The 57,671-nt window shown below is 35.4% G+C and carries 43 protein-coding genes (2 of these 43 only partly in view); 22 read left to right on the top strand and 21 right to left on the bottom strand.

What is annotated here, in order from left to right; genetic code table 11:
- The 6 genes from QMO11_RS05755 to QMO11_RS05730 all read right to left on the bottom strand — a co-directional run.
- On the bottom strand, window positions 1-188 hold the beginning of the coding sequence (locus QMO11_RS05755; RefSeq protein WP_282036439.1) for a uroporphyrinogen decarboxylase family protein. It extends 886 nt beyond the left edge of the window; 188 of the gene's 1,074 nt are visible here — the first part of the coding sequence; the start codon lies at window positions 186-188; the stop codon falls past the left edge of the window.
- A gap of 131 nt (window positions 189-319) precedes the next feature.
- On the bottom strand, window positions 320-1,096 hold the full coding sequence (gene rlmB / locus QMO11_RS05750; protein ID WP_282036438.1) for a 23S rRNA (guanosine(2251)-2'-O)-methyltransferase RlmB: 777 nt from the start codon (window positions 1,094-1,096) through the stop codon (window positions 320-322).
- A 24-nt stretch (window positions 1,097-1,120) separates the two neighbouring features.
- Window positions 1,121-3,076 (bottom strand): ABC-F family ATP-binding cassette domain-containing protein, encoded by a 1,956-nt coding sequence (locus tag QMO11_RS05745; protein ID WP_282036437.1) that lies wholly within the window; start codon window positions 3,074-3,076, stop codon window positions 1,121-1,123.
- A gap of 18 nt (window positions 3,077-3,094) precedes the next feature.
- On the bottom strand, window positions 3,095-5,425 hold the full coding sequence (locus QMO11_RS05740) for a LysM peptidoglycan-binding domain-containing protein (RefSeq protein WP_282036436.1): 2,331 nt from the start codon (window positions 5,423-5,425) through the stop codon (window positions 3,095-3,097).
- 162 nt (window positions 5,426-5,587) lie between these two features.
- Window positions 5,588-7,021 carry a chromosomal replication initiator protein DnaA gene (gene dnaA, locus QMO11_RS05735; RefSeq protein ID WP_282036435.1) on the bottom strand — a complete coding sequence of 478 codons (1,434 nt, stop codon included), beginning with the start codon at window positions 7,019-7,021 and terminating at the stop codon, window positions 5,588-5,590.
- Between the two features lie 305 nt (window positions 7,022-7,326).
- The gene (locus tag QMO11_RS05730; RefSeq protein WP_282036434.1) at window positions 7,327-8,553 is read right to left on the bottom strand and encodes an MlaD family protein; all 1,227 of its coding nucleotides are present in this window, start codon (window positions 8,551-8,553) and stop codon (window positions 7,327-7,329) included.
- 277 nt (window positions 8,554-8,830) lie between these two features.
- On the opposite strand from QMO11_RS05730, the gene QMO11_RS05725 reads away from it, so the two are divergent.
- Both QMO11_RS05725 and QMO11_RS05720 read left to right on the top strand, forming a co-directional pair.
- Window positions 8,831-10,762 (top strand): YgiQ family radical SAM protein, encoded by a 1,932-nt coding sequence (locus tag QMO11_RS05725; protein WP_282036433.1) that lies wholly within the window; start codon window positions 8,831-8,833, stop codon window positions 10,760-10,762.
- 3 nt (window positions 10,763-10,765) lie between these two features.
- On the top strand, window positions 10,766-11,509 hold the full coding sequence (locus tag QMO11_RS05720) for a DUF4197 domain-containing protein (protein WP_075602521.1): 744 nt from the start codon (window positions 10,766-10,768) through the stop codon (window positions 11,507-11,509).
- Window positions 11,510-11,513: 4 nt separating this feature from the next.
- On the opposite strand, the gene mnmL is transcribed toward QMO11_RS05720, so the two are convergent.
- Window positions 11,514-12,464, bottom strand: coding sequence for a tRNA modification radical SAM protein MnmL/YtqA (gene mnmL, locus QMO11_RS05715; protein ID WP_282036432.1), 951 nt, complete (start codon window positions 12,462-12,464; stop codon window positions 11,514-11,516).
- Between the two features lie 149 nt (window positions 12,465-12,613).
- Here mnmL and QMO11_RS05710 point away from each other — a divergent pair, with 149 nt between their 5' ends.
- From QMO11_RS05710 to QMO11_RS05690, 5 genes are all read left to right on the top strand, one after another.
- Entirely contained in the window at window positions 12,614-14,161 is a 1,548-nt protein-coding gene (locus tag QMO11_RS05710) for a DUF4301 family protein (protein WP_282036431.1), read from the top strand.
- A 220-nt stretch (window positions 14,162-14,381) separates the two neighbouring features.
- The gene (locus QMO11_RS05705) at window positions 14,382-15,779 is read left to right on the top strand and encodes a tetratricopeptide repeat protein (RefSeq protein ID WP_282036430.1); all 1,398 of its coding nucleotides are present in this window, start codon (window positions 14,382-14,384) and stop codon (window positions 15,777-15,779) included.
- Window positions 15,780-15,880: 101 nt separating this feature from the next.
- A complete protein-coding gene (locus QMO11_RS05700) occupies window positions 15,881-16,636 on the top strand; it encodes a phosphosulfolactate synthase (RefSeq protein WP_075602525.1) in 756 nt (251 codons plus the stop codon).
- 113 nt (window positions 16,637-16,749) lie between these two features.
- The gene (locus QMO11_RS05695) at window positions 16,750-17,664 is read left to right on the top strand and encodes a DUF368 domain-containing protein (protein WP_282036429.1); all 915 of its coding nucleotides are present in this window, start codon (window positions 16,750-16,752) and stop codon (window positions 17,662-17,664) included.
- 32 nt (window positions 17,665-17,696) lie between these two features.
- Complete coding sequence (locus QMO11_RS05690; RefSeq protein WP_282036428.1) at window positions 17,697-18,440, top strand: shikimate dehydrogenase family protein; 744 nt, start codon at window positions 17,697-17,699, stop codon at window positions 18,438-18,440.
- 79 nt (window positions 18,441-18,519) lie between these two features.
- On the opposite strand, the gene truA is transcribed toward QMO11_RS05690, so the two are convergent.
- Window positions 18,520-19,287, bottom strand: a complete 768-nt coding sequence (gene truA, locus QMO11_RS05685; RefSeq protein ID WP_282036427.1) for a tRNA pseudouridine(38-40) synthase TruA — start codon at window positions 19,285-19,287, stop codon at window positions 18,520-18,522.
- 136 nt (window positions 19,288-19,423) lie between these two features.
- Between truA and QMO11_RS05680 the strand changes: the two genes are divergently transcribed.
- Together QMO11_RS05680 and QMO11_RS05675 are read left to right on the top strand one after the other, a co-directional pair.
- Window positions 19,424-19,828: an META domain-containing protein gene (locus tag QMO11_RS05680; protein WP_282036426.1), complete on the top strand. Its 405-nt coding sequence runs from the start codon at window positions 19,424-19,426 to the stop codon at window positions 19,826-19,828.
- A 1,509-nt stretch (window positions 19,829-21,337) separates the two neighbouring features.
- A complete protein-coding gene (locus QMO11_RS05675; protein ID WP_282036425.1) occupies window positions 21,338-22,036 on the top strand; it encodes a hypothetical protein in 699 nt (232 codons plus the stop codon).
- Window positions 22,037-22,232: 196 nt separating this feature from the next.
- Here QMO11_RS05675 and QMO11_RS05670 read toward each other — a convergent pair whose 3' ends face one another.
- From QMO11_RS05670 to QMO11_RS05640, 7 genes are all read right to left on the bottom strand, one after another.
- Entirely contained in the window at window positions 22,233-23,519 is a 1,287-nt protein-coding gene (locus QMO11_RS05670; protein ID WP_282036424.1) for a glycoside hydrolase family 117 protein, read from the bottom strand.
- Window positions 23,520-23,606: 87 nt separating this feature from the next.
- The gene (locus QMO11_RS05665; RefSeq protein WP_282036423.1) at window positions 23,607-24,884 is read right to left on the bottom strand and encodes a glycoside hydrolase family 117 protein; all 1,278 of its coding nucleotides are present in this window, start codon (window positions 24,882-24,884) and stop codon (window positions 23,607-23,609) included.
- A gap of 101 nt (window positions 24,885-24,985) precedes the next feature.
- Window positions 24,986-27,301, bottom strand: coding sequence for a family 43 glycosylhydrolase (locus QMO11_RS05660; RefSeq protein WP_282036422.1), 2,316 nt, complete (start codon window positions 27,299-27,301; stop codon window positions 24,986-24,988).
- A 36-nt stretch (window positions 27,302-27,337) separates the two neighbouring features.
- Window positions 27,338-28,627: a glycoside hydrolase family 117 protein gene (locus tag QMO11_RS05655; protein WP_282036421.1), complete on the bottom strand. Its 1,290-nt coding sequence runs from the start codon at window positions 28,625-28,627 to the stop codon at window positions 27,338-27,340.
- A 7-nt stretch (window positions 28,628-28,634) separates the two neighbouring features.
- The gene (locus QMO11_RS05650; protein ID WP_282036420.1) at window positions 28,635-30,413 is read right to left on the bottom strand and encodes an arylsulfatase; all 1,779 of its coding nucleotides are present in this window, start codon (window positions 30,411-30,413) and stop codon (window positions 28,635-28,637) included.
- A gap of 4 nt (window positions 30,414-30,417) precedes the next feature.
- Window positions 30,418-31,665, bottom strand: coding sequence for a family 16 glycosylhydrolase (locus tag QMO11_RS05645; RefSeq protein ID WP_282036419.1), 1,248 nt, complete (start codon window positions 31,663-31,665; stop codon window positions 30,418-30,420).
- A 17-nt stretch (window positions 31,666-31,682) separates the two neighbouring features.
- On the bottom strand, window positions 31,683-33,209 hold the full coding sequence (locus QMO11_RS05640) for a family 16 glycosylhydrolase (protein WP_282036418.1): 1,527 nt from the start codon (window positions 33,207-33,209) through the stop codon (window positions 31,683-31,685).
- Between the two features lie 159 nt (window positions 33,210-33,368).
- On the opposite strand from QMO11_RS05640, the gene QMO11_RS05635 reads away from it, so the two are divergent.
- The gene (locus tag QMO11_RS05635; protein WP_282036417.1) at window positions 33,369-34,841 is read left to right on the top strand and encodes a tetratricopeptide repeat protein; all 1,473 of its coding nucleotides are present in this window, start codon (window positions 33,369-33,371) and stop codon (window positions 34,839-34,841) included.
- A gap of 216 nt (window positions 34,842-35,057) precedes the next feature.
- On the opposite strand, the gene QMO11_RS05630 is transcribed toward QMO11_RS05635, so the two are convergent.
- The 4 genes from QMO11_RS05630 to QMO11_RS05615 form a co-directional block, all read right to left on the bottom strand.
- Entirely contained in the window at window positions 35,058-37,043 is a 1,986-nt protein-coding gene (locus QMO11_RS05630; RefSeq protein WP_282036416.1) for a Helicase associated domain protein, read from the bottom strand.
- A 699-nt stretch (window positions 37,044-37,742) separates the two neighbouring features.
- A complete protein-coding gene (locus QMO11_RS05625) occupies window positions 37,743-39,602 on the bottom strand; it encodes a sulfatase-like hydrolase/transferase (protein WP_282036415.1) in 1,860 nt (619 codons plus the stop codon).
- Between the two features lie 305 nt (window positions 39,603-39,907).
- On the bottom strand, window positions 39,908-42,127 hold the full coding sequence (locus tag QMO11_RS05620; RefSeq protein WP_282036414.1) for a T9SS type A sorting domain-containing protein: 2,220 nt from the start codon (window positions 42,125-42,127) through the stop codon (window positions 39,908-39,910).
- Window positions 42,128-42,281: 154 nt separating this feature from the next.
- Entirely contained in the window at window positions 42,282-44,000 is a 1,719-nt protein-coding gene (locus QMO11_RS05615; RefSeq protein WP_282036413.1) for a glycoside hydrolase family 2 protein, read from the bottom strand.
- A 519-nt stretch (window positions 44,001-44,519) separates the two neighbouring features.
- On the opposite strand from QMO11_RS05615, the gene QMO11_RS05610 reads away from it, so the two are divergent.
- The 7 genes from QMO11_RS05610 to QMO11_RS05580 all read left to right on the top strand — a co-directional run bounded on the left by QMO11_RS05610 (window position 44,520) and on the right by QMO11_RS05580 (window position 52,690).
- On the top strand, window positions 44,520-45,329 hold the full coding sequence (locus tag QMO11_RS05610; RefSeq protein WP_282036412.1) for a hypothetical protein: 810 nt from the start codon (window positions 44,520-44,522) through the stop codon (window positions 45,327-45,329).
- A gap of 280 nt (window positions 45,330-45,609) precedes the next feature.
- A complete protein-coding gene (locus QMO11_RS05605) occupies window positions 45,610-46,719 on the top strand; it encodes a hypothetical protein (protein ID WP_282036411.1) in 1,110 nt (369 codons plus the stop codon).
- 383 nt (window positions 46,720-47,102) lie between these two features.
- Window positions 47,103-49,274 carry a S9 family peptidase gene (locus QMO11_RS05600; RefSeq protein ID WP_282036410.1) on the top strand — a complete coding sequence of 724 codons (2,172 nt, stop codon included), beginning with the start codon at window positions 47,103-47,105 and terminating at the stop codon, window positions 49,272-49,274.
- 254 nt (window positions 49,275-49,528) lie between these two features.
- Window positions 49,529-50,209 carry a hypothetical protein gene (locus tag QMO11_RS05595; RefSeq protein WP_282036409.1) on the top strand — a complete coding sequence of 227 codons (681 nt, stop codon included), beginning with the start codon at window positions 49,529-49,531 and terminating at the stop codon, window positions 50,207-50,209.
- A gap of 121 nt (window positions 50,210-50,330) precedes the next feature.
- The gene (locus QMO11_RS05590) at window positions 50,331-51,494 is read left to right on the top strand and encodes a dicarboxylate/amino acid:cation symporter (RefSeq protein WP_068475820.1); all 1,164 of its coding nucleotides are present in this window, start codon (window positions 50,331-50,333) and stop codon (window positions 51,492-51,494) included.
- Window positions 51,495-51,602: 108 nt separating this feature from the next.
- Complete coding sequence (locus QMO11_RS05585) at window positions 51,603-52,229, top strand: carbonic anhydrase (RefSeq protein ID WP_068475818.1); 627 nt, start codon at window positions 51,603-51,605, stop codon at window positions 52,227-52,229.
- A gap of 239 nt (window positions 52,230-52,468) precedes the next feature.
- Window positions 52,469-52,690, top strand: a complete 222-nt coding sequence (locus QMO11_RS05580) for a hypothetical protein (RefSeq protein ID WP_282036408.1) — start codon at window positions 52,469-52,471, stop codon at window positions 52,688-52,690.
- Window positions 52,691-52,768: 78 nt separating this feature from the next.
- Here QMO11_RS05580 and QMO11_RS05575 read toward each other — a convergent pair whose 3' ends face one another.
- Window positions 52,769-53,518, bottom strand: coding sequence for a class I SAM-dependent methyltransferase (locus QMO11_RS05575; RefSeq protein ID WP_282036407.1), 750 nt, complete (start codon window positions 53,516-53,518; stop codon window positions 52,769-52,771).
- 24 nt (window positions 53,519-53,542) lie between these two features.
- Window positions 53,543-54,397, bottom strand: a complete 855-nt coding sequence (locus QMO11_RS05570; RefSeq protein ID WP_282036406.1) for an AraC family transcriptional regulator — start codon at window positions 54,395-54,397, stop codon at window positions 53,543-53,545.
- Between the two features lie 261 nt (window positions 54,398-54,658).
- Here QMO11_RS05570 and QMO11_RS05565 point away from each other — a divergent pair, with 261 nt between their 5' ends.
- The 5 genes from QMO11_RS05565 to nudC form a co-directional block, all read left to right on the top strand.
- On the top strand, window positions 54,659-54,955 hold the full coding sequence (locus QMO11_RS05565; protein WP_282036405.1) for a putative quinol monooxygenase: 297 nt from the start codon (window positions 54,659-54,661) through the stop codon (window positions 54,953-54,955).
- Window positions 54,956-55,016: 61 nt separating this feature from the next.
- Window positions 55,017-55,559 (top strand): nitroreductase family protein, encoded by a 543-nt coding sequence (locus QMO11_RS05560; protein ID WP_282036404.1) that lies wholly within the window; start codon window positions 55,017-55,019, stop codon window positions 55,557-55,559.
- 76 nt (window positions 55,560-55,635) lie between these two features.
- A complete protein-coding gene (locus QMO11_RS05555) occupies window positions 55,636-56,433 on the top strand; it encodes an SDR family NAD(P)-dependent oxidoreductase (protein ID WP_282036403.1) in 798 nt (265 codons plus the stop codon).
- 179 nt (window positions 56,434-56,612) lie between these two features.
- Complete coding sequence (locus QMO11_RS05550; protein ID WP_282036402.1) at window positions 56,613-57,491, top strand: DMT family transporter; 879 nt, start codon at window positions 56,613-56,615, stop codon at window positions 57,489-57,491.
- 17 nt (window positions 57,492-57,508) lie between these two features.
- Window positions 57,509-57,671, top strand: partial view of an NAD(+) diphosphatase gene (nudC, locus tag QMO11_RS05545; protein WP_282036401.1) — the 5' end (the start) only. It continues 668 nt past the right edge of the window; only the first 163 of its 831 coding nucleotides appear in the window; its start codon is at window positions 57,509-57,511; its stop codon lies beyond the right edge, outside the window.

Raw genomic sequence — 57,671 nt, 5'->3', positions numbered from 1 at the left:
GTTCCGATGTATTTGGGTTCAACCCATCTAAAATCAACATCTAAATACTCTAATAGTTGGTCTCTATTACTAAATCCAAGATGATTCATCATCTTTTCTCCAAACTCTGGGGTATCCCAATAAAAGAAAGGTACTCTATCCGGAAATTCCGAATGAAGTGCCTTTAATACTCTTTCCTTGTGATTCATAAAGAACTATTTTAGGCAGTAATTAACACTGTACTAAATCGACGAAAATCGATTTCATCAAATGTAAACTCTTTTTAAGAAAAAACAAACTTAAAAGAAGATCTTAACAAGCTACTAACTGCCTAAACTATTTAGTTATGTCTTTGCCTTACTGCCTCGTATAGTAAAACTCCTGCAGCGACAGATACATTTAAAGAACTAATGGTTCCTAAAATAGGAATTTTAGCATCTGTATCACAAATTTTAGATATTTGAGCAGACACCCCTTTATCCTCTGCTCCCATTATAATTGCTGTAGGTCCGGTATAATCAACGGAAGTATAATCATCATCAGCCTTTTCTGTTGCTGCTACAATGTTTAATCCTGAATTTTTTAGATATTCAACAGATTTAAATAAATTTTTAACCCTACAAACAGGAATATTATGAAGTGCTCCAGCGGATGTTTTTACTGCATCTGCATTGATAGGTGCTCCTCCTTTTTCTGGAATAATAATCATATTAACTCCGGCACATTCAGCTGTACGAGCAATAGCACCCATATTTCTAATGTCTGTAATACCATCTAGCACTAATACTAAAGGTATTTTTGCATCTTCAAATATACCTATTAAAACATCTTCAAGGTTTTGGTAAGTAACTGCAGATACAAAGGCTACAACCCCTTGGTGGTTCTTTCTTGTAACTCTATTCAATCGTTCCATTGGAACATATTGTGTTACAATATCTGCACTCTCGAGCTCTTGCATTAACTCATCAAACAATTCACCCTTTAACCCTTTTTTTATTAGGATTTTCTCAATTTCTTTACCTGAACGAATTGCCTCTATTACTGAATGCAAACCAAATAAAAAATCACCTTTACCTGCCATATCTAATTGTATTACAATTTCTTTATCAAAGTACAAAAATAAGTACTTCTTTACTATCGTTTATAATAAACTCTTTTTTCTTTCAGCCTTTTCAAATTCTAGCTGATACTCTTCCCATTGTTCCATTTCTGCTTCGAGCTTTTGATTTACCTCTTGGTATTTCATTAAAAACTCATTATCACTCGCTTTTGATGGATCTTGCATTTGCTTGTCGAGAGATTCTACTTCTTCTTCTAATTGAGCAATTAAAGCTTCCGATTTCTTAACATTTTGCTCAGCCTTTTTAACTAACCTACTAACCTCTTTTCTTTCTTCATAGGATAATTTCTGAGTTGCCTTAGATGAATCTTCATCAATAACTTTTACCTTAGGGCTATTGGCCTTTTGAGCCTCCATCTCCTTTAATGATTCTAATTTTTTACGTTGCAAAAACTCATAAACACCTCCAAGGTGCTCTTGCATTTTTTTGTTTCTGAACTCGTAAACCTTATCTACCAAACCGTCTAAAAATTCACGATCGTGAGAAATTACAATCACAGTACCTTCAAAATCTTTAACAGCTTGCTTTAATAATTCTTTAGATCGAATATCAAGATGATTTGTAGGCTCATCCAAAATCAAAAGATTAACAGGTTCAAGAAGTAACTTCACCATTGCTAAGCGTGTTCTTTCTCCTCCTGATAAAACAGAAACTTTCTTTTCAACGGTTTCTCCACTAAACATGAAGGCTCCCAATAAATCGCGTATTTTAAGCCTAATTTCGCCTACCGCAACATTATCAATAGTTTCTAGTATGGATTGACTTTCATCTAATAAATCAGCCTGATTTTGTGCAAAATATCCAATTTTAACTTGATGACCATGCTTTAAACTACCCTCGTAGGCAATTTCATTCATTATCATCCGAGCCATCGTTGTTTTACCTTCGCCATTACGACCTATGAAAGCAACCTTCTCGCCCCGCTCTATCGCAAAGTCAACATCATTAAGCACGTTTAAATCGCCATAGCTTTTTGATACATGCTTACCTTCGAGTGTAATTACACCCGAATGAGGAGCTGGCGGAAACTTAATACGTAATGCTGAATTATCAAATTCATCAACCTCTATTCTATCAATTTTTTCGAGTTGCTTGATACGCGACTGTACCTGAACCGCCTTAGTTGCTTGATATCTGAAACGCTCTATAAACTTTTCAGTATCTTCAATTTGCTTTTGCTGATTGCGATAAGCTGCCAATTGTTGCTCGTGACGTTCTGCTCTTAATTCTAAATATTTAGTATACGATGCTTTATAATCGTATATTTTTCCCATTTGTATTTCAATGGTGCGCTTTGTAATGTTATCTAAAAAGGCTCTATCGTGAGAAACTAAAATAACTGCACCACTATAATTCTTTAAGAAATCCTCAAACCATTGAATAGATTCAATATCTAAATGGTTGGTTGGCTCATCCAAAAGAAAAACATCAGGCTTTTGTAATAATTTTTTAGCAAGTTGAATACGCATTCGCCACCCACCAGAAAACTCTGATGTTAAGCGAGTAAAGTCAGCACGCTCAAACCCTAATCCTTTAAGAGTTATCTCGATACTAGATGCATAATTTGCACCACCAAGAATACTTAGGCGTTCGTTTTTGTCGCTAACTTGGTGTATAATATCTAAATACTCTTCCGATTCGTAGTCAGTACGTGTAGCCAATTGGTTGTTCAATTGCTCAATATCTGTTTCGAGCTGTTTTAATTCACCAAAAGCTTTTTCAACTTCATCCCATACCGTACCTGTGTCATCATGTTTCATATGCTGAGGCAGATACCCCAACTTAACATCTTTAGGGCGGGTTACAATACCTGAACTAGGTTCTTGATAACCCGCTAATATTTTCAGTAAGGTAGACTTACCTGCACCGTTTTTACCCGCTAAACCTATTTTATCTTTAGGATTAACGAGAAATGAGACGTCACTAAAAAGAGTAAAACCTCCGAAAGTGACGTTAACTTGATTTGCTGAAACCATTGTATATTTTTGGACTGACTAGAGCTTTTCAACTTTTACATTAAAATCAGGTTCAAACTTTATTAAAGTCAGTCCTGAATTATAAAAGCCACTCCAGTTTTCACTGCGTTTAAAATTAAAATTAAATTGAATTTGCTCTGCTTTAATATCATCTAAGCAATACTCAAATTTTGGACCATATTGAGCTCGCGCAGAAACAAAGTAATAAGCTACATCGAAGCCCCAGGTTCCATATCTTGAATAATTTGAATTACTACCCGATCGAACAAAATAAGGAGCTACTGCATATGGTTCTGTATGATACCAATTTCTATATTTTTTAATATATTCTTGAGTTGCATCGTCATCATAATTTATCGATTGTGTAGTAAGAACCTCAGTGTCTAATTCAAATATATCTTCAGGATTTATGGTTTGAAAACGTAACCATTTATTAAACCCAATAAGTTTAACCTCGCACTTAGTAGTTTCTTTAACTCCTTTTAACGTAGTAACTATTTTAGAAACGTCAGCCTCTTTGGTAGAAGGCACCACTACGATATTCTTTTTATCTGAACTAAGTAAAGCTGCAACTCCTTGTATATCCTTAGTTGAAAATGGGATTTGCATAAAATCAGGCTGTTTCCCATGCTGCATCGCTCGCAAATACGATTTTTGCTTAATCATATGTGTTAACTTCTTCTCATCATCACTTGGCTTAGATGAACTAACCACAACCAAACGAGCAGTATCGCTCATATTAACAATATAATCTGAATATTGATCAAAAAATACACTGTCAGAAGGATTCACTTGAAACATAAATGGATTTTGCTCAATTTCCTCATTCATACTCGAAAGTGGATAAACCATATGAATATGGTTATTGGCTGAGAATTCAGATACCAAATGAAGATTACTGGCAAAAGCAGGACCTATAATTAAATCTGCTAATTGCATTTCTGGCTGAGCCAATATTTCTTTAACCCTATTGGTATCGGGTGCTGTATCATATGTAAGTAAGTGAATTTTAACACCTTGTTTTTTTAACGAATCTAGAGCCATTAATGCACCTTCGTAAAACTCAATAAACGTGCGTGATCGTGATGAAACGATAGGTTTTTCTCGTGGCACTTCTACTTCCTCTTCATCAACAACCTTTGTAACAATATTAGCTTTTTTAGTAGATTCTATATCAAAAGGCAATAACAAAGCAACGGTTAATGTTTCATCAAAGTTATTTTTATACTCTACTAAGCAATCTACAGTTATAGTATCTGTGTAGTTGATTCTCTTTCGCTTAACAATATCTTTTTTAACTTCCTCACTTTTCAACTTCTGATCATTTAAGTATTCCTGTGTAGGAATTTTGATCTTCTGCCCCTTTTTTAATGATGCTAACTGACTATCATTTATCTCTTTAATTTCATTAATTGTAACTCCGTATTTATTTGATATAGAATATAAAGTTTCCTTACGGCGTACATTGTGAATAGTATACTCACTACTTCTTTTATTTAAAGGGAGTGGAACTGCTTTCTTAATTGCACTTTTAGGAATGCGTAATATATAACCTGATTGCAAGTTGTTAGTATCAATACCCTGATTACTTAACTCAACACTTCTTTTATCTGCATTGTAGATATTGCAAACACCATTAAATGTATCACTTTGCTTAATAGAATGATAAATATATTCTTCATCTTCTATCTTTAAGTCCTTATCAACTACACTTGTTGTTTTTACATCCTTATCTTTAATTAAAGGTACGCGTATTCTACTATTCACCGACAAAACACCACTTTTCAAGGCAGGGTTTAATATTATTAGTGAATCCACTGAAGTGTGATAGGTTTTAGATATCCCATATAAAGTTTCTTTTGACTTAACATTATGATAGGCATAGCCATCTTCAACTAATACTTTTTGTTTTTTTACGGGAATCTTTAGAATAGCACCCTGCACAAGAGCCTTATCGACACCTCTGTTATTAATAATAATATCGTCGATACTAACTTTATACTTTTTAGAAAGATAATATAAAGTTTGTCCGTGCTCTACCGTATGATAAACAAAATCATTAGAATCTTTACTATTATCTGTACGTCCTTTTATAAATGGAATATGGATTACTTCACCAACTTTTAAACCATTAACTATTTCTGGATTGGCATCAATAATCTCTTTTTGAGAAACCCCATAATCCTTTGATAGGCGATAAAAGCCTTCACCCTTTTTTACAACATGCAAGTAGTAAGTTTTACCATCAATAATTATTTTTTGTTTTTCAACATTCTGCGAATAAGCTGTATCACAAGAAATTAAAATAAAAAACAGAATAGTAAAAAGTTGAATAGTTCTAGATATCATTAGTTTAATTCTTTTCCTGAATAATTGATCCCAAAAGTATAAAAAGAGTACCATCAAAGCAAAGACAATACGAAACTTATTATGCTAATTTATCTGCGCTGACAAAAAAAAAGTTGCTGATAATTAAACCAACAACTTTTATAAAATCAGTTTTAGTAACTGCTACATTTTTATCTGAGCCTCAATCTCTTGCATCTGACTCTTAAAATCTTTATTTGTCTCTATTAAATTATTAACCGTTTTACAAGCATGCAAAACTGTTGCATGATCCTTTTTACCAATTTGCAATCCAATTGCCGACAGAGAAGATCCTGTTAAGCTTTTTGAAAAATACATGGCCACTTGTCTTGCTTGAACAATCTCTCGCTTACGCGTTTTTGACTGAAGCACATCCATTTGCAAACCAAAATATTCACAAACAGTTTTCTGGATAGAATCTACACTTAATTCTTTGGTTGGTTTTCTGACCAGTTTTTCAACAATCGAAGTAGCTACATCTATGGTAATTTCTTTTTTATTTAAAGTGGCTTGAGCTAATAATGATATTAACGCTCCTTCTAACTCTCTAACATTATTAGAAATATTTCCGGCTAAATAATCAATAACATCATCTGTAATACTAATTCCATCCTTATAGACCTTTTGCTTTAGAATTGCCTTACGAGTGTCGTAATTAGGAATATGTACATCTGCTGATAAGCCCCATTTAAAACGAGATAGTAAACGATCTTCCATCCCCTTAATTTCAACAGGAGGTTTATCTGCAGTTAAAATTAGTTGCTTATTTAACTGATGTAAATGGTTAAAAATATGGAAGAATGTGTTTTGAGTTCCTTCTTTACCTGCAAATTCCTGAACATCATCAATAATCAAAACATCAATCATTTGATAGAAGTTAAGAAAATCATTTACAGTATTATTTCTAACTGACTCGGTAAATTGTGTTTGAAATTTGTTTGCATTCAAATACAATACAGTCTTCTCTGGAAAATACTTTTTAACATCAATACCTATTGCTTGTGCCAAATGTGTTTTTCCAAGTCCTGAATTACCGTATAAAAACAAAGGATTAAATGCAGTTTTACCTGGATTTTTCGCAACAGCCAAACCAGCAGATCTTGCCAACCTATTACACTCACCTTCTACGTAATTATCAAATGAATATGCCGAATTTAATTGAGGATCTACATTCAATTTCTTTATACCCGGTATCACAAATGGATTACGAACTAGTGGTTTTTCAGCACTATTATTTGGTACTGAAACTGGTCGATTACGTAGATCTGTTTTATTATTTGAAGGTAACTTTTGAGTTAACGGTTGTTGATTCTTTTTATGAGGAGTATCAACTATAACACTATATTCAAGTTTTGCAGAATGTCCTAACTGACTTTTTATAGTACTTCTAAGTAAATCAATAAAATGCTCTTCTAAGTACTCATAAAAAAAAGCACTTGGCACCTGAATTGTTAAGATATCTTCTTCAACTTTTATAGGTACAATAGGGTCAAACCATGTTTTAAAACTTATTTGAGGTACGTTTTCTTTTATTACACTTAGGCAATTGCTCCAAATTATCTCGTAACTAGGCTTCATCTTTTTCTCCTCAGGCTCAATTAATTATGTATTATTATGACTTTCTGTAATACAAAAATTGTGAAAAAGTTCTTGAAAAAAAAATTGCCAATTTCTTGCTTTTTACGAATGTCAATTAGATTGCTAATTTTGAAGCTTTTACCTCAATTTAAACATAAATAACTAAATATCAACACAATAACACCATGGGAGAAACTATTGGTGTTTGCATAAATCCACTAATTACAAAGCAGTTGGAGATGCTCTGATTTTTTTTATTTTTTTTTTAAATGACCCTATAATTTATATTCAAGTTTTCATTCAATTTATTTTGCATTTTTCGGAACCTTAACCGGAATTCCATCCTTTAATGCAATAATCTCAGAATTTGAATATTGATCTTTTACTTGAGTGTGTAATTCCTCTATTTTTTTATAATTACCATCAGCACCAATTGTATAAATAAAATATTTCCCATGCCTATCTTCATTTACAATATTATCATTAATATTAGCACCTCTAATATCACTTGGTTCTTTAACCTTTAACAATTGTACTTTATAAACTATATCACCATTCTGTTCACTAGTGGCTTTTCCGTCTCCAAAACTTACTGCACTAAACCTTACATAACGCGAAGGCTGATGCCTTACATCATTTAGTAATCGATCTAAACTTGTGGCAACTTCATTTAAATTATAGTATAACTCTTCATCTTTTAATAACTTTCCGGCAGTTCCTACCCCACTATTCATATCCGAGAGCATAGAGTTAACACCAACTAAAACATTATTCATATTGGAAGCCATTGAATCTATATGAGCATCTTTCATTTGCTGAGTAACCTGATTCAAGTTATTCATAATCCCAGAAAGTGCTTCACCATTACTTTTCAGAACAAAACTTAACGAATCAATATTAGACATAGTTCTACCTAAAGAACCATCTGGAGAAAGATTTGAGTTTACAGTATGGCTCATACTCTCTACATTTTTCATAGTCACACCAAAGCTATGAATACCGGCCGATATACTAGCTTTATTGGCTTCATCAAACAAACTATTAACACTACTCAATAAAGAATCAATTTTCACTACTAAATTCTCAGCCTTATTTTTTAGTGGAAGAACTTCTTGGCTAACTTTATCAGCCAAATCTCCAGCAATTGAAGTTACTAATGTATCTCCTGGCACTAATAACTCTTTACTATCTCCATTCACAAGCCTAATACCTTTTGTACCCATGAGGTCTAAACTATATATTTGAGCAATAGTATTTTTATTAAACTGGACATCACTATACAGATTCATACCAACAATAATATCTTCCCTGTTCTCTGAGAAACCAACTGAATTAACAATTCCCACTTTAAAACCCTTATAGAATATCGGACTTGCCTCAGTTAATCCATCAACACGCGAATAAAGTCCGTAGTATTTTTCACCACCAGAAAAGACTCCCTTTCCCTTTAGGAAATTAATTCCCCAAATAAGGATAACAAATCCTATTAAAACCGTTAAACCTACTTTCGCCTCCTTTGATAATTTCAACATACTAAACTTATTTTATTATAAAGTTGTATACCCCAAAAGTACATGTTTTTATTTAAAGTGAATATTTGCTTAATATTATGTTTTTAACACAAACAATACATACTTTAGTTATTATGCTAAAATACCAGCATAATACACTAATCTATTCATACTTATGATTGGTGTACATTTGTTAATATCTTTTTACATATTGTAGACTAATTGAAGCTTTATTTTCAATTAACATACTAATCCATCTTAAATTCCTTATTATTTAGCTATTTTTGCAAATAAAAAAGTGAGATATAGAGTGTCAGATTGGCTTCCTACAACTGCTAAGGAAGTAAAGGAACGAGGTTGGGAAGATATAGATGTAATTTTATTTAGTGGCGATGCCTATATTGATCATCCATCTTTTGGCGCTGCCGTTGTTGGCAGAACTATTGAGGCGCAAGGATTCAAAGTTGCTATTGTTCCTCAACCCAATTGGAGAGATGACTTACGAGATTTTAAGAAATTAGGCAAGCCTAATTTGTTTTTTGGCGTAACATCAGGTAGTATGGATTCTATGGTGAATCATTATACTGCTAATAAAAGAATTCGTTCTGATGATGCTTATACCCCTGGCGGTAAGGCAGGATTTAGACCAGACTATGCAACAACAACATACTCTAAAATACTAAAAGAACTTTACCCCGATGTACCGGTATTAATAGGTGGCATTGAAGCATCCTTAAGACGTGTAACGCACTATGATTACTGGTCAGACAAGTTAATGCCAAGTATACTAGAAACCACAAAAGCTGATTTATTAGTATATGGAATGGGAGAAAAACCACTTGCTGAAATTCTTCACTTATTGAGTAAGGGAGTTCCGTTTGAAAGCTTGAAAACAGTTCCTCAAACCTCCTTTATTCAAGAAAAAGGGAATTTACCAAAGAATAAGAAATGGAATGACCTCTATCTCAATTCTCATGAAGATTGTTTAAAGGACAAAATTAAGTACGCCAAGAACTTTAGGCATGTTGAAGAAGAATCGAACCGATGGCAAGCTGCAAGATTAATCCAACCTATTAGAGATGAAGAAATCATTATAAATCCTCCTTATCCACCTTTATCTTCTGATGAATTAGATGCTTCGTTCGATTTACCTTATACCCGTCTGCCCCATCCCAAATACAATAAAAAAGGAAATATACCAGCCTTTGAAATGATTAAGTTCTCAGTGAATTTACATAGAGGATGTTTTGGAGGTTGTAGTTTCTGTACAATTTCAGCACATCAAGGTAAGTTTATTGCGTCAAGATCTGAAGAATCTGTTCTTAAGGAAATAAGAGAAATTGCAAAGATGCCTGACTTCAAAGGCTATCTTTCTGATTTAGGCGGACCTAGTGCCAATATGTATAAAATGCAAGGTAAAGAACTACGTATTTGTGAGCGCTGTACCCGTCCGTCGTGTATTTTTCCGAACATATGCGGAAACCTTAATACGGATCATAAACCAATGACCGAACTATATAAAAAAGTAAATGCCTTGCCTTCTATTAAAAAGGCGTTTATTGGTAGTGGTGTTAGATATGATATGCTTTATAACAAAATGGCTTCAAACGAAGAGAAAGAAAGCCATAAGGTGTACATGAAAGAATTGATTACTGACCATGTTTCCGGACGCCTAAAGGTGGCTCCTGAACATACCTCAGATGCTGTTCTTAAACAAATGCGAAAACCTAGCTTTAAATTATTTCACGAATTCAAAAAAGACTTTGATATCATCAACAAAGAAGCCGGTTTAAAACAGCAAATTATTCCTTATTTTATTTCGAGCCATCCAGGCAGTAAAATGGAAGATATGGCTCAACTTGCAGTTGAAACAAAACAGTTAGATTTTAAATTAGAACAGGTTCAGGATTTTACGCCAACTCCAATGACGGTAGCAACTGTTGCTTTCTATTCTGGATATCATCCTTACACTTTAGAAAAAACATATACAGCAAAGTCAAAAGAAGACAAACAAAATCAAAGAATTTTTCTATTTTGGTACAAACCAGAATTTAAACGACGTATTCAATCATTGTTAAATCAGTTAAACCAACAAGAATTAGTAAATCAACTTTTCACTAAGAATGGAAAGGATATTCATTTTGGAAAGAAACTGGAGTTTAAGAAGAAACAAAAGCCTGATTCTCAAAATACAAAGTCAAATAAACCAAGACGTAAACGTAAATTTTAATTTATGAAATTATTTAAAACATTCACAATTGCCTTATTATCTCTACTCATAAGCTCTTGCGCCGAATTGCAAAAAGTAGCACAAAGTCTTCCTGTTGATGCTCCGCTTTCAGAGGCTGATGTTTCTGCCGGATTAAAAGAAGCTTTAAAGGTAGGTACTGACTCTGCTGTAAATATTCTGGGTGCAACAGACGGATATTTTAAAGATGACCTTGTAAAGATTCTGTTACCCCCTGAAGCCAATATTATTATTGATAATGCTTCAAAAGTTCCTGGTGGACAAAAACTAATTGACGATGTTATTTTAAACATCAACAGGGCCGCTGAAGATGCAGCCAAAGAAGCAACGCCAATTTTTATGGATGCCATTAAGGAAATGACCATCACGGATGCAATGACCATTTTAAATGGAGAACAAAATGCCGCTACAGAATATTTCAAAAGTAAATCGTACCAAAAGCTTTTTGAGTTATATCAACCTAAAATTCACGCTTCCTTAAGCAAGGATTTGGTTGCCGGTGTATCTGCAAAAAACACTTGGGATACATTAACCAAAAACTACAATAAAATAGCAGGTTCTTTTTTCGGACAGATGGCTGATTTAAAAACGGTTGAAACTGAGATTGACAAATACCTCACTCAAAAAGCACTTGATGGTCTTTTTCTTAAACTAAGTGAAGAGGAAGCTAAAATTAGACAAGATCCAGCTGCTAGAGTTACAGATATTCTAAAAAAAGTATTTAAATAAAAGATTATTTGGCAGGGTATAATTTACCTTGCCAAGTATCTCTTTCTTTTAATCGTTTATCTACCTTAGCTACAAACTCAAAATTTTTCAAATTCCATTTCGGAGCAATTAAAAATTCCTTTGGCGATTGACTAATAAATCGATCCATCACTATTTTAGGATTCAAAAGCTCAAGAAAATCTATTACCATATCAATATAACTGTCTGCAGTAAACAAATTCATTTCTTCCGGATTATTTAAATATTGCTCCCCCATCACAGAACCTTTTACCAATTGTAATTGATGCAATTTTAAATAATCAAGAGGCAATTCAGATATAATTCTTGCATGATTAAGGATCTCTTCATGAGATTCATTTGGTAAGCCTAAAATTAAATGAGCACCAACATTAATTCCTGCTGCACTAGTTTTTAAAATTGCTTCTGCCCCAATTTCATAATTATGGCCTCGATTAATTTGCTCAAGAGTCGTATTGTTGGTCGATTCAATACCATATTCAATTGAGACGTAATACTCTTTAGATAAATCTGATAAATATTCTAAAAGTTCATCATTAATGCAATCTGGACGAGTTCCTAAAACAAGACCAGTTACTTTAGGATGCGATAAGGCTTCCGTATATCTTTCTTTCAAAACGTCAATACTTTCGTAAGTATTACTATATGCTTGAAAGTAGGCTAAATAAAGTTGAGACTTATACTTACTTGAGAAAAAGCCAATGCCAGTGTTTATCTGATTTGTTATTGAATCATCTTCACTACAGTATGCTGGATTAAATGTAGAATTATTACAAAAGGTACATCCGCCATGCCCCTTACTCCCATCCCTATTTGGGCATGAAAACCCTGCATCAATCGATACTTTTTGAACACGCTCGTCAAAAGACCTTCGCATATACGAACTATAATCATTAAACCGTCTACTATGTCCCCAATAGTATATACTTTCTGTCATACTAAATCAAAATATAATTGAATATTTATAAGCCGCAAAGGTAAAAAAACAATCAATAACGAATATTTAAAAATCTAATTATAGAGTTCTAGTATTCTATTTTTAACAATCTATTGCTATATTTAAATCACAAAACTTAAAAGACTACCATGATTTCAGAAAAAGATAAAGAACAAATATCTTCTAAAGGAACTAGCCTAGAAAAGGTTATTACGCAAATAGACCATTTCAAAAATGGATTTCCATTTATGAATATTGAAAAACCAGCATCAATAGGAAATGGTATTATTAAACTTGATGAAGAAAGTAAACTTACTTATACCGATTATTACAGAACTGCTTTAGAAAACGATTATACAGTTTCAAAATTTGTACCTGCTTCTGGAGCAGCTACTAGAATGTTTAAGGATCTGTTCTCATATATAAATGCTGATGAAGAGGCGCAAAAACTTATGGAACAAGAGGGTCCTATTCAAGTTTTATTAGCACATATTAATTGCTTTGCCTTTTCAAAAGACCTTGAAAAAATCACTGGTGTAGATTTAAGTGATGAAAAAAGCGTATTTGAGAACGGAGTTTTAATTGTTAGTAAACTACTTTTAGAAGATGGATTAAAATATGGAATCTATCCTAAAGGCGTTCTTAAGTTTCATTTATCTGATGTAAGAGAAACCACTCCCATTGAAGAGCATTTAATAGAAGGAGCTTTATATGGCTGCAGCAATCATAATGAGGTACAAATTCACTTTACTGTATCACCAAATCATCAAGCACTTTTTCAGGAAATTGTTAATGAAAAGTTGCCTTTATACGAAGCAAAGTTTGATGTTCAGTATAAAATCACGTACTCAACTCAAAAATCGTCGACAGACACAATTGCAGTTAATAAAGACAATACGCCTTTCAGAAATCCAAATGGTCAGATTGTATTCAGACCAGGTGGTCACGGTGCTTTAATTGAGAATCTGAATGATATTTATGCCGATATTATTTTTATAAAGAACATTGATAATGTTAGTCCTGAATATCGCTTAAAAGACACCATACAATATAAAGAAGCCTTAGCTGGTGTTCTATGCTTTTACCAAGGAAAAGTTTTTGATATACTAAAAGATCTGGAGTCAAATAGTGCAGATAACAAAGATCTAGATAGCTATTTGGAAGTTCTTAAAACTGAATTACAAATTATTGTCCCAGATGACGTACTAAACGCATCAAATGAAGAGAAAGTAAATTTCATTAACGAAAAGTTAAACCGACCAATAAGAGTATGTGGTATGGTGAAAAATGAAGGTGAACCAGGAGGTGGCCCATTTTGGGGAGTTGGTAAACATGGAGAAACTTCATTGCAAGTTGTTGAGAGTTCGCAAATTGACTTAAATGACCCGATAAAAAAAGAGCTTGTAAGCAAGAGTACACATTTTAATCCAGTGGATTTAATCTGTGGAGTTAACAATCACAAAGGAGAAAAATATGATTTGCTAGAATTTGTAGACCCTAAAACAGGATTTATTTCTGCAAAATCTCTTAACGGGAAAGATTTAAAAGCGCTTGAGCTTCCTGGCTTATGGAATGGAGCTATGTCGGATTGGATAACCCTATTTGTAGAAGTGCCAATCAGTACTTTTAATCCGGTTAAAACAATAAACGATTTACTTCGTCCTGAGCATCAACCAGAATATTCTGAACAACATTAAGTAATTACCATAAAAAACTAAAATAGAATAAGCCAATTAAAGAAAAAATAATTGGCTTATTTTATTTAGTAGGTGTAATTCACTTTTTCGAATTCATTTTAAAGAAAAGCCCTATTACACTAACGCCTAGGGTATTATTTGCTTAACCTTTGTTAACAATAAGATATTGTTTATAGGTAAATAATTGGTATTTTTGTACAGTTAACAGCAAAGTATATATATGCAAGATTTCTCGCAAGAAAATCACAATCAACCAAATGGGGAGATTGAACGATTTGAATCACTTATTAAGCAACGATCAGAATCTTACTTCGATGTTCATCAAATTGAATCGATATTTGATCATTATAACGAGAATAACATGTACGAAAAGGCTGAAATAGCCTTAGACATGGGATTGCGACAACACCCCGATTCTACTTCTCTTCAGCTTAAATACAGCACTATACTAATTGAGAGATGCGAATACACTGCATCTTTAAGAATACTCGATTATCTTAAAAAGGTAGAAAAAACCAATAGTGAGGTTTTCCTTAATATTGGCATTATACATACGCATCAGAAAAATAGAACTCTGGCCATAAAGAACTTTGAGAAAGCATTAAAATTAGCAAGTGGTGACGAATTAAGCGATTTTGTTTTTGAAATTAGCTTTACCCTTAACCAACATGGGTTTTTCAATGAATCGAGAAACTTACTGTGTTATTATAAGGGTAAATTTCCAAAGCAGGAAAATATTTTATTTGAGTTAGCATACGCTTATGATAAGTTAAATGACTTTGACAAGGGCGTAGAAGTATACAATCAACTTCTAAACATTAATCCATACTCTGATACAGCATGGTATAACCTGGGTATATTATACAATAAGCTAGATTTATATGAAAAAGCTATCCATGCTTATAACATGACATTAGCTATTTCTCCTGAATTAAGTGAAGCTTATTACAACAAAGCTAATAGCTTGGCACATTTAGAAAAGTATCAGGAAGCTTTGGATAGCTATACTGAGCATATTATACTAAGCTTATTTACCCCATTAACTTATTATTACATGGGTGATTGTTGGGAGAATTTAGGTAACCTACAATTAGCCAATAGGTTTTATAAATTAGCAGCAGAGCTTGACCCAGAGCATATAGAGGCATTAGAGGCATTAGGAAGAACTTCTTATGAAAATAGAGATTATAAAACAAGTATTGAGGCTTTTGATCAGGCTTTAAATATTACTCCTGAATCTTCTCAACTTTGGTTGTATCTTGGTAAAAGTCACCGAAAAGCTAAAAATAAGACAGAAGCAAAAAGATGCTTGAAAAAAGCGCTTATTAATAGACATGAAGATACCCTGAATTGGATTGAAATGTATCAGTTTTTAGAAGAATCGGAGAGTGACTTTGATGCCATCACATTCCTAGAAAAACTTCTAATTAAAGATCATACTAATGGTGCACTGCACTATTTAGCTGCCATTATTTATCATAAAGAGAATGACGACAAACAATCTTTAGCTCACTTAGTAATGGCTCGACAGTTATTGCCTGATGACTTAGATTTAGTTTTAAATAAATACCCTCAACTTACAAACATCCCTAAAATTGCATCTTATATTAATAAATAACCACCAAGTATCATAAGTGTATTTGTTAATAAAATTGGGTTAATACAATATTTTGTGATAGTTTTGGCTCTATTTTAAAAGAAGATATAAATAATCGACAGATGAATATAAAATTACCCAATATTCCGGAACGTCCTGAGAAGAACCGCGAATATGGATTAACTATGATGATGGACAAAGGCTTAAGTCTTAGAGAAAGCGAAAACTTTGTAGCATCTTCATCAAAATTTACTGACCTTGTTAAGTTTGGTTTTGGAACATCAGTAATTACTAACAGTCTTGAAGATAAGCTTGCTATTTATAAAAATGCACAATGTAAAACCTATTTTGGTGGTACTTTATTTGAAGCATTTGTTGCTCGTGGAATGTTTGATGACTACAGAAGGTACTTAGATAAATACAAAATGGAGTACGCTGAAGTATCTGACGGTGCACTTCCAATTCCTCATGATGAAAAGTTAGAGTACATTCGTAGATTATCAGAACAAGTTACTGTATTATCTGAAGTAGGCTCAAAAATGGGTGATAAAGTTATTACCAACAAAGAGTGGGTTTACATGATGCAAACAGAATTACAAGCTGGTTCGTGGAAAGTAATTGCTGAAGCTCGTGAAAGTGGCAACATTGGTATTTATAATAGCGATGGTTCTGCAAATACTGAATTGATTGAAGAAATAAAAGAAAAAGTTGTTGCTGAAAATGTTTTGTGGGAATCCCCTCAAAAATCTCAACAGGTTTGGTTTATCAATCATTTTGATGCCAATGTAAACTTGGGTAACATTGCACCAAATGAAGTAATTCCATTAGAAACGCTTCGTTTAGGACTAAGGGGTGATACACTTTTAAGCTTCCTTTAAACAAATTTTATTAAGCTATATAATATAGAGAGGTCGTGTTGCGACCTCTTTTTTTTTTAAGTAATTGTATTATTTTTGGTTTCTTTATCTAATCACAAAAAACTATCAATATAATGACAAAACTAAACGAATTTTCTAGCAATATATTAAAAGGTGCTGCTATGGGAGCTGCAAATGTAATTCCTGGAGTTTCAGGAGGAACTATCGCACTTATTACTGGTATTTTTGAGAGACTAATAAATGCTATAAAATCTTTCGATATAAAAGCAGTTAGACTGTTATTATCAGGGCAATTTAAGGACTTTGCTAAGCATATTGACTTAGGCTTTCTTATTTCTGTATTTCTCGGAGTTGGTATAGCTATAATCTCCTTAGCCCGATTATTTAAGTATTTATTTGTTGCTTACCCTATTTATATTTGGGCATTCTTTTTTGGCTTGGTATTAGCCAGTATCTATTTTGTTGGAAAAACAGTGGGTAAATGGAATGCTTCAACAATAATTACATTTATAATAGGTACAGCTATTGCCGCTTTTATCAGCATAACAACACCAGCTTCACAAAATGATAGTATGTTGTATTTATTTATTTGCGGTATTGTAGCCATGTGTAGTATGATAATACCTGGTTTATCGGGTTCTTTCGTATTAATTTTATTAGGAAATTACCAACTAATAATGGTTGATGCTGTTAGCGAATTAAACCTTAAAATATTGCTTCCTGTGGTTGGTGGCGCTGGAATTGGCTTATTAGCATTCTCTCATTTTCTTTCGTGGTTGTTAAAAAAGTATCAAGATCAAACAATTTCAATGCTAACCGGATTTGTATTAGGCTCACTAGGTATTTTATGGCCGTGGAAACAGGAGATTACAAAGACATTTGGAGAGAAGGTTAAAACTGTGGGATACGATTGGCAATTACCTTCGCTTAACAGCGAATTCTTTATTGCCTTAGTTTTTATTGCTTTGGGTGTTTTCAGTATCTGGATAACAGAATACTTAGGAGCTAAACAAAGTAAAGCAGAATAGAAATAATATATTAAAAGTTAATTCATTTAGATATGAAAACCTACGGATTAATAGGCTATCCGCTTAGCCAATCATTCTCACAAAAGTATTTTTCTGATAAATTTGAAACAGAATCTATTAAAGCCCGTTATTTAAACTTCCCGATAGAGTCAATTAACGATTTTTCGGAATTAATTAAGAAGCACCCATATATAGCTGGACTTAACGCAACAATTCCTTACAAGGAACAAGTAATGCAATATTTAGATGAGCTTTCGCCCGATGCTTCAGAAATAAAAGCGGTTAATGTAATTAAATTCGATTGGACAAATAAAGAGAAACCAAGGCTTATAGGTCATAATTCTGATGTATATGGTTTCACCCAATCGATTAAACCTTTACTAAAGGCTCATCATACAAAAGCACTCATCTTAGGAACAGGCGGAGCTGCTAAAGCCGTTGAATACTCATTAAAGAAAATGAATATTGCGTTTAAATACGTATCGAGAACTGCTAAAGATGGAATATTGAGTTATGATGATTTAACTGAGTCCATTATGGAAGAGTATACTTTAATTATAAACTCTACGCCTTTGGGCATGTTTCCGAAGGTTAATGGCAAGCCTGATATTCCTTATCAATTTTGTAACGAAAAACACCTTTTTTACGATTTAGTATACAATCCTGAAGTGACTCAATTTTTAGCTGAAGGAAAGAAGAACAATGCTCAAATTAAAAACGGATTAGAAATGCTTCATCTGCAAGCTGCTAAAGCTTGGGATATTTGGAACGAATAGTCGAGTTCATTTCTATAAAAAAAACTAAAGCAGAGCCGTACCATACACGCTCTGCTTTTTTTATTTCGATTATAAAATTTTATTGCACTAAATGTTTTGACTTAAACAAGGTATCGGGATATTCTACATCAACCAAAAAGAGTGCATTGCCTGGGGCCGATGAACCTGCTTTACCTCTATCCTTTTGCTCAATAATACTAGCAAACTCTTTTACACCAATTTTGCCTCTTCCTACTTCTAAAAGAGTACCCACAATAGCCCGTACCATATTTCGCAAAAAACGATCGGCCTTAATCGAAAATATCCACTTATCACCTACCTTATCCCATTGCGCTTGGTATATTTTACAATTATTTGTTTTAGCATCGGTATGTAATTTGCTAAAGCTTGTAAAATCTATATAATTAAATAAAAGTGCCGCAGCCTCATTCATTAAGTCATAATCTAATTTATAATAAGGTAAATAAGAAAACTCATGATTAAAGGGTGTTTTGTAATCGGCAATATGATACTCATACCTTCTGCTGGTAGCGGTAAACCTACTATGCGTTTCATTATCTACCTTAGTAATAGAATATACAGCAATATCCTTGGGTAGAATACGATTCATTTTATAACAAAAGTGCTGTTCATCAATCTCGTTTTTTTCGCTATCAAAATGAGCCACAAAATAGGATGCATGCACTGCTGTATCCGTTCTGCCACATCCCACAATGCTTACGGCCTCTCTAAGTATCTTATTAAGGCAATCATCCATTACTTCTTGCACAGTAATCGCATTAGGTTGCACCTGCCAACCGTGATAGTTTTTGCCATTATAAGCCATTTCAATAAAAAACCTTGCCATTACGAAAATCTATTAATAAATTATATCTGCAAAGAAAGCACATGAATGTCACATTTAATAGTACAATTTGTAATTTTTGGCATAGTTTTTTCTTGTACATAAAAAACATAAACTAGATTATTAAAACTACACACAAATGAAGAAATTATTATTTATTGCAGCACTTTTCTCTACTCTTCTAGTAGCATGTAATAGCGGAGCTCCTTTAAAAAACAACTGGAAAATGGTTGAGTTTCTAGGTTCTCCTATTGATAATGAAGTTTTTAATGTAAAAACCCCTGCTTTTAACCTTAATCCTGACGAGGGTACATTCGGTGGAAACAACGGTTGTAACCAGGTTAACGGAAAATTAGAAGTTGACGGAAACAAAATTTCGATGGAAGTGCTAATGGGAACACGCATGTTTTGCAATGGCGTACCTGAACAAGAAGTTGATGCTAAAATCTCAGAAGTAGATTCATACAAAATTAAAGGAGATAAGTTATTTCTGTTTAATGGAGATATGACTCTTTTTGTTTTTGAATTAGTGGAAGAAGAGTAAACGACTACTTACCAAATAAATAAACCCGACGAGCTTCATTGTTTGTCGGGTTTTATTTTATGTGGTATTATAAGTTGCTTATGGCACTAGCTGAAATAATATAAGAAGCCTTGTAATGTTAATGTTACAAGGCTTCTGTTGTTAAATCCCCAAGGAAATTAGCGTAATTATAGTTGAATAAGTCTATAGTTACGAGCTAAAAGCAGGCACTACAGGGGCATTATTAAAGTACGCATTGGGGCGCCATATCCTGCTATGCGTTTTAGCCTTTATGTTTTAGCTTAAGTCAGCCTAAAGCGTGCGTGTGCTTCCTGCGGTCGCATCCGCCACTTAAAGCTGCCTAAATCCAAACCACAAAGGGCTGCCACTCCTATCAGGGCCGCACATTGGCATAAAGTCAGTAAGTTGGTGGCATAACATTAGCAAAACCCATCTAGCAAAGCTTAGCCATTCCATAGAAAGTTTCGAGCAATAATCAATACAAGAGCAAACAGCCATTTTTTATTAAAACCCAGTGTTTATAAGGCGAGCGCCAATACAAAACACACACCATCCAATGTAAACTGAGGGCAATCCAGTGCAAACTAAGCAACATCTAATACAAAATACACACCAGCGCGTGTGATTTACGCGTAAGCAAGGTAGCATTAAAAGCCATCCCATATAAATTACCGACAAGCTGATGCAAACTACCGGCAGGCAAATATAAATTACGCACAATCCATCCCTAAAAATAGAAGATCTAATACTTAATTTGATCCATCAGGTGAAACCATACAAAAAAAGCAGTAACACAAGGTTTAAACCCTCGCATAACAGCTTTTATAGTATTTACGGCCGCTCCTTAAGAACAACCTTTATAATTTATCAAGAACTTGTTTATAATCACTTCTAGATACATCGGTAAAGTAATTATTTCATCGCCTTCGCCATAAGTAGCAAATGAGACTTGCCAAATTTATTCTTAATCAAGATCTAGCATATGGTGCGATTTGATTATTTGTAGCGTAAATCAAAGTACAGATAACCTTCCTCAATGAGCATAGTAACCAAACAATGTAAATTATTCGGCGTATGCCTCTGGCTACATTATAACACATAAGGCCTCTGGCCTGTAAATAAAACAACAAAGCCGCATTTTAAAAGATGCGGCTTTGTTGTTATTATGCTAAAATAGAATTCTATTTCTCTTTTTTATATCTCCCCTCAGCTGGCTGCGAGTATGTAACTCGTGCTTCTATTAAATACATAAGTCTGTGCAGTATCTCAGACATATAGGTTTGTACTATCTTAGCAAAAAAATAATATACACAATAACCCTGTATTATTAAGATAATTAAAAGAACCTGAATATTGGAAATGCAGTTGTGTTACAAAGATGCCAACTAACTTAACTATTCAAAGTTGGATAAGTCTGTAGTCATGAGCTAAAAGCTCGCGCTAGGGGGAAATGACGCTATATATAATAGAGATGGAAAAAGATATTAACGAATTAAGAAACGCTAAATAATGAAATATAATTATTGGAACCTAGTGCTATTATTAATGGTATTCCAAACAAGTTGCAAAACTACCAAGCAAACTACTAACAGCACAAATGAGTTAGATGCTCAAACGCATACTAATGTAAGTACAGTAGCTTCTGATGCTGTTATTACAAATATAGAAGGCAACTTAAAATCTGTTAGTAATGAATTGCCTAGCGAATTATTAGAAAAGCTGACTGAAAGATTAGAACCGGGTGCAAATGGTTATTATTATAATAACAATGGAGTGCCATTCTTTTTTAATCGAATTAATAAACTGCCACCTATTATAACAGAACTATTTCCTACTACCATCTTTTTTTATTCAGGCGTTATAGCATCCACTTATAGCAAAGGTGATTTAGGGGCATATCAAAAAGGAGAGATTAGAGCACCCATTTACGACTTTAACATAATGTTAGATAAGCAAAAAGGAGAAACTACAATAACAAGTAAAATAGAAGCTTTACTATATTTTAAGGAAGGTTTTGACGTGGAAATTAATAATATTAAACAAGTAGTAGGTGAAAACAACCCTAACGGGAATAGATGTATCCATATACAATATAATGTTGAAAATATTAGTAAGGGTATTAACCTTTATTTAGATGGTGATACTTTTTTATATTATCAATGTACCAACTGCTATAATACGGTTGCTAAAGTGCATTTCCAACATTAAATTAATTAATCTCAAAACACTTGCTTAATGAAGTTGTTTAAAGTTATCACCCGCTCAGCATAGTAACCAAAAAATGTAAATTATTCGGCGTATGCCTCTGGTACCTCGTTACACATAAGGTCTCTGGCCTGTAAATTAAACAACAAAGCCGCAATTTAAAAGTGCGGCTTTGTTGTTATTATGCTTAAGTAGAATTCTATTTCTCTTTTTTATATCTCCCTTCAGGGTGATTGTAAAGCGATTCCATACTTTGCTCAAAGTAAACTTCTGGTCGGTGCCATACACCAGTCTTTTTAAAGCCAGGCTCGTTACTATCTAAACTTAAATCGCAATCGAAGCGAGCCATAATGGAGTAACACTTTTCGGGGGTTCCAGCATTTACAAAATGGCTTAATCCCCAAGTAAAACCACGGTTACCACCTTCTTTCTCAAATAAGTTTGGTATATATGGCGCTGCCGCTGTTGGTGCAAACGAAATACAACAAGCAATATTAAAATTTGCGCCATCCTCTGAAAACTGAATGGTTTCGCGCTCATTACCATCTTTAATAACAATGGTAGCTACCCCATCCCGAAAAGGAAAATAAGTAGTTTCGTGCCCCGATTGCATTACCGGGTTTAAAGGATGCTTTTCGAAAGGACCAAGCGGATTATCAGAGGTAACTAAACCATGACCAACTGCATATTTATCGCGCTTATCGGGCCACTTATTATAGGCCGCCTTGTAGTAAATATGAATTTTACCATTGAAAATAATAGGATGCGGATCGTGCGTTGCATTCTGATCCCATTCGCCCTCTTTACCAAACGGAATTACGGCATCTCCCCCATGTGTCCATGGTCCATCGGGAGAATTGGCATAAGAAACTGAAACCGGACAAAGGTCGCCACGCAAACCACTTGGCTCATCAAAGGCCTGGTAATATAAATAGTATTTTCCTTGCCACACTAAGATATCAGGGGTAGCCAACGAACGCCATCCCGATTTTGGTTTTGCAGGGCGCGTAACTGCTGGTCCTATCTCATTCCAGGTAGTACCATCGGCACTTGTGGCGTACCAAATATCGGCCAAATCCCAATCGGTAGATGGAATTTCATCAGTGGCTTCTTTAGCTCTATCCCAGCCCACTGGCGGAACAATGGTGTGCCTTTTGGTATACCATATATAATATTTACCATCCACTAAAATAGGTCGTGACGGATCTCGACGCGAAACAGTTCCATCACCTCCATTATAATCAAAGCCCTGAAGACGAGTATATTTAAATTGCGAAAACAGTTCGTTATCCTGTACGCGTTTTGTTTCGTACTCAAACATCCGTTCAGATGATGCGCTTAATGGGATATTTGGTTTTTCATCAGGCATCGCAAAGGGGAATACCCCGTTCGAGACTTCCTTTTGCTCATGCTTCTGCTGTGCACAGGATGCCATTAAGCCGAGGGCTAATATTGCATACGATGCTTTCTTCATTAGTTTTTTCATGATATTTTCTTTTTATATCGTAAATCGCTATTGATATAATTAGTATTACGTATTGGCCTTCAGCCTTCAGGCTTATACCTAAAGAGCCTACTCAACCATCGTAGCTGCTTTTATACTTTTCTTCTTTCCACCTAATCCTTGCTTAAAGTATACATCGCTTTTATGAAATACATTAGATCCTTTAAAAAACTTATCTGGTTCATCCGTACTTAAATCACAATCGAAGCGTGCAATAATTGAATAACCTTTTCCTCGTTGGCCTTGATTGGTAAAATGAGAAACACCCCATTTTATACCACTTGCATTGCCTGAATTGGTAAAAGCATCGGGTGTATATGGTCCGCCAGCAATGGGTGGTAAAGAAATAGCTGATTGCACCTTAAAGTTTACACCATCCTCGGCATACTGAACCGTTTCGCGCTCATTTCCATCGCGGGTAACTATTGTTGCTACGCCACTTTTATAAGGGAAAAAGCAAGTTTCGTGCCCAGAGTTTAACACAGGATTGAGGGTGTTTTTTTCAAATGGCCCAAGCGGATCTTCGGCTATTGCTAAACCTACTGCCACTGCATATTTATCTCTTTTGTCTTCCCATTTATTGTAGGTTCCTTTGTAATACAAGTATATTTTACCATTAAATACAATCGGGAAAGGATCGTGAATTACATCCTGATCCCACTCTCCTTTGGCACCATTAGGTATTACATTGGCTTTGCCCAACTCAAATGGTCCTTCAGGAGAATCGGACACAGATACGGATACCGGACACCAATCGCCACGCAATCCACTTGGCTCGCTAAAGGCCTGATAATACAAATAGTATTTACCTTTCCATATTAAAATGTCGGGCGTAGCTACCGAACGCCATCCCTGAGTTGGTTTTTCTGGGCGTTTTACGGCAACTCCCTGTTCCTCCCATGAAAAACCATCTTTACTTGTGGCATACCAGATATCGCACAAATCCCAATCGGTAGATGGTATTTCATCGGTAGCCTCGGCTGCTCTGCGCGAACCAATAGGAGGCACTATAGTGTGGCGTTTGGTATAATAAATATAATACTTCCCGTTTACGAGTATTGGTCGTGAGGGATCGCGACGAGAGATGGTTCCATCTCCTCCATTATAATCAAAGCCATCTATCTCAGAGTATTTAAACAGCGTATACAGTGGATTATCTTGTACGCGCGGCGCAGGATAGTCGAACATCCTATCCATGGCTGCACTCAATGGAATGTTGGGTTTAATTTCTGGCATTGCATGCGGAAAAACACCGGATGCTTTCTCTTCTTCCTTCTTCTCATTAGTGGTACACGAGAATGCCATTGTGGCTATTAAGCCGATGGATAATAACTTAGTCAAATTCATATATTCTTAATTTTTATTGGCACCGCCAAAAGGTTTAATACCTCGAGGCTTGCCTTATAAATACTGTATTTAATGCCTCTCTAGGCTTGCCCAGAGGTAGTTTATTTATTTATTTTTTGATTGTCTTCCTGAATTCTTTTGCGTTGCTTTTCGCTTAATCCATATTTAAAATACTCATCCGGACTACGCAAAAAGTTATGGTGTTTCATTTCCTCATCGTGCATATCTCTGCTCAAATCGCAATCGAAACGGTACAGCTCAGAATGCCATCTTTTAGAATTCTTTCCTCTAAAATTGATAAAGTGCCCAATACCCCAAGTAATTCCTCTTCCGTCTTTAGAATCGGTAAATGCATCAGGGATGTAAGCATTAGGTCCTGTTGGCATCATTTCGGTAATGGCCATTACTTCAAAATTCACCCAATCCTCGGCATACTGAATAGTGAAGTGCTCACTACCATCACGAATGGTTAATGATGCTACTCCTTCTTTCCAAGGGAAGAAACAAATCTCATGACCTGAGTTCTGAACCGGATTCAAGTCGTGCTTTTTAAATGGGCCAAGCGGATTATCAGCAATAGCCAATCCAATACCGCTCCATACCGTTTGCGGGCGGTTGAATGCTGCCTTATAGTACACGTATATTTTACCATCTTTTACCAATGGCGTTGGCGCCTGAATGGCGAATTGATCCCACTCTCCTTTGGCTCCGGTAGGAATCACTACATCGTTCACATGCGTCCACGGGCCATTGATGTTATCGGCGTAAGCCACACCTACCGGACAATAATCGCCACGCACACCGCTTGGCTCTGTAAATGCCTGATAGTAGATATAGTACTTGCCTTTAAACTTTAAGATATCGGGTGTTGCCACTGCTCTCCATCCCGGAATTGGATACTCAGGACGCGTAACGGCTACACCTTGCTCTTCCCAATGGAAACCATCTTTGCTGGTTGCATACCAAACCTCAGCCAAATCCCAATCGGTTGTGGGGATGGTGTCATTCCATGTACCATCTGTTTCCATCACAGAGTAATCTTGTGAGAAACGACCTACCGGAGCAATTGGAGTCTCTCTCTTGGTATACCACACGTAATATTTGCCATTTTCAAAAAGCACCTTCGAAGGATCGCGACGGGTAATGGTTGCATCCCCATCGTTATAATCAAAGCCCGTAAGCTTGGTATATTTAAACTGCGTGTAAAGTTCGTTTTCAGCATTTACATGCGATGGATACTGATTAAAACTGCGATCTAAAGCTGAGCTCAATTCGTAATCTTTTGAATACTCAGTAACCTGATATGGAAAAGCCTCAGTTTTTGGCTTCGCCGTTTTTAAAGGAATCACCAAGGAATACGAAACTTCACTCCCTTTTGGCAAGATGGCAATAATCAAAGCCTTAGGCATACCATTCTCCATATAGAATTTTGGCATATCTGCTGTTCTTTCCGTTTTGGTTACTGTGCCATCCGTCCATTTAATTTCACCTGCTTTAATTACCAAAAAGTTTTTAGCAGGTTTCCAATCAAAGCCCATATCACTGCCTTCAAATAACATGGTAGATCCATCGGGGTAATCGCTCCAAACGCCGCGCGAATCTTTAGCCAAGCAATAATAATTACCGTTATAAATCCACTCTACATGATCATCAATGGCAAATGAAGCTTTGGGTTTCTCAATAAAAGGCTCACCCGTATCAGTAAATGGTCCGAGAGGCGAACGAGATGTTGCGGTTACATGAACCACTTTACCATTTTTAAACTTTGGGTGCGGCTCAACATATTTATAGGCCATTAAAAACACACCATCGTTACGGCGTGTTACTGTTGGCGTTGAAGTCATCATTCTATCGCCTGTAACATCAATCAAAGGCTTATCGAAACGTTTCCACTCACCGTTTAAATCATCGGCCACAGCCAAACCAATACGCTGATTGTTGCGATTTATCCACCACTCTTGGTCATTCTCAATTGAAGGCATTCTGTCATCAGGAGTTTTATCCCAATAACCACTTCCTCGGTTACCCATATGGTATAGGTAATATTTGCCCTTATACTCTATCACATGCGGGTTGTGAGTACAATCGCCATCCCAATATTGATTGCCTCTAGGTGGCAAAACTAAATTTTTGAACTTGTATGGTCCAGTAAGATTATCAGAAACCGCATGTGCAATTTCGGAATGTGTAACCCAACCATGGTGGCCTCTACTTTTTAACCACCTTGAATATATGGCATGGTATTTACCATCCTTTCCTTTTAAAATGTTGGTTCCCCACACATTGTAATCCTCTTCCTGAATAATATTTGCTTTATCAAACTTTTCAGGAAGCAACTCTCCAAAATTAAAATCTTCTTGTGCATGAGCACTGATGACTGCGATAATGCATAATAATGTAACTACTATTTGTTTCATAAATCAAGTATTTATTATAGCATATAATTTTTACAACTATTGCTGCGTTAATTGCTTTGCAGCTTCTTCTCGTTTCTTTCTTAAACCGCCCAAACCTTGTTTAAAATAAACTTCAGGACGATGCCAAACTCCGGTTGATTTCATCGATTTTTCATCTACATCTAAACTTAAATCACAATCGACACGGGCAATGATAGAGTGTTTTCTATCGCGTGATGTTGCTGCATTAATAAAGTGACAGACACCCCAGGTTACACCTCGGCCATACTCAGTATTTGTAAAAGCATCTGGCGTATAAAATCCGCAAGCAGTTGGCGTTAACTCAACGGTTGCTGCAATCTCAAAATTTACACCATCGGCAGCGTATTGTATGGTTTGTGCTTCGTTGCCATCTTTAATTGCTAAAGCTGCAATTCCCTCTTTAAACGGGAAATATGTGGTTTCATGTCCTGAGTTTAAAACCGGATTTAAAGGATGCTTTTCAAATGGGCCGAATGGGTTATCAGCTATTACCAGACCGTGGGCAACTGCATATTTATCTCTCTTATCGGGCCATTTATTATAGGCTGCTTTGTAGTAAAGGTAGATCTTACCATCACGTACAATAAGATGCGGGTCTTGTGTCTGATCCTGATCCCACTCTCCTTTTTTACCTCTTGGTACTAACTCTTTCCCTGTGTGTGTCCAGGGGCCATCTGGTGAATCAGCATAGGCCATTGATATAGGGCACCAATCGCCGCGTGTTCCGCTTGGTTCGTTGAATGCCTGAAAATATAGGTAGTACTTTCCTTCCCAAATTAAAATGTCAGGCGTAGCCACAGAACGCCAACCTAAAGCAGGTTTCTTTGGTCGAGCCACTGCAACGCCTTGTTCTTCCCACTTAAAACCATCTTGGCTAGTAGCATACCATAAATCGCATAAATCCCAATCGGTAGATGGAATTTCGTCGGTAGCCTGATCTGCTTCTCCCCAGCCAAGAGGTGGCACTTTTGTATGGCGTTTGGTATACCATATATAGTATTTACCATTAATTAAAACAGGTCGCGATGGATCTCGACGCGTGATGGTTCCATCTCCGCCATTATAATCAAAACCTTCTAAACGTGTGTATTTAAATTGCGAAAACAATTCATTATCCTGAACTCGAGGTGCCGGATAATCGAACATACGCTCTGCCGCTGCACTTAGCGCAAAATCAGGTTTTGACTCAGGCATTGCGTGGGGAAATACCTGATGGGGCTTACTTATCTCTTGCTCATTTTTTGTGGTACACGAAAAAACGAATATTGATATTAAGCATAACACTATTATCTCTTTCTTTTTCATAAAGTTATTAGTTTTTATTGCCTAGATATTTTATGTAAGTATAGTATACGCCATAGTTCTGTTTTCCTTCTATGAAATCATTAACTAAAAGCGTTTTTCCTTTTTCAAGATTCACTGTAAAAGTTACGGCCTCATCCTTTTCTGTTATTGCTTTTTCGAGGATTTTATTAGCGATGCTGATTCTTACTTTTTCAGGATGAATGGTTTGGTAGGTATACATCCCTTTGGGATTTTCTGATGGAATACCCCACACTGGCCCTGAGCATTCTTTGGGCCAACGGCGACATTCTACCTGATACTTACCGTCGCGTTCCACTTTAATGGCGTGGCTGTTGTTCTTATTCTTCTTGCCTGCGCATACTTGTTCTGCTTTCCAAATTCCACCGTCTTCGCCAATGGCGTGCTGTATGCTTAGGGTAACTTCCTCTTGTGCTGCGTGGCCTATTAGGTTGCAAGTAAACTCATTATACTCGGTGTTTTCTTTTGCTTTTGCTAAGAATTCCTGATTTGCATTCAGCATCTGCATCACCAACTCCCTTTGCTCATTGGCAACATTATTCTTTTGCTTTCTATCGTCTTTTATATTGTACAACTGCTTTCCGTTTAGCAAACGCCAATCATCCTGCATAATGCAAGTCTGCTCAATATCCATTGGCGGGCGCCAATCTTGACGGTGGTGTACATATACATTTCTTGGCTGTAGATTTTTACTCTCCTTACGTAACAGAGGTGAGAAATCAAGACCATCTAATTCCATAGCCTTAGGAACCTTCAGCTTACACAATCCTGCTAAAGTTGGAATCAAATCAACATGAGCTGTTAGTTCACGGATATCTTTACCGCCTTTTATTTTGCCATCTTTCCAACGAATGAAAAATGGAACACGATGACCGCCATCGAGCTTACTACCTTTTTTACCACTGAAGCCCATGTTGTAACCAATCTTTCCATCTTTACTGACTCCATTTCCGGAACCGTTGTCTGTGGTAAAAATCAGGATGGTATTATCTGCCAAACCCATTTCCTTAAGAAACTCCTCAAGCTTGCCGAAATTTTCATCTATGTTGGTAATCATTCCGTAAAACTCAGCGCTGTATATATTTTTTCCTACTTCTGATCGGTAAGGTGCTGCATATTTCTCATCCACAATCAATGGACTATGGGGTGCATTTGTAGGCAAGTAAATAAAGAAAGGCTTGTTCTTATTTTCCTTTATAAACTTGATGGTTTCGTTGAACCAAACATCGGTACAATAACCCTCGAACTGTTGCGGCTTATTATTTACGTAGTAGGTATCATCAAAATAGCTATTGCCCCAATAATCAGAAAGCTCTCCTACTCCACCAGCTTTGTGAAATACGGCATGATCGAATCCGCAGTCTGTAGCACGCACCGGGTAATTATCGCCCAAATGCCATTTGCCAAACATAGCGGTTGTGTAGCCGTTTTGCTTAAACATATCAGCCATGGTTGGTGCGCCATCAAATAAAGCATCTCGGCCTTTATAGGTAGCCCAAACCCCATTATTTATAGGGTAACGCCCCGTCATAATTGCACCACGCGTTGGCGCACAAAGCGGACTCACATGAAAGTCGGTCATTCGAACCGATTGCTTGTAAAAAGCATCGAGATTTGGTGTTTGTATATAGGTATTTCCATGACAGCCAATGTCTCCTATTCCCTGATCATCGGTAAGAATGAGTATCACATTAGGCTTTTCTCCCTTTTGAGAAAAAGTAGAACCAAAAAAACCAAGGAAAATCATTAGATAAAAGACCCTTTTCATAGTATTATTTCTTTTGATAATAGCGTACATAATCCACCTTCATGCTTGTTCCATCAATGGCATCAGTAACTGGGCCCGACCACTTGATGATGGCCAAACTTAACCATATGGGAGATTCGCTAAAACAGAAATCATTTTTCTCCCTGCGTACCTCTTGCCCATCGAAATAAAAAACTATGTTTTCTTCGTCCCACAATAAGCCATAAGTATGAAACTCTTCTCCAAAATTGTAATCCTCAGATACATCTAACACAGAAATATCGTTCCATTTTCCATTATAGAAATATTGAACCTTATAATCAGAAAGCAGGTTGTGCCAATTCTTATGCTTATCTCTCCATCCATTTAAAAATTGAATACAGCCAATGGTGATTTCGTTATCCCATTCAAACTCTATCCACTTGTTTCCTTTTTCTTGTGTGCTCCAGCTTGTATTCCATTTACCATCAATCAAATTCTTTTCTGAATTATTGTTTTTGTACGAACCGCTTGAGCTAATTTTCACATCCTTGGCTGTGGCTAGATTCTTTAAACCCGCAATATCGGTATCCGCTGAAGGCGACATTACATCAGGATAATTTCCGTTGTTGATGCCGTAAACCCTGAACTCACCAATATTAAAACGTGCGTTATTATTTGATTGTAATCGTACTTTTTGCGCTTTCACCGGAATTTCTAATTGAATGGAATATCCGGGTTTAGCACCAAATGGGAAAGCTTTATGATATGAGTAATGCTTTTTCTTACCATTTTCATCATAAGTAAAATCGCTCCATTGGTGGATGTTGGTATTCATTTCGTTAGGATAGTGCCCTTCGTTAATATCTATTTCAAAACGCTTACCTTCTTTCGGGTCAGCACCTCTTGTCATTAACCAAAACGAGTTATTGGTAGCCTCAACAGCTGCATACTTATATCTGCACTCGAAGTATCCGTACTTGAATCGCTTTTTAGTCCATATACTACCTGAAGTCCACTCCTGACCTCCTTTATTTTCTTTTCTATTTTCTAAATACAGCAAACCATCCTTTACTACGGCATTCTCGCGCCAGCGACTACACAGAATATGATGGTTCGACCCGTTTTGCGAATCCCAACTATCATCTAATTTACTATTGGGATAATCAAACTCATCGTGCCACGATAGGTACCAATTTTTAGTGGTATCAATTTCGGCGGGTAGTTGAGCATATATTAATGTAAACGATGTGCTTAAAAATAGCGCAATAACTAAAAAAAATGCCTTTTGCATAATTGTGGATTTATTTTCTAGTTCTTAATGAATGTTCCTGACTTTGATCCGTGCTGTGATTCAATCAAATAACAATACATACCCTGCGGCAGACTTGCAATATTGATGGTTGATTCATTTACTTGATCGTGATGAATTAACCTATTGCCCGTTGCATCAAAAATTGAAAGCGAATCGTTAGGTGATATTCCTTTAAAGCTAATTTGATTACTGGCAGGATTTGGAAATACCTCCACCTTATTGCCTGCGGTGGTCCCAACACTTGTATTTTCATTATATTGGTAATAACGCACATAATCCACTTTCATACTGGTACCATCAATGGCATCGGTAACAGCTCCTGCTAAGCCATCGGATAATAAAGCCAAGCTTAAATATATTTTGGTTTCGGCAGTTACAAAATCGTGCGGAAAGGTTCTGATTAATTCACCATCAAAATAGTATTTAATCACATCCTCTGTCCATAACATCCCTACGGTATGAAACTCCTCTGAAAAATCTGCACCATAAGCAATGTTAAAGTCGGCAATTTCTACCCACTCGTTTCCGTTATGATATTCTATTTTATAATTGTCAATCAAGTTTTTCCATGTAGATCCGCTTAACCAACCGTTGGTAAACTGAATACATCCAACTTCTTTCGATTCTGAAAAAGAAATCTCTAACCACTTTTCACCCTCTTTTTGTGTAATCCAGCTTGCCGCAGAACCCAAATTGATGCCATCGGCTACATTTTCAGGACTAGTGTTTCTACCATCAATAACATAATTTCCACTAGCAGAAAAAGTAGTTCCTGATGCTCTTGAATGATTTACCAAACCATCTACTTCGTTATCTGCACCATTTGTAGTGGCATCTTTCGGATAACCATTTGCATTGGGTGCATATACTCTGAACTCGCCAATATGAAAATGAGAACCATGATTTGATGAAAACCTAATTTTATTGGTGTTTATTGGCGTGCTAAGTTTGTGCGTATAGGCAACTTCCTTTTCAATGCCGCCCATCTCGAAGTATTCTGGCCATATATCATGACTTCCATCTTCATGCTTATCTGTCCAATTATGAATATTGGTATTTACTTTATTCGGATAATGTCCTTCATTAGGATCTAATTCAACCGCCTTCTCTCCTTCAGGAATATCGTAGCCAGTCCACATCCAAAACGAATTATTAGTACCCGTTGCGCCTGCATATTTATACTTGCACTCGTAATAACCATAATGAAACTTCTCCTTTGTCCAGATACTAGCTGCAGTCCATTCCTGTCCTCCACGATTTTCTTTTTTAGCCTGAAGCTCTAAAATTCCATTAGCCACAACAGCATTCTCTCGCCATCGACTACAAATAACCATCCCTCCCGATGGTCCATTTTGTGAAATCCAATTATTATCGAGCTGGCTGTCTTCATAATCAAACTCATCGTTCCAAGATAGGTACCAACCATTATCGAGATCAATTTCACTGGGTAGTTGAGCAAAGGAATTTAACGAAAGCCCCAAAGTGAAAAATAGGAGTATGTAAGCGTGTGTTATTTTTTTCATAGAATTAATTTTTTTCTGATTTAAAATTGTTATCCAAAGTTATCTTAGTGAGGCTATTTGAGCAATCAGTAGGGCTAGCATATAACTTGACTGCACTTGCAAACCACTATAATATAACTATATTTGAAGCCATCGACACAATAACAACAATCTTACAACATGCTCTATTGTAATATATTAAAGAAAATACCCCTCATCGTACTAATCATTTATCCCCTATGGAATTTAAAGGCAAATTCAAATGAGGATACGCAAGGCAAAAGCTCTAATTCTATCCTTAATATTATTGAATTGGCCAATGATGATTTGTTAACCGGACGTTTCAACAGCTCCTTTGAACGACTTAGTAATATATTGCCCGAAGCTATACAGACGAAGGATACGGTGGCTCAAATTTTAATTTATCGCAAGTTTGGGGTTTTGTATGGTAAGTTCGGACAAAACAAGCTTTCGCTTGAGCACATGAAGAAAGGCTTAACTTTAGCTAAAAAGCAGAAGAATACAAAGCTCACCATTTCTTGTTTACACGCCTTAGCATCGCAGTATTCTGAGATTGGTGAATACCATACCTCTTTGCAATATCTCGACTCGTGTTTGTTGCGTAGTACTAAGCAATTTATTCCGCATTATATAAAATCGCTGTATGCCCGTAATTTCTTAAGAATGGGTGAATATGGGAAGGCTACCGAATATTTTAATGATATTTTACCCGAATTAAAATATACCAATTACAATCATCAGGTGGCTATTATTAATAATGTAGCTGAGTTAAAATTAGCCATCAACCAAACGGATAGCGCTCAGTATTACTTTGAAAAAGCTTTAGATATAGTAAATAAACAGCAAATTCACCCTATGATTAAACCCTCGTTGTTAAACAACCTGGCACAGTTGTATTATAAAAAGGGGAACAAAAATAAGGCCTACCAGTACATGAGTGAAGCTAACACTTGTTCTGATAGTATTTTTAATATACTTGGCGAAAACAACAAAGAACTGTTTAAACTAAAAAGTAAATACAGCGACGACATACTTAAGAAGGAACAAACCATAAAGGAACAAAACCTACATATTGAAGCTATTAACAAAGCGAGTTTCCGCTTAAAACTGTTGATTGCCATTTTATTGGTTCTTGCAATAATTGCTTTTTATACGGTAAAAATGCGATTTAAAATGCGCAGTATGGCTCAAACACAAGAGTATACTAAAAAGAAGAATGAAGCTGTGTTAGAAACAAAAAATAAAGAATTGGCCGTTAATGCCTTACAACTGATAGAAAAAGAACATACCATAGAGGAGTTACTAGACTTTGTAAAGGAAAATGACAAAGATAAACACAAAAGCCTTGCGCATAAATACGAGCAAAACAGCAAAAAATTATGGAACGATTTTCATGATAGGTTTACGCAAATAAACAATCAGTTTTATGAGCGTTTGCTAGAGATTGCTCCAGGGCTAACCCCTACTGAGCTTAAACATTGTGCGCTTATTAAGCTTAACTTTGATAGTAAAGAGATGGCTCAGATTTTGGGTATATCGCAGAATAGTGTGCACATGAGCCGATCGAGAATACGTAAAAAACTAAATTTAAATAGAGAGGATAGTTTGAGTAATTATATTGCGGGGATTTAGCTGTATTGCTTTGGTTTAAATTGATTTGCCATGAGCAGAGCTTCATTGTATAATGGAATGACTTCTTCTTTACCTACTAAAACAAATACACTGTTCCCCATGATGTAAGAAATGCCGTATAGGAGAACTGTACATACTTTTATGCAGTAAAAAGTTGTGGTGTGAGATGTTCTACGCTAGACTAATGGCCTAGCGGCGCTCTACTCGATTATGTATTCATTTTTTATTTAAGATTCCAAGTTCAATCAACTTATCAGCCTTTTCTTTTCTTAGTTTATCAACACTATAATTGGTCTTTTGCTGGGAAATCCATTTATATAACTCCTCGTCAAATTCTCTAGTGATTTCGGCATCTCCATATTCCTCTATAAACAATTCTATCAATTCAATATAGTCATGCCAACGTTTTGACTTTTTACTTGTAGCTGGAAGTTTAACTCTTAACTTTTCTAATTCAACTATTTGCTCATCTTTCAATTTGCCATATCTGAATGCTCTTCGTTGACCATGAACCCAAGCAGCTAATTCAGGGTATTCTTTATCGTCTTTGTTTAGATTGGGATTAGGTATCTTTTTTAATTTTTCTAGTTTTTTAAACCATAAGGTTGTGATATGACCTTGCTTATCTTTCTTCTTTTGAGTCCCAATTTCAAAGAACCCAATATCATGTAGCATTTTAATCTTCCATTCTTCTTTTACCCCTTTCGTTTTTATACGATATACATAATTTCCTAAGGATGGATTAGGTTTATAACTTGAAGAAATATTAAAATTTCCATTATCAATTTTAAAATTGGAAAGCTGGTCTATAAATTTTTGAAATTTGAAAACATCCATATCCCAAACTACTCCAAGTTCTTCCAATAGCTCTATTCTATCCTGGGAAAGAATCTTTCTCTTTTTTTTATAATGGTCTCGTTGATCGTTTAACCATTTACCGAGCTGTGGATATCTTTCATCTTTAAAAGTTTGTGAAACATTGCAATCACCAAACTCTAATTTATATTGCTCCAATAACGCTAAGTTGTCCAGCCAGCCATCTTCATTGTTGATCGTTCGAACACCACTCATGTCCCATTGAAAACCTATATTTTCTAGTTTCTCAATTTGCCATTGCTTTAATTTTTCATTCTTGTACTTGCCTCTTTCTATAGCCACCCAATTTGATATATAAAACAGAGGATGAGTATTGTCCTTATATCTTTTAATATTGCTATCTCCCGTTTGTTTATATATTTCAAATAGCTGATTATAACTTTCTAGCCATTTCCTTTCCCAAAATAATGGATGACTATCACCAAAATAGAAATTAATGCTTTCCAATTTTTGTTGATGTTCTTCAGGCATTAAGTTTGCCTCATATAATTGTTTCTGCTTCCGATACCAACCATATAATGTTCTATCCTTGTAGTCTTTCGGAACGGTGCAATGATTATTATCTTTCTGAAAAGCTTGCATTTTAACAAACATAAAATCCCACTTTTCCAGATATTCTTCTGTTATTTTTAAAATTGATATATATTTCTTAGGTGGTTTGTTGTCTTTAATTTCAATTGTCCCTAATTCAGGAATTTCAGGATTCTTCCCTTTAGGCTTTGATTTATCATGTGTTTTTGATTTTCCTTCTGAATTTCCCTCATAATTTTCAATTGAAACAAGTTCCTTCTCAACAAGTTCCTGCAAATACGCTGGGGATAAAACTACAATATTTGAATCTGAGAAATCTAACAAAGGAGCATAATACTCTTTCAGTTGATTTAATACCTTTATTCCACTTTTATCGTTATTTGTAAAATCCAAAAGAATCGATGATTCAACGTTATAAAACAAACCCGATTTAGTCAAGTTGGATGAACCTGTTATAATTCTATTTCGTTCGCCTTCAAATAAATAAATTTTGGGATGATAAATATATCGGTCTGAATTATATATATATGTCTGAACATTTAAAGACAGTAATAACTCCAAAGCCTCTTTAGAGGTTACACATTCATCTATTCCAACATAAAAAGTTAGTTCACGTCCTTCTTTGAGTGCTTTTTCAATAAATGGCTTAAGGTATATTAGACCTGGTTTCCTTATAAATGCAACAAAAACAGTAATCTGAGTAAATGCAGAATCATTGATAGCAGAACATACATGATTCCCTGTAGTTTCATAATCTTCAGAATGTATTCCTTGTCCTATAAATTCAACTATCATAACTTCAATTTATTAGGTAGCTAACGTTCTACGAGGTTGTTTTTAAAATACAATACAACTATATATACCCCACTAGTATGTGATATGTTTAATAAAAACCAAATATATAAACATTTAGTAAACGTTTAACGCTTTAAGTACCCTAAAAATTAGAGTGATGTGGGCTTGTTTCTCATAGGCGTCAGGTGCTTTGGGATCTTGTTTGATGCAAGCTTCCTGCAGCCGTGCAACAGATTTGCATCGCTGATGCAAGCTTCCTGCAACCGTGCAGCGGATTTGCATCGCTGATGCAAGCTCCCTGCAGACGTGCAACGGATTTGCATCGCTGATGCAAGCTTCCTGCAACCGTGCAGCGGATTTGCATCGCTGATGCAAGCTCCCTGCAACCGTACAGCGATTTGCATCGCTGACGCAAGCTCCCTGCAACTTTGCAGCAGATTTGCGTCGCTGACGCAAGCTTCCTGCAACTGTGCAGCAGATTTGCGTCACTGACGCAAGCTTCCTGCAACTTTGCGGCGGATTTGCGTCACTGACGCAAGCTTCCTGCAACTTTGCGACGGATTTGCGTCACTGACGCAAGCTCCCTGCAACTTTGCGGCGGGTTTGCGGGGTCTATTCAATAAACTGTGTCACCAGCATTTTTTCTTTTGCTAAAGCCCTTCATAAAATATCAATAATTCAATAATGCATTTGGTATTATTACTTATTAGGGATTAACTGTAAGGGTATATTTAAGCGCTTATCATCACTTCCTTTTGAAAAATTGCTAATTGCATAGCTATTGTCTTTATTCCAATCACATTCTACTCTCCCATCGCCAAGAACAATATTGCCCAGTTTATTTCTAAACCAATCTGCCAAAGCCCTATATTCCGGAGTGTTTGCAACATTTACTTTTTCAAGTGAATCTGTTCGCAAATCATATAAAGCCATATCAGCTTTTGGTCTATCGCATAGTAAAGCCCAACGAATATCGTTGTTAACATTTTCAGCAGTGGCCACATCCCATCTATCACGCGTACGCATTGAAAAAGCAAAATCTTTTGAGCGCAGGTAAGCGCGGTGCCCACAAACCACATTTACTTCGCCTATAATGTAATCGCGATTAAATTGATTTGGTTTAGCAACAACATCGGCTAAGTTATAACCATCTAAATAGTTGAATTCAGGCGCGCTAATATCTACTCCTGATGCTGCTAACATAGTGGGTGTAAAATCAACAAACTCAATCATACTATTCACCACCTTACCCGGAGGGAACTTTGTTTTATCTGAAGCTACCACAATTGCAGCATCATGTATCGATTGTTTCCAAGGGCCAAACTTAGCCATTATACCTTGCTCACCCAGGTGCCAACCATGATCGCCAACGGTAAAAATAATGAGATAATCCTGACTATTTGCTTGGCAATATTCCTTAAAGGCAGCAACCGATTCGCCTATTAATGCATCTCCATAGGCACAAAAAGCATAATAATCTCGTACCGCTTGCAGTTTCTCTTTATCAGTTAACTGATCTGTTTTGCACTCATTATAAAGTGTTACCAACTGCGGGGGAAAGTTTGAGAGTTCATCGGTACTAAAAGCAGGAATATTATATTTCTTCTTTTTAAATATATCTCTATATGCTTTAGGAGGCAGAATGGGTGTATGTGGTAAATGAAAGCCTAAATTAACCATAAGTGGTTTAGTAGAATCAGCTCCCTTGGCATCTTTACCTGCTAAGGTTTTAAAATTGGCGTTTTTATTCTGTAAATAATTCTTAAACTCCTTAACAATATAGGCATCAATTGTTTTACCGGCTGGTTGAGGGTTAACGCCACCTAAAATTAATGATTTATTGATGCGTGTATAACTTCGTAAAATATCAAATTCAGCATCTACCTTGGCTTGTTTTTCTTTTTCTTCGGGAGCAATTTCACTATCGAGCGATTGTGTTACGTAGGTTAATTTATCGCCGTTAGGATAAATACAGGTTTCTTTGGCATGAACAATGCTTAAAATACCTTCAGGAAATTCTGCTTTTGTTCCTGAATTAAAAACATCGCCAAATCCTTTATGCTGAAGGTCACGCGAAAAGTTAATGGTATGATCGTAAAAAGCAATATCGCCATCTTTATGTTGTATGCCCCAACCTGTTTTTCCGAATACTGCTGTACCATAACCATTATCACCCAATACTTGCGAAACCGTTTTACTTACAAAATCGGCTTTCTGGTGCGATTTAAATTTATAATGCCCACTACGAAATGGATACCTACCGTATTGCATTGAACTACGAGAAGGTGTGCACATGGGTGAATTACAAAAGGCATTGACAAATAAGGTGCCTTCGTTAGCTAAGGCATCAATTTCAGGAGACATTACATAACCCAATTGATTCTCTGCTTTTCCGCTTGTTGCTTTATTATAACAAGCCAAAGCATCTGCCCGGTGGTCGTCGGTTATAATCCATAAGATATTAGGTTGTTGTTGTTGTTGTTGTGCACTCACATGAACACCAAAAAACACCATTACAATAGATATGATGTTTTTAAATATAACTGTTGATTTTTTCATAGTTTATTAAGTTCTATTTAGACCTTTCAAATTTTAATAATAGTGGTCTCTATAGCAATAATAAATCTAAACATTAACTCAACAATTCAATTTTGTAACTATTGATAAACTATACCGGTACCTTTTGTGCTAAATATTTAACCTGCAATATCCATTTGGTATAAGTAACTATTATAATTCACCTTGTGCTTATTCCAAAGGCACACTGAAGTTTGATACTTCACATGAATATCAAAAAAAATCCTCAATAGCAGATGTGCCATTGAGGATGCTTTATATAGAAGTTGTTTAAGTTGTATTAAAGCTTATCTCTTCACAACTTTAATTGCGTATTGTTTATTTTGCTCCGAAGTAAGTACCAATACATAAATTCCGCTTTTAATATGACTTGGCACTAATAATTGTTGGGTACTCTCTGTTACACTCCAGGCATGTACCTTAGTTGCAGACATATTATACAAGTCGGCTCGTGCAACTTTAATTGAGGGCAATGCATTTATTAGTATATGATTATTGAAAGGATTTGGAGATACCGTAATACCGTCTTCTTTCTCAATAGGTTTTACGCTATTATCATCATCATTACCACAAGCCTCTCCGGGTAAACCGTAACATCCATTTCCTGCAGGTCCTTGATGAACATCCCAATCGATACCTGGCACCCAATCATCGCCTAACTCATAAGCACCAACATCAGGAGCATCGCCTACGTAGCCATCGGTATAGCCATCTATTACTCTACCCGCATCAATAGCAGGCGTACCTGCTTTTAGGGTAAAATCGTTACCAGAATAACTAGTAAACGAAGTGGAATTGCCCAAGTTATTCTGCAGGTCATTTCCTTCAACATGTGCCAACCAGTTTTCACCCGTATCTTTATTTCCATCTGCATCTGATGAGCGTTGATCTGAGAGATTGTTCCACATATGCACATTCTCAAATTTATCGTCCTCGTTCGCTCTTATCCATGCGCCCATGGTTCCACCATCAGCTTTGCAGAAGGTGTTATTGAAAATATCCAAATTCAGTCCTTTCCAGTTAATCTGAAGATTAGTCCATTGCACATTCCAAACTACATTTCGATAAACTCTTACATCGCCCGAATTGTTATCCAGATAAATTCCCGCAGCTTTGTATAGGCCATCTCTACAAATAGCATCGTGAAACCAGTTGTGGTGAATATCCATGTTTAAGTCACGCCCGATAGTGTATAACAAAGCGCAATCGTGAGCAATTAAATTACTCTGAGAAAAATCGTTATACGCCACCTCAGAACCTTTAGAAATAATTTGTAATGCATCTCTACCTCCACGAGTTACTTTATTGTGGGTAATTTTAGCATTTCGCTGACCGCGAATCATTAAAGGTGCATCGTAGCTACCAACCATATTAAAGTTGTGAATAAGTGAGTTGTTAACGGTAGTTTCTGAGCCAGAATCCCAAATTCCAGAACCATCGCCAAAACCAATCTCACACTTATCAATGGTAGTATTAACAGAGTTCCAGCTAATATCAATCGACCTTACGCCTGTATGAAAGCTTTTGGTAATACCTCTGGTCATTCCGCCATACAAACTAGTGACTCCATTAATTGTATTCCCAGTTCCATCAATTAGTATGCTACCTCCAAAAATGGCCAAGTTTTTAATATGAATATGATGGCGACTTTTTAAATCGACCGCAGTCTCTCTTCGCGCCATTGCAATAGCTCCATCCTCTGGTTGAGCACCATCGGGTAAAATCACATATAGCATTTTAGTACTACTATCAAAGTACCATTCGTTTTTATAATCCAGAGCTTCTTTAATACCTTCCAGATAAAAATCACCGCCATCGCCCGGTGCATGTGCACTAAGAATCCACGCAGGATCTTTTATGGCATCAAAAATGACTTTTCCTGCCGATGAATCTTTAATCCATTCTTTCCAAGCTAACCAACCAGAGCCAGACTTATCACCAAAAAAGAAGATTGAACCACCGTTTGACCAGTCCCAATTGGGAATTTCGCTATTCTCGAGGTAAGCATTAACACTTGTTTCTGAATTACTTCCGCCTTCAGCTCGCAAAGAGTTCAATGTAAATCTATCACCATCTTCGTTGTTTGGCCAACGTGCTAAATCAAGTACGGTTTCTCCATTCATCACAAAGTTTCTTTGTCCCAAATCCCAATCGAGCTGAGCCTTGTAACGTTGCCCGCCGTCTGATGTCCACCCACTTATGGCCTGCATTGCCGAAATAATTACTTTTTCTCCCTCAATAGCTTGAAAAGTAATAGGACTAGCTTCTGTACCTGAGTTAGCAGGATTAATGGTTTCTTCGTAGGTACCTTCGCCTATATAAACCATATCTCCGGCCATGGCCAATGATGCTGCCTTAGCTATTGTTAAAAACGGAGCATCTACAGTTCCTTCATTATCATCATTACCCGCTTTAGTAACGTAATAATCTTTTGAGTATCCGTTACCAAACAAAAGCATTGAGGCAACAAATAGAAATACTATTCTAGTAGTAGTTGTTTTATTCATAATAAGAGTTTGCTGATTATTTTTAATACAAACTCAAATATAGAATAGGAACACCCCCATTGGGGGAAGATATTCATCTAATTATGTCGTGTATATTCTTTACCTATTCTATTTTCATGAATACCTCCCCCTATTTTGGTAGTTACTACCATGATCAATCTCTTGTAAATACTTCTTGTAATTGCCAATAAGCTTTCTTTTTGTTTCGCAATTCGTCTACTACACCCCACTCTCTAAAACCGGATTCTGGTGTACCTTTGTAATTGCTTCTGTAGTCGTTATAACACCATAAGGATAAACCCACAACGTAAGGATATTCTTTAATGGTTTTAATGTAGTTGATGAGCTTCTCATCCAATTCGGCATCTGCCCCTCCACCTATCTGTTTCAATCCTATTTCTGATAGAAAAATGGGTTTGTTAGGAAACTTCTCGTGCGTAAGTTCTGTGTTACGAATAGCATCACCATAGCTATTAATACAAATTAAATCGAGCTTATCGTAGGGTTCGTTACTCATATCGGTATGCTTTCCATAGGCTGTGATTGATACATATGTTTTCAATCGAGTACTATCCAAAGACCCAACATAATCGAGCATTGAGTTAACGTATTCATACTGTTCAGTGGTTAAGCTTTTGGCTCCCCATGGCGCAATAGAATCTCGAAGTTCATTGCCCACACTCCATCCCACAACGCAGGGATGATTATAATCGCGGGTAATTAACTCATGCATCCATTTTTTGGTTTGAGGATTGTTAGGAAATGATTGTGGATCATCATCACCCCAAACAGGTATTTCTTCAATAATAAGATAACCAACACTATCGCAAAAATTCAAAAGATTAGGCGCTAAAGGAGCATGCATCATTCTTGAGAAACTTGTACCTAAGGCTTTCATATCCATAATATCACTTTTTACCAATATATCAGGCTCTGTATTTCCATATTCCGGATGATCGTGCACTCTATTTATACCATCCATTTTAATGGGACGATTATTAAAAAACAATTGTTCCCCTATGGCTTCAATCTTTCTAACACCAAACTTATCATCTTTATAATCAAGCACTGATCCATTATGCTTTATTTTACTTGATAAGCGATACAAATACGGATGGTCTAATTCCCATAACTGATAATCGGATAATTTTGCCTTAATAACATATTGATGAAATGCTGTTGAATTCCCCTTTATTGAAATCTCCTTTTGATATTCTTCTTTACTATTGCTCCCATCAATAATAGAGGACAGTATAGATACATTTTGAACTTCCGTTGCGTTATTCTCAAGCTTATACTTGACATTAATGGTAAGGCTGTTATTCTCAAAATCAGGAATCGCATCAATATGCTGATACATTATGCGAACATCATTATTGGCTACTAGGGCAACATTACGACTTATACCACCCCATGCCCACCAAGCACCACGTTTATAAGTATTATCGGCCTGCACTACCAATTGATAGGCATTACCGGTATCTACCAACTTGGTGATATTAAACTCAAATGGTGTATATCCACCAACGTGCGTACCTAATAATTCGCCATTGAGCCACACTTTGGCCGTTTGATATACGGCGTCAAATTTTAAGCGAATTTGCTTATTGTCCCAATTAGAAGGTACATTAATTGTGCGCTGGTAATATCCTTTACCAACAAACTCAGCGTATTTATCACTAGTATCCCAATTGCCAGGAACTGAGAGTGTATCCCACTCTGAGAAATGGGTTTTAAACACTTCTGCTTCTGTAAGACTATTAGAGGCTAAAAAATACCAATTGCCATTTAAACTAATCGTTTGTTTTTCGGTATTACAAGAGATCAATAATACGACAAACAAAAGCGTGAATAATAACTTGATTTTTTGCATAGAATATGTTTTTTGTGGCTACAATTTAATTGTGTTTATATAAAGTTATTTTAAGTTGTATTAGAAAACTAAAAGTAGCGAATGATTTCATTTACTTTTGCGAATTCCTATTCAATAGCAAATGTAGAGCGCATCGCCTTCTTTACACTAAGCTATTCTTATCGTATAACTATACAAGTAATAATTACAACTAGAATAAAACTATACAATACACACATAGAGATTCATATACAAACCCTTACAGGATAATATCTATACAAGTCAAAAACATTCTAATATTAAGCATAGTCTTCTCATACCTTAGTTAAATGTTTATAATAACTGAAGAAAGTTGTATTCACATTGATGCGAATTAGTATAAACTTGAATAAGCAAAACATTTTAAGATTGTAATTTCCATGGATATAATTTCGTTCATCAACTAAACATAGTATTTGGTGTAAAATTATAGTACCCAAGCCTAGACTTTATGAATACTATTCATTAAATTATTGCTTCTAACTAATTTAAATTAAGCTTATGAAACTCACTCAACTTACAAAGGCAGTTATTCTTTTACTAGTGCTTCAATCCTCCATAAACTATATTAGCGCCCAATCTAAAAAAGAAGTTCAAGAAGAACTAGATGCGGTATTAATAAAACAATCAGAATTGCTAACTAAGAATAAAGAACTAAATGCCTTACTTAATGATTATTCTATCTTTTATAGTAAAATTAAAAAAGAACTCCTAAGTAATCAAAATCAAGAAGAACCCGTACAACAAGGTACGCTATCTATTACTGAAAGTATACAGAATCTCAAAAACAACTCGCTATCATTATCGCTTGTTAGAGACTCGCTTGAGTTGGCTCTTAAAAAATCAAATGAAGAAATTACACGACTAACTATCCAAAATGAAGTTGTTAGAAACTACTTACTTGGCGATGCAGAAGAGGCTTCATTCCCAAGCTTAGAAAGCGAATTTGAAGGAAGCTGGAATTTATACCTAAGACCCATCCAAATGGTTGGTAAGCCCTTTGAATCGGGTTTTATTAGTACAAACCCACTATTGATGAATGATAGCATTAGTGCTAATTATTTATACAAAATAGAATTTGGAGAGGACGAAATAGCCACCCTATCCTTTAAAAGTGGAGAGGCAAAAAAGGTGTTCTATACCATAAATAATTTCAGTGTAAATGCTCCATATGATATAGTATTTACAAAGCAAAGCGAGTTTAAACTAGTGGCACATATTTCGCCCATGCCTAATGGTTTAGAGATTTCGTACGAAGTACCTCTAAAAACAGATAAGGTGATTTATTATTATGGAACCATTAAACGATAACAAACTTACCAAGTGAACTTGATACTGCTTTCGCTTACAATAATTCAAGGCGCCAAAATTAAACTAGGCTTTCTCCACATGTGCAGCAAATGTGGAGAAAGCACCCACTATCCTTAAAACATTTGGAAGGAGCTGATATTAAGAAAATTTCATACCTTAAGTAAAAAAGTGTAATCTACACACTTAAATACATTTGCAATTGAGAAAAAGTAAATGAAGACGCATATGATTAGAACAAAATCTAATTTGTTTCCTTTATCTCAATAAAAACCTATACATTATGAAAAACAAAACACTCAGCTACTCTTCATTACTCTTTTTGCTTCTACTTGCTATACCTTGTGCTAAAGCACAAAGTGGTATTCAGTTTCCTAAAAGTGATTCAACATCTGTTAAAAAAGAATATCCTTATGTTTTACCCATTTGGGGGCAAGAGGTTGTGGATAGAAATATTGACCTACAATTACCTTTTGGTTTTAACGTGAATTATGTATTTAACCAAATGTCGCTTGAGTTAACCGAATTTAGTATGAATTTTTACGATGGCGAAAACTTAGATGATATCATCAATCCAGAATCCTTAAATTTTACAGAAACGGTTGCTACATCAAATGGAGTTAACGTAAGAGCAGATGCTTGGATATTACCACTACTTAATGTGTATGGTCTCTATTCGAGAAATCAAGGGTCAACAAAAGTATCTTTTCAACCACAAATGGTTGAAACAGGCTTAGGGCCCAATGGAAATTTAAAGCAAATAACAACTCCGGTAAAACCGATAGATGTGCCAAAAGTAAATTTCTCCACTAATTCGTTCGGAATTGGTTCAACTGCAGTTTATGGATGGGACGATTACTTTGTTAGTGTAGATGGAAATATTACATGGACTACATCTGATTTATTGGCAGAAACAGTAACATTCTTTGTTGGATCAGGTCGAATTGGAAGAAGAGTTGTATTCCGAAATAAAATGAAATTGTCGGTATATATTGGTGCCATGTATCGCGACTTTGTAAATAGAGAGAATAATACAGGTTCCCTAGGAGTGCCAGAGCTTGATGAAGCCATGACTCAGGCAATTGGTGTTTTAAATACTATAAACAATGAGCAAATTGACCTTTGGGAAAGTTTGCCAGACAGAACTCCTGGTAAAGAAGAAAAACTAAACGAACTATACGCTCGTGAACAACGTCTTGATTATGCGCTAGGGAGAGTTGAAGAATCCAATGCAATTAACTACAGCATAAAAAAAGAAATTATTGATAACTGGAGTACTCAGTTAGGGTTTAACTATGAAATTTCAGATCATTGGATGTATAGAGCCGAATTAGGTTATAGAGCCGATCAAAAGTTCTTTATGACTGGTTTACAATATCGATTTGGTTTTTAGAAATATTACTTCAAATATTAAACCCGCATTAATACTAGATAGATCTAATATAAATGCGGGTTTATACTATCCTCTTAAAGGCATACTGAATACCATCTTCCAATACTTCTGCCCTTCTTTCAATACTAGGAAATACTTTCATTATCATTGATAAAATGAAGACACGCCTATCTCATAATTATGATATGGTGCCTTTGATTTATTTTCATACGCTAGACAAAATTATACCACTAATTATTAACAAAATCTGTTTTAAAACCGAATTATAAATTCGGTATACCTAAACAGTGTCAAATAATTGGTAGCAAAGCAACGTGCGATTCTACTTATCAATAACAACAAATTATTACTACATTTGGGCTTACAACCTAAAACAATAATATATGAACAGAACATTTAATTTACTGATGATTACAGCATTACTTTTAACAGCCTGTAATCCATCTGCAAAAAAACAAAGTATGATGCCAACAAATCTGCCTGATGCTCCTATTGCGGAGAAAAAGGATTCTGTATTAACCATTCATAATGATACACGTATCGACCCTTATTTTTGGATGCGTTTAACTGATGAACAAAAAGTAGCAGAAACACCCGATATTCAAACTCAAAAAGTACTTGATTATTTAAATGCTGAAAATAGCTATACAGAAACAGCACTTAAAAACACGGAACCATTACAAGAAAAGTTATTTGATGAAATTGTTGGTCGCATTAAAAAAGACGATGCATCAGTACCTTATTTCTCAAATGGATATTGGTATTATGTGCGTTACGAAGAAGGTAAAGAGTACGCCATTCACTGTCGTAAAAAGGGTTCTTTAGAAGAGAAAGAACAGATACTTTTAGATATAAATGAATTAGCCGTAGGACATGAATATTACGCAGCCTATGGTTTAAAAGTGAGTCCTGACAATAAAACATTGGCTTTTGCTGAGGATACTGTAAGTCGTAGAATTTACACCATCCGTTTTAAAAACATAGAAACAGGCGAATTCTATAGCGATGTTATACCTAATGTTGAAGCAGGAGGTGCCTGGGCTAACGATAACAAAACCTATTTTTACACATCTAAAAACTTAACCTCACTTTTAAGTGAAAAAATATGGCGCCATAAACTAGGCACAGCTAATAAGGCTGATGTTATGGTTTATCACGAGAAAGATCCATCGTACTACATTGGTGTTTACAAATCTAAATCTGATCAATACATCATCATTTACAACAGTAGCACTTTAGTGAGCGACTATCAGATATTAGATGCCAATAATCCTACTGGTAAATTTAAACAGTTTACCCCACGAGGTACGGATCACGAGTACTCAATCAGTCACTATAAAGACAAGTTTTATATTGTTACCAATGATAAAGCGCAAAACTTCAGACTGATGGAAACATCGGTTAATGCTACCGATATGAGTAATTGGAAAGAAGTATTACCTCATCGCAAAGATGTTTTATTAAATGGTATAGAAGTATTTAATGATTATTTGGTAGTAAGTGAGCGTAGTAATGCCTTACCTCATCTTCGCATCATCAATCAAAAAAACAAAGAAGAGCATTATCTTGATTTTGGTGAGCCAGTATATTTATCATATATCAGCATTAATCCAGAGTTTGATACTGAAATTCTTCGTTATGGATACAGTTCTTTAACTACTCCAAATTCTACCATTGATTACAACATGCGCACCAAACAAAAAGAGGTAAAAAAGGTGCAAGAAGTAATTGGTGGTCATGAACCAAGTGAATATGTTTCAGAACGCCAATGGGCAGTAGCTCGCGATGGTAAGAAAGTACCTATGTCTATAGTATATAAAAAAAGTACTGAGCTTAATGATGAAACCCCTCTCCTTTTATATGCCTACGGTTCATACGGTAATACAATTGATCCGTATTTTAGCTCAACACGTTTAAGTTTATTAGATAGAGGATTTGTTTTTGCCATAGCACACATCCGTGGTGGTCAGGCAATGGGACGCGAGTGGTACGATGATGGTAAAATGATGAATAAGATGAACACCTTCAACGATTATATTGATTGTGCCAAGCATTTAATTAAAGCAAACTATACATCGGCAGACCATTTATATGCAATGGGCGGCAGTGCCGGTGGTTTATTAATGGGTGCTGTAATAAATATGCAGCCCGATTTATTTAACGGAGTTATAGCTGCCGTGCCGTTTGTGGATGTGGTTTCTACTATGTTAGATGAAACAATTCCGTTAACCACAAATGAGTTTGATGAATGGGGAAATCCGAAAGAAGAAGCTGCTTATAAGTATATGCTTACTTACTCTCCATACGATCAGGTAAAAGCGCAGGAATATCCTAACTTACTAATCACAACAGGTTTATTTGATTCGCAAGTACAATATTGGGAACCAGCTAAATGGCTTGCAAAGTTACGCGATACGAAGACTGATGATAACTTATTAATTATGCATACAAACATGGAGGCCGGTCACGGCGGTGCTTCCGGACGTTTTAAACGTTACAAGGAAACCGCTTTGGAGTACAGCTTTATGTTTATGCTAGAAGGAATTGATCAATAGGATTTAATTTCTATCAAAACATTAATTAAAAGCGACTTGTTATTTAAACAGGTCGCTTTTTTTATATAGAAGTAATATAAGGTTGTAGGGCAATTACGAGAGTGGCGTATTGAGTTTTACCAATGAAATCAAGGTGTTATTCGCAGATTTTCGATACAACTTTAAACAACTTCTTAAATAATTTCGAATGCATTATTGAATGATTGATAAGAAATTGAATTATTTGAGGATGTTTTTGGTATAAACACTTAATTATGTCAGTAAAAATAATAACTCCGACTCCAAACCTTACAGAAAGCCTCGAGTTCTATAAAAAGTTAAACTTTAAGGTAGAAAGCTCTGGCACATCATATCTAGTTAGTGATGCTAAAATTACTATTGAACTTTCTGAAAATAAAAAATATAGGAAGGGCTTTAAAATTAGCACCTCAAATAAAGCTGAACTAATAAATAAGCTGAGTTCGCATGCTATCTTACTTAATCAAGATGATGATTCTATTGCAGTGGATAGAAATGGCCTTTGGTATTACATTACTGAAGAGGATTTCACAACAGCAGACGGTTCAAACCAATCGATTTTAGGTACAAATTTTGGTGTAAGTATCGAAACTGCACATATGCAACATACTAAAGACCTCCTTATTTTGTTAGGTTTCAAATTGCAAATGGAAAATGAGGAACAGGGTTTCATTCAGCTTAAAACTAAAGGTGATTTCTACATTAGTTTGATGAAACCGTTCTCTTGTCCACATTTATTTAATAACCCGGCACTCAACTATTTTAACGGGAAGGACAATCTTAATATTATTGATCATATCAAAACTAAAAACATCTCTGTTTATGAGAATATTACAGCGTTTAATACGGAAAACTTGGTAGATAACATCTCATTAATGGATCCAAGCGGCATAGGCTTTTTTATATTTAACGACTGATTGTAAAAAAATCATTATGTTTCATGTGATCATAAAAACTACCTTTGCAAGGTCAAAAAATTAATGACAAGGAGGACTCGACAACTTGTTGTAATTAAGCTATAAATTTAAAAGTTTAAGTATGCGTTTATCAAAAATTGGGCTTTTGCCACGAATTATAATAGCCATTATCTTAGGTATTGGTATCGGACTAATTTCTCCTGATGGTATGGTTAGGGCCTTTGTTACCTTCAACGACTTATTTGGCAATTTCTTAGGATTTGTAATTCCTCTTATTATACTCGGTTTTGTTGCACCAGGTATTGCCGATTTAGGTAAAGGAGCCGGTAAACTACTTGGTATTACTGCATTAATAGCCTATGGATTTACTATTTTCTCTGGCTTTTTCACCTTCAGTGTTAGTCAGTTTGCATTACCTAAACTATTAACAACCAGCGATCAAATACATATTGAAGAAACTGTAGATACACTCACTCCTTTCTTTACAGTTGAAATGCCCCCACTCATGGGTGTTATGTCTGCATTAGTCGCTGCTTTTGCCCTAGGTCTTGGAATGGCTTCAATAAAAGGAACTACACTAAAAAATGCCTTTGAAGATTTTAAAGAAGTGGTAGAAAAGATTATTTCTGTAGCCATAATTCCCTTACTTCCGCTTTACATATTTGGTATCTTTCTAAAAATGACGGCTTCCGGACAAGTACTGCCCGTTTTAAGTGTTTTTATAAAAGTTATCCTTATCATATTCTTCTTAACCGTTGTTCTTTTATTTATTCAGTTTACTATTGCTGCATGGGTAAGCAAACAAAATGCTTGGAAATTACTTAAAAATATGTTTCCAGCTTATATGACAGCACTCGGCACACAATCATCAGCCGCCACAATACCTGTAACATTAGAGCAAACCATTAAAAACGGCGTAGATGAAGATTTGGCTGGTTTTGTAGTACCCCTTTGTGCCACTATCCACTTATCAGGTAGCACTATGAAAATAGTTGCGTGTGCCATGGCAATTATGATGTTATCGGGTATGCCCGTTACATTTGGTGCACTTGCTGGTTTTATTTTAATGTTAGGTATTGCTATGGTGGCAGCCCCTGGGGTTCCGGGTGGAGCCATTATGGCTGCGTTAGGTATATTAGAAAGTATGCTTGGCTTTAGCGCCGAGCTGCAAGGCCTAATGATTGCCCTTTACATTGCCATGGATAGCTTTGGAACAGCAACTAATGTAACTGGCGATGGTGCTATTGCAGTAATTGTTAATAAAATTGCCCATAAAAAAGGCTAATTTTTGAGAAACTTCGGTGTTCTAACGGGCCGCACTAAACATTAATATATTTATATTGTTTTTATATTTGACAGCTGATTAATTAATCGAAACAAAATATTTTGTACTATGAAAATAAAACAACTTTTCAGCAATAATCAAGAGTGGATAAATACCAAATTAAAACAAGATCCTGACTTTCTTAAAAAGCTTTCGAGCGATCAAAAACCTACCATTTTATATATAGGTTGCTCGGATAGTAGAGTAACGGCAGAAGAACTTATGGGTGCGCAGCCTGGTGAAGTATTTGTACATAGAAATATTGCCAATATGGTACCTAATACTGACCTAAGTTCCATGTCTGTAATAAACTATGCCGTAAGTATTTTAAAAGTACAGCATATTGTAGTATGTGGTCACTATGGTTGCGGAGGTGTAAAGGCTGCCATGGATTCGTCTGATCTCGGAATTCTTAATCCGTGGTTAAGAAATATTAGAGACGTTTACAGATTGCATAGGGAACAACTAATGGCTATTGAAGATGAATCTGAACGATACAGAAGATTAGTTGAGTTAAATATTCAAGAGCAATGCATCAACGTTATTAAAACAGCTGATTATCAAAAGGCTTATAAAGATCGTAAAGCATCAGTGCACGGGATGGTATTTGACCTAGAAACTGGTAAATTAAAAGACCTAAAAATTGACTTTGATAAAGAGCTTGAACAAATAATGGAAATTTACACATTAGACTGATTAAAGTTTATATCATTTTTATAGATAAGGCCAATAACTGATAATATCTATTGACCTTTTCTATAAAACCCTATTAGGCTTCTATTATTATCTCCTTTAATGGAATATCGCACATCCGGCTGCAACGGCACGGTATATAACAACTAATACTCTAATATAGATTCTATTTAAATAATTGGCATAAAAGTTGATTCAGATACAGAACAACATTACTTACAGAACATAAATATTTAATAGTTATGGGTAAGATATATCACAAACCAAGAATAGAAGAAATAAAAATAGATCAGGAAATTGTTATGATGGCACCTTCTACGCCTGAATGGAAGCCTGGAGACGAAAATCCTCCATGGGTGGGTAATCCTGATCATCCAGACCACCCGAGCAATAAACCTAAAAATAAGATATTTAACAACCCATTGGAGCAGAACACGCCCTTTGGAGGTGATAGCGTTTTTTAAACAATACATTTTCATTAAAAACAACAATACACCCTACTATGCTACATTGCTAGTTAGGAGGTTTTGTGTTGTAAAATATTATATACGCTTGGCTATATAAAACACGTAGCCATAATAAGTTCCATACTTTTTATACAGCTCAATCTCTTTCTGCTCACCATCTATAATGGCTTTTGCGGCTTTACTGTTCGCATGCTTTTTTAAGAAAGATGAAAATCTTTCTTCCATCGGATTATAATAATTATCTAACCAACAATTATTAGGTAAGATAAAATGTGCTACTGGAGAATATCCATTTTCTTCAATCACCTTAGTTTTATTAGAAATGGTATCAATTTCAGGATAAGCATTCGTCCAAAACTCATGTACTTCACTAGGTCTGTTATTACTTAACCAAGATATTTCAGTAACTGCAACATAACCTCCTTCTTTTATAAACGGCTTCCATTGCCTAAGTCCATTTTCAAAACCTATGTTATAAATAGCTCCTTCCGACCAAATAATGTCAAATTCGTTAGTTATAAACGGAAGTTTATCCATTGAAGCCTCCATAGTTAATACCTTATCTTGTAATCCTAGCTTATTGGCATTTTCATTTACCTTATCTAAAAACTGCGGAAATAAATCTACAGCTAATACCTTTCCGTCTATATTATTTGCAATAGAAATTGTTTGAGCACCTGTGCCAGATCCAATATCAGCTACTCTTAAATCCTTATTATTAATTATATCAATAAAGCTCAATGCCTTTAGAGTTTCTTTATCGCTTCCTGGCCCTTGTCTTTTTCCTCCTAAGTGAAAATCAATAATATATTCTATATCAGTCATAGATAATGTCTTAAATTATATTTATTAAGCACAACACATTTGTCCACTATTCTTAAACTCTTTAATAGTCATACCATAAGTCTTTTTAAAAGAACGCGCCAAGTGGCTACTATCGGTAAAATTAAGCTGAAAGGCTATTTCCTTAACCGATAAATCAGTATGCAACACTTTTGTTTCTACAATCTTTAATTTCGATTTTAGTATATAATCCGCTAAACTTAAACCCGCTTGCTTCTTAAAATACTCTGAGAAGTACGACTTTGAAATTCCAAACTTATCTGCCAAAACAGGAACACGTATTTTGTCCTTATCCAAAATATTGGTATTAACGTAGCGTACAATCTCACCAAACCTATTGTCTATATCGTTTGCCTGATCAACATATCTCTTTTCAATACTGCGTGCCAAAATATTTAAAATAGAAGCCAAAGCCCCTGTCATTATCGATTGCGAAAAACTATCGGCCACTAAATGCTCCTGATAAATAGTTTTAATATTGTTTATTATAAAGTCGCGCTCACGCTCTGTTTCAATAATATCTCCGGGAGCTTTATTATAATTAGCCAATATGTAAGCTATTTTATCAAACCAAACATGGTAATCTGTTAAAGCATCTTTGTTTAAAAAATAATGATCGGTAAAACGTATAAAATAAAAACGTGAAGCTTCATCAATCTTAAAAGAATGACAATCTAATGGCGGTAACAAAAAAACATTACCCTCCTGAAAACTAAATTCATGCTGATTAATACACTGAGTGCCTTTACCCTTTTCTACATAAACAATCTCGAAGAAATTATTCTTGTAGGGTCGCTTATCCCAAACTTCAAACTCTTCAATATGAATTTCAAATAGCTTATTTATCGACTTCGTAATCATTGTATATTTATTGGTACCACTGTGCAAATATACGACATTTAATAATTAAAGTACTTCTATATTGCATTATAGGATACTATAACAAATAACATCTCCAATATTAATACAATAATACCTCATATATTTACATCGTATTAATTAGAGTATAGCCTATCTTTGTATTGTTCACTTTGATATAAAAACAAGTGAATATTGATAATGAACTCGCTTATTGGTAAATTAATGAACACTAATAAAAATAATCATTTAAACTTTAACAGGATGTCAAGTCAAAAATTAACAATTGTAGCAAGAATTACCGTAAAAGAAGGAAAAGCTGATTTTGTAAAATCAGAACTATTGAAACTAATAGACATAACACGAGCTGAGGAAGGGTGTATTAATTATGATTTACATCAGGATAATGAGAATCCAAACTTCTTTTTATTCTTCGAGAACTGGGAAAATCGTGAGTTGTGGCAAAAACACATGGGCAACCAGCACTTAGCTGATTATATAAAAAATACAGAGGGCGCTGTTGAAGAATTTATTGTGCATGAAATGTCGCACATTGCCTAGTATTGCTCAATTATTCTGAATTCGAAAAGTAAGTAGTATTAACATAAATAATAGATAAGTTATGGATGCAATAGAACTAATAGAAGGACGTAGAAGCGTACGTAAATTCAAAAATGAAAAGGTAGACCGCGAAGTAATGAAAGACATTATTTCTGTAAGCCGATGGGCTCCATCATGGGGAAATTTTCAAGTTGCGCGATATACTATTATTGATGACGATGAAACCATACAAAAACTTGCAACCGATGGCGTTAATGGTTTTGTGTATAACATTAATACACTTAAAGAAGCTAAAGGTGTGGCTGTATTAAGCTTTGTAAAAGGCAAAAGTGGAAAGCTCGAAGGTGATGACTATGCTACATCTAAGGCCAATGTATGGGAAGTTTTTGATGCTGGTATTGCTTGTCAAACATTTTGCCTAGCTGCACATGCCAAGGGCGTAGGAACCTGTGTTATGGGAGTAATAAGCGATGTATCTGTTGCTGAAATAATAAACTTACCAGAAGAAGAAACTGTTGCTGCTTTAATTGTTTACGGTTACGAAGAAGGCACAACCGCTCCTACTAAACGTAAAGAAGTAGACGAAATACTACGATTTATTTAATTAGAATTCAATTAATAGGATGCATAGATAGTAGCTAGAACCATACAACTATCTATGCATTAAAAATTAAAATATTATGAGTAAACATATATTAATAACAGGAAGTACTGACGGAATAGGCAAAATATTAGCCCTTGAATTGGCCAACGAAGGACACCACGTTTATATACATGGACGCAATCAGGAAAAGGTAATGGCTGTTGTTAATGAAATAGTTAATACTAGCAACAACAATAACATCAGAGGCTTCATTGCCGATTTGTCGGATTTAGCTGCTGTTAAAGACATGGCCGATCAAATAAACAAAAGTATTCCCCAACTAGATGCCTTAGTAAATAATGCTGGTATTTTTAAAAGTTCGGCAAGTACAAAATCAGGTTATGAATTACGTTTTACCGTAAACTACTTAGCTCCATATTTGCTCACCAAGGAGGTAATGCCATTACTTAAAAAGGCAGATCAAGCGCGTATTGTTAATTTAAGTTCGGCCGCACAAGCACCTGTTGCAATTGATGCTGCAAAAGGAACAAGGGCTATTTCTGTTAACGAAGCTTATGCACAAAGTAAATTGGCATTAACCATGTGGAGTTTTTATTTAGCCAATAAGCAAGAAGACATAAGCGTTATAGCAGTAAATCCGGGCTCGCTTTTAAACACCAAGATGGCAAATGAAGCTTACGGACAACACTGGTCTCCGGCTGAAAAAGGTTCGGATATATTATACGATTTAACGCTTGGAAAACAATACCAAGACTTAACGGGTAAATACTACAATAACGATAATGGCGGATTTGCAAGAGCACATGCTGATGCTTACAATCAGGATGCTATTAACGAGCTTATTGAAGAAACTGAGAAAATGATTCTGTTATAAGTCTTTACTCTTTCTTATCAATTACTTGTACACAAAAGGTTGCTTCATGCTTATTCCTAAATAACAATTAAGCCATATGGTAATAAGTGTTAAAGTAGAATTGAATATGGCGTTTATAACTTATAAAACATCACTTATATCTCATAAAACGCTAAGTTTGCACTTCAATACTACAACTAATGACAAAGCATCCTCAATTTAAATACATCATTGAGCTTAATATCGCCTTAATATTTATGGCAACATCGGGGGTTCTAGCCCGATATATTGAACTCCCTTTAACCATTACCATTGTAACAAGAGCCATAATTGCAGGCATATTACTTTTTGCTTTTTGCATTTGGAAAGGCTTCAATTTAAAAATAAAGAAACAAGATTTGCCTATGCTTGCCCTAAGCGGAATACTTATGGGTTTGCATTGGCTTACTTATTTTGAAGCCCTACGATTATCGAATGTAGCTGTTGGTATGATTTCGTTATTTACTTTCCCAATCATCACTTCGTTTTTAGAACCGCTTTTATTAAAAACCCCATTTCAACGCATTCACCTGTTATTGGGATTGTTGGTTTTAGTTGGTATTTACTTTTTGGTTCCAGAGTTCAGTTTTGAACATGATTACACCAAAGCTTTAGCTTATGGCGTATTATCTGCCTTTGTGTATTCGCTCAGAAACATCATCGTAAAATCAAAAACTAGCAACTATAATGGCTCTATATTAATGATGTATCAGATGTTCACCATTGTGATTATACTATCTCCTTTCTTTTTCATTGAAGAAAACATTGATGTTATGGCTCAACTTCCGGCGAATTTGGCACTTGGTATTATAACCACTGCCATTGGGCATACCTTATTTTTATACAGCCTCAAAAAATTCTCGGTTACCTCCACAAGTATTATGAGTTGCATACAGCCCGTTTATGGAATAGTACTTGCCATTATTTTCTTAAACGAATTGCCTGATAGTAATTCAATTATTGGCGGATTCATCGTACTATTATCTGTAATACTCGAAAGTTTGCGCAGTTTAAAAACATCACGCTCACGTGTAAATTAATCCTACAAAACACCTCTATGATACAAGATATTCATCCACACCTCTTCAGTAACACCTTTGTTAGTAAAGAAAACATTGAAGCAAACGATAACATATTTCTATTTAAGGATAATGCCCTTTTACTTATTCAGAATGCTACTACCGTTTCCTTACCTCGTAAGAAGGATATAGAAAACTGTC

It is taken from the genome of Saccharicrinis aurantiacus (assembly GCF_947489045.1).
Taxonomy (GTDB): domain Bacteria; phylum Bacteroidota; class Bacteroidia; order Bacteroidales; family Marinilabiliaceae; genus Saccharicrinis; species Saccharicrinis aurantiacus.
This window is presented reverse-complemented; position numbering and strand designations above follow the sequence as displayed.

Coding starts and splice junctions, on each gene's coding strand:
- QMO11_RS05745 (WP_282036437.1), bottom strand. CDS start 3,076: ATGGTTTCAGCAAATCAAGTTAACGTCACTTTCGGAGGTTTTACTCTT.
- QMO11_RS05740 (WP_282036436.1), bottom strand. CDS start 5,425: ATGATATCTAGAACTATTCAACTTTTTACTATTCTGTTTTTTATTTTA.
- dnaA (WP_282036435.1), bottom strand. CDS start 7,021: ATGAAGCCTAGTTACGAGATAATTTGGAGCAATTGCCTAAGTGTAATA.
- QMO11_RS05730 (WP_282036434.1), bottom strand. CDS start 8,553: ATGTTGAAATTATCAAAGGAGGCGAAAGTAGGTTTAACGGTTTTAATA.
- QMO11_RS05720 (WP_075602521.1), top strand. CDS start 10,766: ATGAAATTATTTAAAACATTCACAATTGCCTTATTATCTCTACTCATA.
- mnmL (WP_282036432.1), bottom strand. CDS start 12,464: ATGACAGAAAGTATATACTATTGGGGACATAGTAGACGGTTTAATGAT.
- QMO11_RS05710 (WP_282036431.1), top strand. CDS start 12,614: ATGATTTCAGAAAAAGATAAAGAACAAATATCTTCTAAAGGAACTAGC.
- QMO11_RS05705 (WP_282036430.1), top strand. CDS start 14,382: ATGCAAGATTTCTCGCAAGAAAATCACAATCAACCAAATGGGGAGATT.
- QMO11_RS05700 (WP_075602525.1), top strand. CDS start 15,881: ATGAATATAAAATTACCCAATATTCCGGAACGTCCTGAGAAGAACCGC.
- QMO11_RS05695 (WP_282036429.1), top strand. CDS start 16,750: ATGACAAAACTAAACGAATTTTCTAGCAATATATTAAAAGGTGCTGCT.
- QMO11_RS05690 (WP_282036428.1), top strand. CDS start 17,697: ATGAAAACCTACGGATTAATAGGCTATCCGCTTAGCCAATCATTCTCA.
- truA (WP_282036427.1), bottom strand. CDS start 19,287: ATGGCAAGGTTTTTTATTGAAATGGCTTATAATGGCAAAAACTATCAC.
- QMO11_RS05680 (WP_282036426.1), top strand. CDS start 19,424: ATGAAGAAATTATTATTTATTGCAGCACTTTTCTCTACTCTTCTAGTA.
- QMO11_RS05675 (WP_282036425.1), top strand. CDS start 21,338: ATGAAATATAATTATTGGAACCTAGTGCTATTATTAATGGTATTCCAA.
- QMO11_RS05670 (WP_282036424.1), bottom strand. CDS start 23,519: ATGAAAAAACTAATGAAGAAAGCATCGTATGCAATATTAGCCCTCGGC.
- QMO11_RS05665 (WP_282036423.1), bottom strand. CDS start 24,884: ATGAATTTGACTAAGTTATTATCCATCGGCTTAATAGCCACAATGGCA.
- QMO11_RS05660 (WP_282036422.1), bottom strand. CDS start 27,301: ATGAAACAAATAGTAGTTACATTATTATGCATTATCGCAGTCATCAGT.
- QMO11_RS05655 (WP_282036421.1), bottom strand. CDS start 28,627: ATGAAAAAGAAAGAGATAATAGTGTTATGCTTAATATCAATATTCGTT.
- QMO11_RS05650 (WP_282036420.1), bottom strand. CDS start 30,413: ATGAAAAGGGTCTTTTATCTAATGATTTTCCTTGGTTTTTTTGGTTCT.
- QMO11_RS05645 (WP_282036419.1), bottom strand. CDS start 31,665: ATGCAAAAGGCATTTTTTTTAGTTATTGCGCTATTTTTAAGCACATCG.
- QMO11_RS05640 (WP_282036418.1), bottom strand. CDS start 33,209: ATGAAAAAAATAACACACGCTTACATACTCCTATTTTTCACTTTGGGG.
- QMO11_RS05635 (WP_282036417.1), top strand. CDS start 33,369: ATGCTCTATTGTAATATATTAAAGAAAATACCCCTCATCGTACTAATC.
- QMO11_RS05630 (WP_282036416.1), bottom strand. CDS start 37,043: ATGATAGTTGAATTTATAGGACAAGGAATACATTCTGAAGATTATGAA.
- QMO11_RS05625 (WP_282036415.1), bottom strand. CDS start 39,602: ATGAAAAAATCAACAGTTATATTTAAAAACATCATATCTATTGTAATG.
- QMO11_RS05620 (WP_282036414.1), bottom strand. CDS start 42,127: ATGAATAAAACAACTACTACTAGAATAGTATTTCTATTTGTTGCCTCA.
- QMO11_RS05615 (WP_282036413.1), bottom strand. CDS start 44,000: ATGCAAAAAATCAAGTTATTATTCACGCTTTTGTTTGTCGTATTATTG.
- QMO11_RS05610 (WP_282036412.1), top strand. CDS start 44,520: ATGAAACTCACTCAACTTACAAAGGCAGTTATTCTTTTACTAGTGCTT.
- QMO11_RS05605 (WP_282036411.1), top strand. CDS start 45,610: ATGAAAAACAAAACACTCAGCTACTCTTCATTACTCTTTTTGCTTCTA.
- QMO11_RS05600 (WP_282036410.1), top strand. CDS start 47,103: ATGAACAGAACATTTAATTTACTGATGATTACAGCATTACTTTTAACA.
- QMO11_RS05595 (WP_282036409.1), top strand. CDS start 49,529: ATGTCAGTAAAAATAATAACTCCGACTCCAAACCTTACAGAAAGCCTC.
- QMO11_RS05590 (WP_068475820.1), top strand. CDS start 50,331: ATGCGTTTATCAAAAATTGGGCTTTTGCCACGAATTATAATAGCCATT.
- QMO11_RS05585 (WP_068475818.1), top strand. CDS start 51,603: ATGAAAATAAAACAACTTTTCAGCAATAATCAAGAGTGGATAAATACC.
- QMO11_RS05580 (WP_282036408.1), top strand. CDS start 52,469: ATGGGTAAGATATATCACAAACCAAGAATAGAAGAAATAAAAATAGAT.
- QMO11_RS05575 (WP_282036407.1), bottom strand. CDS start 53,518: ATGACTGATATAGAATATATTATTGATTTTCACTTAGGAGGAAAAAGA.
- QMO11_RS05570 (WP_282036406.1), bottom strand. CDS start 54,397: ATGATTACGAAGTCGATAAATAAGCTATTTGAAATTCATATTGAAGAG.
- QMO11_RS05565 (WP_282036405.1), top strand. CDS start 54,659: ATGTCAAGTCAAAAATTAACAATTGTAGCAAGAATTACCGTAAAAGAA.
- QMO11_RS05560 (WP_282036404.1), top strand. CDS start 55,017: ATGGATGCAATAGAACTAATAGAAGGACGTAGAAGCGTACGTAAATTC.
- QMO11_RS05555 (WP_282036403.1), top strand. CDS start 55,636: ATGAGTAAACATATATTAATAACAGGAAGTACTGACGGAATAGGCAAA.
- QMO11_RS05550 (WP_282036402.1), top strand. CDS start 56,613: ATGACAAAGCATCCTCAATTTAAATACATCATTGAGCTTAATATCGCC.